Source organism: Bradyrhizobium sp. 31Argb (assembly GCF_043638955.1).
Classification (GTDB): domain Bacteria; phylum Pseudomonadota; class Alphaproteobacteria; order Rhizobiales; family Xanthobacteraceae; genus Bradyrhizobium.
Map to the genome: position 1 here is coordinate 1 of NZ_JBEGDB010000038.1, position 47,018 is coordinate 47,018.

Consider the following 47,018-nt stretch of genomic DNA (forward strand, 5'->3'; position numbering starts at 1 on the left):
TCCTGCCACCCGAAAACTTGCCGATCCTCGAATGGCTCGGTATCAAAACGTCAAAATCACTGTGATGAACCACTAGCCGCGTGAAGCGAGCATGACCTGAATATGCGGACGCCCCACAGGGCGTCCGCCCACCACAGGCGAAGCGATGAACGCGCTTCCCATGCAACCCCTCCGAGAGAACGTCAACCGATCCATGCGTTCGGGCAGCAACAGCCAAGGAGTTGCTCATGACCATGAAGAATACCACGAGTCCAATAGAGCCCGCAGATCAGCCGAGCCGGATCCGGGCTGAGCTTGGAGGGTCGATCATGAGCAATCTGAAGAGCCTGCTACTCGGGCTGCTCGCGGCGCTCGTAGCCACTGCGCCAATCGTTACGCCGGCATCAGCGCAACAAGCGCAGAAGCCCAATATTCTCGTCATCATGGGAGACGATATCGGATACTGGAATATCAGCTCCTACAACCGAGGTCAGATGGGCTATCGCACGCCCAACATCGATCGCATCGCCAACGAGGGTGCGATCTTCACGGACTACTATGGCCAGCAATCCTGCACTGCAGGCCGCGCCGCCTTCATCACTGGACAGTCGCCGCTGCGCACGGGCTTGTTGAAAGTTGGCCTGCCGGCCGCGAAGGAGGGATTGTCGGATAAGGACCCCCGCTTCGGCCCGTGGGGCCAGCAGAAATGCGAGGACACTGGTCCTCTCACCAGGCAGCGCATGGAGACCATCGACGAGGAGTTTCTACGGGCGACGACGGAGTTCATCGACGGCGCGGTGCGAGATCGCAAACCGTTCTTCGTGTGGTTCAATTCGACCCGCATGCACATCTGGACGCACCTCAAGCCCGCATCGCAGGGAAAGACGCGGCTCGGCATCTATCCGGACGGCATGGTCGAGCATGACGGGCAGGTCGGCGAGCTCTTGAGAAAACTCGACGATCTCGGCGTCGCCAACAACACCATTGTGATCTACACCACCGATAACGGTGCCGAGACGTTCTCCTGGCCCGACGGCGGCACGACGCCTTTCCGCGGCGAGAAGAACACCAATTGGGAAGGCGGCTACCGCGTGCCTGCGCTGGTGCGCGGGGCCGGCCAGGTGCCGCCGCGCAGCGAGATCAATGATGTCTTCTCAGCCGAGGACTGGGCGGCCACGCTGGTTGCCGCCGCCGGCGAGCCCGACATCAAGGAGAAGCTGCTGCAGGGCTATGATGCCGCCGGCAAGACTTTCCGCGTGCATCTCGACGGCTACGATCAGCGTGATCTGCTCGCCGGCAAGGGTGCGTGCAAGCGGCGCGAGTTCTTCTATTGGACCGAAGACGGCAACTTGGCCGGCCTGCGCTATCTGCAGTGGAAGGCCGCGTTCCTTGAGCAGCGGGCGGAGGGATTGAACGTCTGGGCCGAACCGCTGATACAGTTGCGCCTGCCCAGAATATTCAACCTTCGCTCCGATCCGTTCGAGCGGGCCCAGCACGAGTCCGGCGACTACGTGCGCTGGTTCATCGATCACGCCTTCCTGCTTGTGCCAGCGCAAGCTATCGTGGCGCAGCACGTCGCGAGCTTCCGCGAATTCCCGCCGCGCCAACGGCCCGGCAACTTCTCGGTCGAACAAGCGATGGAGAAGCTACGGCTCCCGGCCTCGACGAACTAGGAGGCGATCATGCGGCCTTTCCTGCACTATCGCACGACCCGTCGCACTCTGATTTCGATCTTGACGCTGTTGCCTGCCTTGTCCAGTCCGCTTCTGACGGTCCCGGTATTGGCACAAACAACGTCTCAGAATCCGTTGCCTTCATGGAACGATGGGGCCGCGAAACAGGCGATCCTCGACTTCGTGCGCGTCACAACCGACACTGCGAGCCCCAACCACGTGCCAGCAGAGGATCGGATTGCCGTCTTTGATCAGGACGGCTCGCTCTGGGTCGAGCATCCGATGTACACGCAAGTGGTCTACTGTCTGGAGCGTGTCCCGGCAGTGGTCGAAAAAAAGCCGGAGCTCAAGGACGTCGCGCCATTCAAGACCGTGCTTTCGGGCGACCGGGAGGCGATCGCCAGGCTTTCCTTGCGGGACCTCGAGGAAATCCTCGCCGCAACGGCGACCGGCATGTCGGTCGAGGAGTTCAACGCCGAAGCCAAGAAGTGGATTGGAACCGCGCGGCATCCGCGCTGGAAGCGCCCCTATACCGAGCTCGTTTATCAGCCAATGCTCGAAGTCCTGCGATTCCTGCGCGACAACGGCTTCAAGACCTTTATCGTGACCGGTGGAGGGCAAGACTTCGTGCGTGTATACGCCCAACAGGTCTATGGCATCCCGCCTGAGCAGGTGGTCGGTACCGCGGGCGGAACGAAATATGGCTACGGCAAGGACGGCAAACCGTTCCTGACCAAGGAACCGAAGCTCATCCTGAACGACGACAACGCGGGCAAGCCAGAAGGGATTCACCTCATGATCGGGCGCCGGCCGTATGCGGCGTTCGGCAACTCGACGGGCGATCGCGAGATGCTGGAGAGGACCGGTGCAGGTACCGGTGCACGGCTGAAGATGCTGGTGCTGCATGACGATGCCGCCCGCGAATACGCCTACGGCCCGGCGCAAGGTCTGCCGGACACCAAGGTCGGCCCTTTCACTCCCGCGCTTTATGACGAGGCCAAGAAGGACGGCTGGACAGTGATCAGCATGAAAAACGATTGGAAGCGAGTGTTTCCGTTCGAGCACTAGCGCCGATTCTGAAGGGAGCGCGGCAGGCGATGAACCGGCTCAGCCGGCAACGCCGCGACAAACATTTTGCCGAATCTGCATAGCGTGGGACAGCATCAGAGGATTTGCTGGAATTCGCCCTTAGCCTGCAGCGGATAGCAATTCGTGGCGCGCAGCGACAACAGAGCAGATAAGAACCAGAGGCCACCGACGCGCGCCGCCACGTTGATGGCGATGGCAGTCCTCGTATCGGGTGGCGCTGCACTCCTGTTTGCCATCAACAGCGGTGTCATCCTGCCTGCAACTTTTCGTTCAAGCGAGGTGGCTCCTGCTGCCGTCTTTGTCGGCAGTGAAGCCTGCGCCGGGTGCCACCAGGCCGAAACCGCGTTATGGAAGGAGTCCCAGCACAAGCATGCCATGCAGCACGCCTCCGTCGCTTCCGTGCTTGGGAATTTCGATGATGCCAGTTTCGACTATTTCGGCGTCCATTCGCGGTTCTTCAAAAAGGAGAACAAATTCTTCGTTGAGACCGATGGTCCTGACGGCAAGCTCGCGACGTTTGAGATCAAATACACCTTCGGCATTGATCCGCTCCAGCAATATCTGGTCGAATTCCCGGATGGCCGCCTGCAGGCGCTCTCAATCGCCTGGGATAGCCGGCCGAAGGACAAGGGCGGTCAACGCTGGTTTCATCTCTACCCCAATGAGGAGATCAAGCACGACGACATGCTGCACTGGACCAAGCTCAATCAGAACTGGAATTTCATGTGTGCGGAGTGCCATTCAACCGGCGTCCGGAAGCACTACGACGCGGCCGAAGATCGCTTCCGCACGACGTGGACGGAGATCAGCGTCGGCTGCGAGGCATGCCACGGCAAAGGCTCGCGGCACGTCGATTGGGCCCACAGCCAGCGCAGTTGGTTTGGGAAAGACGATGACCCGCGCAAAGGGTTAGCCGTCTTGCTGAACGAGCGAGATGGCATTACTTGGCACCCCGATCCGAAGACCGGCAACCCGCAACGCAGCATCGCCCCTGCGGTGACACGCAAGGAGGTCGAGACCTGCGGATTGTGCCACGCCCGACGCGGTGAATTTTCCGAAGATTGGGTACCAGGACAACCATTGTCCGACACGCATGCCGTTTCCCTCCTTGCTGCTGGCCTGTATCACGCGGACGGGCAGATGCTCGACGAGGTGTACAATTACGGCCCGTTCAAGCAGAGCAAGATGTTCGCAGCCGGCGTGACCTGCAGCGATTGCCATGAACCCCATGCAGCCAAGCTCCGCGTTCCAGGCGATGGCGTTTGCCTGCAATGCCATGCCGCCGACAAATATGAAGTTGCCTCACATCATCGCCACGAAGGCGTTACGCCGGCCGTGGCTTGCGCGTCATGCCACATGCCCGTCAGCACCTACATGGTGGTCGACAAGCGGCACGACCACAGCCTTCGAATTCCGAGGCCAGATCTCTCCGTGAAGCTCGGCACCCCCAATGCCTGCAACAACTGTCATGGCGACAAATCCGCACAATGGGCGGCCGACGCCATCGAGCGCTGGCACGGGCCGGTCCGAAAAGGTTTTCAGAACTACGCCGAGGCCTTCCAGGCTTCCTGGAGCAGTCGCGCCGACGCTGCCACGCTGCTGGCTGTGGTGGCGGCCAGTCCCACCGCGCCGGTAATCGCGCGTGCGAGCGCGCTTAGCGAACTTCATTCGCGGGTCTCGCCCGCGAATATCGAGCTCGCGCGCAAGGGGTTGGCCGATCCCGATCCGATGGTGCGGGTCGCAGCGCTTGACATGCTCGACGGCCTTCCGGGCGACCGGATCTGGCCGCTGGTCTCGCCGCTTCTTGCCGATCCGAGCCGCGGCGTTCGTATCAGAGCGGTGTCGATCTTGGCCGCCGTCCCGACCGCAGCCCAGCCGCCGGCGGACCGTGCAGCCTTCGAGCGGGCCACTGCCGAGTTCATTGCGGCGCAGCGTCTCAACGCGGACCGCCCCGAAGCCCGATCGACCCTCGGAAACTTCTATGCGCGGCGCGGACTGGCAGCCGATGCAGAGAGCGAATACAAGGCAGCCCTGCGGCTCAGTCCGCAATATGCGCCTACAGCGATCAATCTGGCGGACCTTTATCGGCAGCTTGGCCGCGACGGCGACGGAGAAAGTGTTCTGAGAACAGCGATCACGTCATCACGCCAGGACGCCGGCTTGCACCACGCCCTCGGGCTCAACCTGACGCGGGAGAAACGGCCGAACGACGCGCTTGGCGAATTCCGCACAGCGAGCGAGCTCGAACCTGACCGGTCGCGCTACGCCTATGTCTACGCCGTGGCGCTACATTCGTCAGGCCGCATCGGTGACGCGATTGAGGTCTTGAAGGCGAACCTGGCCCGCCATCCGGACGATCGCGACTCGCTGTCTGCCCTCGTCTCGTTCAGCCGCGACTCCGGCAACATTGGTGCCGCCCTCGAATACGCCGAGCGTCTCTCTCGCCTTCTCCCGAATGACCGTGAATTAGCCCGCCTCACCGACGATCTTCGCGCACGTTTGAAGTGACTTGACAGTCTTTCCTGCCGATTTCGCATAGCGCTGCGGATTGCTTCTTTCAAAATCCTGCGCGCGTCTCGCCGGGCGCCAAAAGCCGCTCAGGTTGCGACGAGATTCTTCGTCGATCGACGCTGCCTTAACACGTCAGCATGACTTACCTAGCGCCACATCTCGCAAGTGGATCGCCTTGGGCTTGCTGACTCTCAAAGGTGATGCGCCCCGAGCACCGGTGCGTGTCTGCTTGTGATGCCTGCGGGACTCGCAATTCCATCCGCTTGAGGATTATTTCGCTCGGCCATATGATGGCAGCAGTGACCGGCCGCTGTCTAACCACGAAGCCGTCCTCGCCAACATCGAAACAAGTCTAGAGGCTACGCACGAACGATTGTTTGCGTTCTTGCGCATTCGCTCGATCTCGCAGACTCCGAACGAGAATTACAAACTGGAGCGACGATAACAACGATCGGAATGGCTGGAAGAACCAGGTGGGCCAACGAACAAGGAAGTGAGCCATGTCCACGTCTGGGTGTGCCGCCCGTTTGAACAGAATGCGTCGCATGCGGCAGACCGGACTGATGGTTTTGGTCGCTCCAATGCTGCTTGCCGGTTGCGAACGTGAGCCAGAAACAGCGGCTCCAGCAGTCCGTCCGGTTCGAACCATAACTGTTGAAAAGAGCAAAGCTGGAACACTACTCACGTTTACCGGCAGGATTGAAGCCGAGGACGAGGTTTCGCTTTCGTTCCGCATTGGTGGCCGACTTCTCGAGAACAACGGCAAGCTCGGAGATCGGGTGCAGCGCGGTCAGGTTGTTGCGCGCCTTGAATCGCAAAACGAGATGAACGGCCTGCGGCAGGCGCAGGCGGCCCTCGCAGCCGCCCAGGGGCAACTGGTTCAGGCCCGCAATCAATTCGAGCGTCAACAAACCCTCTTCGCGCAAGGCTGGACCACGAACGTCAACTTCGATCAGGCAAAACAAGCCCAGCAAACCGCTCAATCGCAGGTCGATGCGGCCGAGGCTCAACTCAAGATCGCGCATGATCAGGTGAGCTTCACCGAGCTCAAGGCTGACGCTCCCGGTGTTTTGACGGCAATGGGTCCCGCCGCGGGTGAAGTCGTCCAACCCGGACAAAGCATCGTCAGGGTTGCCCGCAAGGATGGCCGTGATGCCGTTTTCGACATCCCCGCCCAAGTCATCCGAACAGCGCCGAGCGATCCTGAAATCAGCGTGAGTCTGACCGACGATCGCGCGGTGACCGCGCAAGGCCGCATCCGCGAAGTCGCCCCGCAAGCCAATCCGGCAACACGAACCTTTGAAGTGAAGGTTGGCCTGACGGATCCCCCGCCGGCCATGCTTCTTGGCGCGACCGTGACCGGGCGCCTGCAAATGGAGGCCGTTCCAATCATTGAAATCCCGGCCACGGCGCTAACGAGAGTAAATCAACAGCCCGCCGTGTGGGTCGTCGATCCCTCCAAGAATACCGTATCATTGCGAAACATCGACGTGCTGCGCTTCAACCAGGCGCTGGTAGCAGTTTCCCAAGGAATCGACACCGGAGAAATCGTGGTCACGGCAGGCGTGCAAGCCCTGCACCCGGGCCAGAAGATTCGCATACTCGGGTCGGGGTCGTCATGAGATTCAATCTTTCCGAATGGGCGCTGAATCACCGCTCGTTCGTCGCTTATCTCATGATCATCGCTGTCGTTGCCGGCGTTCTATCCTATTTCCGTCTTGGGCGCAGCGAGGATCCTACCTTCATCATCAAGACGATGGTTGTTCAGGCCGCGTGGCCTGGAGCAACCTTCGAGGATACTCTCAAGCAAGTAACCGAACGACTTGAGCGCAGGCTGCAGGAAACGCCGCATCTCGACTTCCTGCGCAGCTATACCAAAGCCGGCATCACGACGATCTTCGTCAACTTGAAGGGCAGCACAAACGCGAAAGAGGTGGCCGACACCTGGTATCAGGTTCGCAAGAACGTCGGTGATATCAGGCATACGCTGCCAGCAGGCATCGTTGGGCCCGGCTTCAACGACGATTTCGGCGCTACGTTCGGGATCATCTACGGTTTTACGAGCGACGGGTTCACCCATCGCGAACTTCGCGATTACGTTGAAGACATCCGCTCGAAGCTGCTTCTTGTTCGTGACGTCTCGGAGATCGAACTGCTGGGTGCCCAGGACGAACGGATTTTCGTCGAGTTCTCGATAAAGGAACTCGCCGGCCTCGGCATCGACCGCTCGGCGCTCATCGCCGCCCTCCAGGCTCAAAACGTCGTACGTCCGGCCGGTACCATCCAGACCGGCGACGAGAGTCTGTCGCTGCAGGTTTCAGGTGCGTTTCGGACGGAGCAGGACGTCGCCAGCGTCAACTTCATCGCGGGCGGACGGACGCTCCGCCTGAGTGACATAGCGCAGGTGCGGCGCGGCTATTCCGACCCCCCGCAGCCCATGTTCCGCGTCAACGGCGAACCGGCGATCGGGCTTGCCATCGCCATGAGGGAGGGCGGAGATATTCTCGCCCTCGGCAGGAACATCAATCAGGCGATGGACCAGATCACGGCGGGCCTGCCGATAGGGATCCAGCCAATCCTCGTCGCCGATCAGGCCGTCACGGTCGATGGCGCGATCTCCGAGTTCATGACGTCGTTGTTGCAGGCGATTGCCATCATTCTCGTGATCAGCTTCATCAGTCTGGGCGTCCGCCCAGGGCTGATCATCGCGCTTTCGATTCCTTTGACGCTCGCCATCGTCTTTCCGATCATGCAGATGGCGGGCATTGACATGCAGAGGATATCGCTCGGCGCCCTCATCATCGCGCTGGCACTGCTCGTCGATGACGCGATGACCACCACCGACGCCACCCTCAACCGGCTAGCCGCGGGCGATGACAAGGTCGAAGCGGCGACATTCGCGTTCCGGACCTATGCATTCGCCATGCTCGCGGGAACGCTGGTAACCATCGCCGGATTTGTTCCCGTCGGCTTTGCCGCCAGCTCCGCGGGAGAGTACACGTTCTCGCTGTTTGCCGTCGTCAGCATCGCACTGCTCGTATCCTGGTTCGTGGCCGTCGTCTTCGCGCCACTGCTGGGCGTCGTCATTCTGAAACCGCCCCGGACCTCGCAAACCGCGAACCCCAGCAGAATCCTCTCTTGGTATCGAGGCTTCCTGACCGCCGCCATGCGGGCAAAATGGGTGACTATTCTTCTCACCGTGGCGCTCTTCGTTCTCTCCTATCTCTCCCTTCCGCTCATTCCCCGCCAATTCTTTCCGTCCTCCGATCGTCCGGAGCTTCTGGTCGATATCAGTCTGCCGCAAAATGCGTCGATCTATGCCAGCGAAGCGGCCGCGAAGCGCTTCGACGCGGCCTTGAAGGGCGATGCGGACGTAGCGCGCTGGAGTACCTATGTGGGACGCGGCGCCATTCGCTTCTATCTGCCGCTCAATGTCCAGTTGGCGAACGACTTTTTCACGCAAGTGGTGATCGTTGCGAAGGATGTCGCCGCGCGCGAGCGCCTTCGCGTCAAGCTTGAAAAATTCCTCGCCAATGAATTCCCGAGCGCGATTTCCCGGATCTCTCCGCTCGAACTCGGCCCGCCGGTCGGCTGGCCTGTGCAATATCGTGTAAGCGGCCCCGACATTGACCAGGTGCGGGACATCTCGCTGAAGCTTGCCCAGATCGTCGCGACCAACCCGCAAGCCGAGCAGGTCAATTTCGACTGGATCGGGCCGGCGCGTCAGCTCCGCATCCGTGTCGACCAGGACGAGGCGCGATCGCTGGGTCTGAGCTCGCAAGCCGTGGCGGGCGTCCTGAACACCGTGATTTCAGGCACGCCTGTCACACAGGTTCGCGACGACATCTATCTTGTCGATGTTCTGGTGCGAGCTACCGACGAACAGCGCGTCTCGCTGGCGAACCTGAGCACCTTGCAAGTGCCGCTGCCTAACGGGCGAACAGTTCCGCTCAACCAGTTCGCTACATTCGAATACAAGCAGGAATATCCATTGGTCTGGCGGCGCGATCGCGTACCTACGCTCACGGTGCAGGCCGATGTGGCGCCCGGGGCGCTTCCGGAAACCGTGATCAATGCGCTTGCGCCGGCGGTCGATACGCTCGCAAAAAACCTTCCCCGCGCTTATCGCATCGTCATGGGCGGAACCGTTGAAGAAAGCAAGTATTCGCAAGCTTCCGTCATCGCTGTTGTTCCGGTGATGCTGCTGCTGATGTTCACGGTCCTCATGGCCGAGCTGCAAAGCTTTCGGCGGCTATTCCTGGTCCTCAGCGTCGCGCCTCTCGGCTTGATCGGCGTTGTCGCGGCGCTTCTCGTGTCGCGCAGGCCGCTCGGCTTCGTCGCCATTCTTGGCATTCTGGCTTTGATCGGCATGATTACCAAGAACGCCGTGATCCTGATTGGCCAAATCGAAGCCGAACGCGCACGGGGAGAGAACGTCTGGTCAGCCGCAATCAATGCCAGCAGCTCTCGCTTCCGCCCAATCATGTTGACCGCCGTATCGACCGTTCTCGGCATGATCCCGATCGCTCCAACGGTGTTCTGGGGACCAATGGCCTTCGCGATCATGGGAGGATTGCTGGTCGCGACGATACTTACGCTTATCTTCCTTCCTACCTTGTATGTAGCTTGGTTCAAGGGAACTGAAAAATCAGCCGATCCGCAGAAGCCGGCGGGGATCGGCATTCCGAGGATCAACTCATAACACTGGGTTGCTGACAGTCGGGGTTGCTGACAATGGCGCCAAATCAGCCCGCAGTGAAACGACCGAGCGGTTTCCTTTGGCTATCGGTGCTCCTCACATTTATCTGGTTCGCGGCGAACTCGTCCTTCGCCGTTGGCGCGCTCGCGACCGGCGCGCTGATTTCCGTCGTTCTGGCCTACATGTTCACGCGCAAACCGGGCGCGTGGCGAGACGTCCGCTTATCCCCAGGGCGCCTCTATCACTTCGTTCTCTACACGGGCGTCTTTCTGGTCGAGCTCGTCCGTGCGAACATCAACATGATGCGCTACGTTTATGCCCCACGCATCAATATCGACCCCGGCATCGTCAGGATCAGAACGAGACTCAAGACTCCGGTTGGACGTCTTGCGCTTGCCAACTCCATCGCGCTGACGCCCGGATCACTCGTTATCGACATCGACGGCGACAGCCTCTTCGTCCATTGGCTCGACGTCAAAACAACAGATCCGGACGAAGCGACCCGCGCCATTGCCGGTGCGTTCGAAGAACATCTGAGGAAGACCTTTGGCTGATGCAATCCTCACCGCCGCGGCGGTTCTGATCTTTCTCGGGGTCGCGTTCGGCGTGCTGCGTCTGGTTCTCGGACAGACCACGATAGACCGGGTTGCGGCGATCGATATGCTGACCGTCGTTTCGATTTCCCTCATTGCGCTTTACGCGCACGTGGCCGGCCGCTCCATCTATCTGGATGTCGCCCTGGTTTACGGTGTTCTGAGCTTTCTGGCCGTCCTGGCGATTGCACGCTATCTCGAGCGAGGTCTTTGACAGCATGCTTGATCTCTTCGTCTACCTGTTGTGCGGCAGCATTCTTGTGAGCGGTATTCTAGCCGTGTGCCTGGACAGCACCCTGGCGGCGGCGGTCAGCGGCGGACTGGCGAGCCTGTTCGCAGCGGTTTGCTACGTCCTGCTGGGCGCGCCGGATGTCGCGATGACGGAGGCGTCGATCGGGTCCGGCCTGTCGGTGCTCATTTTCCTCTATGCGATCCGCAGGACAACAGAGAGAGCACCATGATGGCTCTGATCGGAAGCGTCCTGGTCCTGCTCGGCGCAATCTTCCACTTTTCAGCAGGGCTCGGCATGTTGCGGATGCCCGATGTCTATACGCGCATGCAAGCGGGCACGAAAGCCTCCACGCTCGGCAACACCTTGGTGCTCGCGGGCCTGGCTATCTATCACCCGGGCTGGAGCCTCAAGCTTTTGATCATCGTCTACTTCGTGCTGACGACGAATCCCGTCTCCTCGCATGCGCTGGCTCGGGCCGCGCACAGCATCCGGATTCCGATGGCAGGTGATACAGGTATAGATGCGCTGCGTGACGCACGACAGAAAGCGGGAAGCGGCACATGATCCGGCGCCTCTCTATCATCGTCGCCATTGTCGCGTTCGGGCTGGTCTTTGCAAGTCTTGTCATCGGCCATACCGAACAGCAATCACTGCTGCCCCTGGCGGAAAGCTACATCAGGCTCGTGCCGCAGGAGTTGGGCGCGGCGAACGTCATCACCGGCATATTGCTGACCTACCGCGCGTTTGACACTCTCGGAGAGGTCGCCGTTTTATTCATGGTGGCGGCGGGCGTCGGCCTCGTGCTCGGTGGGGAACGCCCGCCGCGCAGCGGGCCCCTCGAGGATCGCTTTGAGGGAGCCCAGCCACCGTCGGAGATCGTGCAGACTGGCACCCAGATCCTCGTTCCGCTCATTTCCATCTTCGCAGCCTATATCATCATGAACGGGCACCTGACTGCAGGCGGCGGTTTTCAGGGCGGCGCCGTCATAGCTTCCGGCGTTCTGCTGATGCTGCTGACCTATCCGCAATACCGGCCCAATCCCGAATTCCTTGGCATCACCGAGTCCGTGGCAGGCGCTTTGTTTGTGTTGACGGGCATCGCGGGACTAATCGCCGCGGGCGGGTTCCTGGACAACCGGATCCTCCCGCTTGGGCAGTTCGGCGCCTTCTTCAGCGCCGGTACCATTCCGATCCTGTCGGCGCTTCTGGGCATCAAGGTGGGCTGCGAGCTGAGCGTCATTCTCGAAAGGTTCCGGCCCTGACGCCTCATACGAAGGAAACCGTCCGATGATCTCGAGCATCGTTCTGACAACGGGCCTTCTCCTGATCCTGATCGGACTTTGGGGCATGCTCACACACCGCAACATCCTGCGGATCGTCATCGGATTTTCCCTGATGGGAACCGGCACCCACATCGTCATCGTTGCAATCGGCTATGTGGCGAATGGCACGGCGCCGATCATCGACCACGCGCTGAGTTTGTCGGAAGCGGCCTCACGCGCAGTCGATCCGATACCATCTGCACTCGCCGTCACCGCCATCGTCATTGGTATGGCCGTGACGGCGGTTATGCTGGCCTATGCGATCCGGCTCTATGAGGCCAAAAGAACGCTGTCAATCGACGCCTTCACGGAGTCGAAATGGTAGAGAGCCTCCTCCACCCGCTCAACATTTTCATTGTGGGCCTGGGTGGCGGCTTCCTGATCCCACTCTTCTATCGTCTCGGCAAATCCTGGGTAGCCGCCGCCTTTGTCCTTGCGCTCGCGGCGATGACGCTGATCTCAGGCTACGCGCTGTTCGTCCTTCTGAACGGCGCCGCCCCCATTGAGATCCTGACCGGAGGCGCGAAGCCGCCTTATGCGATCAATCTGCGCATGGGGCTCGCCGAAAGTATCTTCGCCTTCGGCGTCAATCTCGTCGCGCTTTTCGGCGCCGCCTATGTCGTGCGCGAAGGGTACGGGACACTGCTGCTTTACCTGCTGCTGGTCATGGGCATCCAGGGCATGGTGATGACTCGCGACCTCTTCAATCTGTTCGTATTCCTGGAGATCGTCTCGATCGCAACCTATGCATTGCTCGGCCTGCGGGACGCGCCCGAGGCTTTGTCGGCGACGTTCAAGTTTCTCATGGCAACGGTCCTGGCCTCGACCTTCTTCCTGATCGGCACCTTGCTGCTCTATGCCGCCACTGGCATCCTGAACATCGACGAACTGATCGCAAACCGCAGCTCGATCACAGGCCCGATCGGCTTCGCCGCACTCATCTTCCTGCTGGCGTGCCTGCTGCTGGAGCTGAAGCCCTTCCCCGCGAACGGCTGGGGCCTCGATGTCTATGAGACCGCGCGCAGCGACGTTGCCGCGATGATCTCGGGCGGTGTTTCGGCGGGCGTCTTTTTCGGCCTGCTCAAGTTGCTGCCGCTGTTCGAGGACCAGCTCGAACTCATCGCCGTCCTGGGGGCGATTACGTTCGTCTTCTCAAACCTCATCGGTCTCCAGCAGACGAAAGCGCAGCGCCTTCTCGGCTATTCTTCGATCGGCCAGATGGCGCTGCTGACGATCGCCGCGCCCCTGCTCTACCAACTCAAGGCCGACGACGCGATGTTCTTGGTGGTGGGCGGGCTATTCATCAATCACCTGTTCGCCAAAGTCGGGCTGTTCTGGTTGGCCGGTTACGTGGGCAAGGAACGCCTGCAAGATTGGGCGATCCTGGCCCGACGCCCGGGAGCGATCCCGGTGTTCGGCATACTGATCGTCGCGATCTCCGGATTGCCGCCGTTCCCGGGATTCTGGGCGAAATGGCAGCTCATCATGACCTTGGCAGCCGGCGATCTCTACGTCTGGATCGCCATTGTCCTGGTCGGCTCGCTTCTGGAAGCGGCCTACATGTTCCGCTGGTTCAGCTTGGCTCTTCACTCTCCCGCCGAGATAGACGCAGAGCCGCAGGGCCAGAGTGATCTGTTTCCGATCTTCGGAATGGCTCTTCTTCTTGTCGCGAGCGGGTACCTCGCCGGCGAGCTTGCCGGCCTTGCCGCTCCGTGGGCGTACATGCCGCTTGCTGCAGGACTTGTATTGTACATGCTGGCTCGCCTGCCGAGCGGCATGCAATGTTTGATCGTGCTCGTTCTGGTGTCCGCTGGTGGCACCTGGCTCATTCTCAGCTTGTCCGGCATCAACTTTCTGTTCGCGATGCTCCTTCTCGTTGGCGGCCTTGTCGTGTCGATCGCCTGCCTCGCCCGCACGGATCCCCGTCCCGGCTTCTATCCGCTGCTTGCCGTCATGCTGCTGTCGTTGCCGGCGCTGCCGCGCGCCATGACCAGCCTCGAATTCATTTTCATCTGGGAACTGATCACGCTGTCCTCCTATTTCCTGATCCTGCGAAGGACCGAGGCCGCGTCACATGCACTACAATATCTGCTGTTCTCGCTGGCCGCGGCCTTCTTCCTGCTGTGCGCGTTCGCTGTACTACAGGCGCAGACCGACAGCGTGTCGCTGTCGGCGCTGCGCGTCGCGGGTCCGGATAGCGCGCCGGTCTTTGTGCTGTTGGCCATCGGCCTGCTGATCAAGGCCGGCGCCGTCGGCGTCCACGTCTGGCTACCGGGCGCCTACGCGGAAGCCGATGACGACGTGTCCGCCCTGCTCTCGGCCGTCATCAGCAAGGTGTCAATCTTCGGGCTGCTGGTCGGGACCTATGTCGCGATCCGCTCCGAAGTTAGCTTGAATCTCGCACTTGTCATGGGCTGGATCGGCATGCTGACCACGCTGGCCGGCGCAATGCTTGCGGCGCGCCAGGACGACCTGAAGCGCATGCTGGCCTATTCCAGCATGAGCCAGCTTGGCTACATCGTGGCAGCGATCGCACTGATGAGCCATCTTGGCTGGGTGACGGCACTGTATCTCGTTGCCAACCATCTCCTGGTGAAAGGCATCCTGTTCCTCGTCGCTGCCGCGATCATCCTGCGAACGGGGAAGCGGCTGATTGTCGAACTCGGCGGACTTGCCGGTGTCATGCCCGTCACATTCACAACGGCTGCGATCGCGATTGTCGCGATGTCCGGTCTGCCGCCACTCGCCGGCTTCGGCGGCAAATGGCTGCTGCTGAGCGCAATGATTGAGAAGGGCTGGTACGGGCCGGCGCTGATGACTCTGCTGGCGACCTTTGTCGGCTTTGTGTACATGGCACGCTTCATCCAGGCGATCTTTCTCGGCCCCCGCAAGGCTGCGCATGACGCCCTGACAGAGGCGCCGATCACCCTGCTGATACCGCAGATTCTGCTGGTCGCCGGCATTTTCCTGATGTCGTTCTTCCCGAAGCTGTTGATCGCCCCGATCTCCGAAGCGATCGACCCGCAATTTGCATCGACGCTGGTGTGGCAAGGCATGTCGCTGGAGATGATTTACGGCTACTGGAATCCGGTGCCTGTCATGGCGTTTGCGGTGATCGTGTCTGCAATATTGCTCGGGTTGTTCTGGTTGCTGCTACGAAGCGGCTGGTGGGCTGCCATTGCGCGCGTCGAAATCGGTGGCATGCGATCGAGCCTTTACCAAGGCCTCAAGACTGTCTTCACAATGCTGACGCCTCCATGGGCCCAGGGGCTGTGGGGCGGACTGGCCACCGCCACCACGGCGTCTGCGGAACGGATCCGAATGCTCTACACGGGCAACGGCCTGACCTATAACCTCTACATTCTGTATTACTTTCTTGCTCTGTACATCGCTGGCGGCGGCCTTCGCCACTTGTGGCCGACGGATTAGCTAAGGCGACTCTTTCCGGCTCGCCAGCGCCAATATCGCAAGAATAGGTGGTTGCGAGGCGCGCAGCACCCCGTTCCTGCGATTGATCGAAAGCAGGCCAGGCGAATACACGAGCACGCAGGAGATTGCCGGTTACGCCAAACATTGACTCGATCGCAACAGGCTCGTTTCCACGAAAGACTGGCTTGCGCTTCTCTCGCTGAGCCGCCCGACCCTCTGCATAATCTTGACTGGCATAACATCGATCCGCCGCCCGCTGAGCACGTTCGAGAACTGCCGCTCCGTCGCGCCGAGCAAGTTCCTGGAATGCGATCCGCGCTGCGGCCAGACTAAGCGGTGCACCAGACAACAAATCTCCTACCGCCGCGATACGCAATCGACGCCATTAATGCCTGCCGTCCAGTTAGGCCGATATCATTCTATTTCGAGTATCCGGCTCATCCCAGCGGCGCTCCGTTGCAACTGTAACAGAGAACGCGGCGTTAGTTGTTGGCGCGACAAATATGTCGCCACGGTGACAAAACGCTAAACGCCGAAATCGCATCGTAACAAAGCCTATGTGCTGCCCTGCCCAATTGGAACAGCAGACAGGTAAGAGATGACACGAAGGCGATACGCACGACGTCCGCTGGTCGACCGGACCGATTACAGCGATCGCGAAGCCAGGGTGTGCTGTGGGCGTGACGCCCTGCGCCGCCCTCGCGCGCCAGAGCTCTACAGCCTGCCACGTCAGATTTCTCGTCTTGGAAACTAGGCGGTGGCTTTATTGTTGCGGCTGTTTGCCCTGGTGGCGTTTGCGCTTCTGCCTGGAATCGCAATCCAGTTGTACAATGAGTTTGACCTCCGTTTCTCGCACCAAATGGAAGTGCAAGAGCTGGCGCTTGGTCTTGCCAAGCTCGCCGCCGCCGAGCAGCAGCAGATCATCCAAGGAATTCGCCAGGCATTGATTGCGCTCTCGGAACTTCCGGCGGTAAAGGCGAAGGACGCCCGCGGATGCGAGGCTTACCTCTCCAGAATCAAGGAGCGCTATCCGGGGTTCATTAATTTTATCGTGGTCGACATGAACGGAGATTCTTTCTGCGACTCGACCAGCGACTATAAGCCATCGACCGCCGCCGGGCGCGCCTACTTCGCCAACGTCCTGAAAACCGGCAAGTTTACGGTCGGAGAGTTCGCGCACGGCCGAGCGACCGGCCGCAACGTCCTCCACTTTGCGCTGCCATTCTACGACGACGATGGCCACATGGGCGGCGTCGTAATAGCCGCCCTCAGCCTCGATTGGCTGGCTCATTATCTCGCGCAGAAGGGGCCGCCCCCCGGCGCCGCCCTCGCCATTAGAGACCGCAACGGCACGTATCTCGCACGCTATCCTGGTAACGACCAGTTCGTCGGCCGGAGGATACCCGGTGACCATTACTTGCACTCGGATCACTCGGGCACAACAACCGCGCGCGACATTGACGGCGTGGAGCGGATCGTAGGCTACACAGCGCTGCAAGCAGACGCCGGAGAGATTTTTGTCACCTTCGGCGTCGACAAGACGCTGGCCTTCAGTCAGATCCAACGTCGTACGCGGCTAGGCATCCTCCTGATTGTCCTGGGCACGTCGGTCGTATTGGCCTTGACCTGGTTTGGTGCCCGTCGGTTCATCCAGCATCCGCTGGGACAAATGGTTGATGCGGCCAACCAATGGCGACTTGGCGACTACGCGGGCCGAGTGCATATCCGGGACAAAGGATCAGAGATTACCCGGGTCGCCGACGCATTCAACACCATGGCCGATGCGCTCGCGAACCGCGAACATGAGCTGCACGATGCCAAGGAGAAAGCCGAGCAGGCAGCGGCTCGGATCACGACGATATTCGAGAGCACGACCGACTGCGTCCTTATCGTCGATACGGAATGGTACATCACTTATCTGAACGAGAGGGCAAAGGCGCAGCTCGCTGTAGGATATGACCTCATCGGTATGAATCTGTGTGAGATCTTTCCGGATTGGACCGACAAGAACCTCTCGGCCCGAGCACATACGGCGATGTCGGAACAGAACTCCGCGTCTGTCGAAACGTTCTTTCGAGATGTCTGGTACGCGGTCAATGCATTCCCGTCCGGCGAAGGCATCGTCATCCTGTTTCGAGACATCACCGAACAGAAGCACGCCGTCGAGGCACGGCGCTTGATGGAAGAACAACTCCATCAGAGCCAAAAGATGGAGGCTGTCGGCCAGCTCACGGGGGGCGTTGCCCACGACTTCAACAATTTGCTGATGGTGATTTCGGGCAATCTCGAACTTATCGAGGGCCGTACGGCAGACGACGAATGCGTCCGGAGACTCGCCGTAGCGGCGCGGAAAGCCGCCGACCGGGGTGCGAGCCTGACCGCGCAGCTTCTCGCCTTTTCCCGACGGCAGAAGCTGAACCCGAAGACCATTCACATAGACGCTCTCATTCGGGATTTTCAGGGACTAATCCTTCGCGCACTCGGAGACAGGTGCAAGATCAACCTTGTCGCAGACGATCAACTGTGGCCATGCCATCTTGACCCGGCACAACTGGAGACAGCGCTCCTCAACCTGGCCCTGAACGCGCGCGACGCCATGCCGGACGGCGGCAGACTGGAGATCGAGGCACGAAATATAACCCTCCACGAAGACGCCATTGCCGGTGTCGCGTCCGGATCGTACGTCAAGCTCTCCGTCACCGACACTGGCTGCGGCATGCCGCAAGACACGCTGGATCGGGCGTTCGAACCGTTTTTCACCACGAAGGAGGTCGGCAAAGGAACCGGGCTCGGCCGCAGCATGGTTTATGGGTTCGTCCGGCAATCCGGCGGCCATGTCGCCATCGAAAGCACAGTCGGAATGGGAACCACGGTCAGTCTCTATCTGCCCAGATCCGGCCAAGCGTCCGATGTGGGGAGGGATATTACCCAACTCCCGGACATAGCGGCAGGGTCAGGCAGGGTTCTCATGGTCGAAGATGATCACGATGTCAGGGACGTCACGTCAGCAATACTGAGAGAGCTCGGCTATGAAGTCCTCTGTGCCCAGGATGGCGCCGACGCCATCCGGATTCTGAGGGATAACAAGAGCCTCGATCTGCTATTCAGCGATATCATGATGCCGGGAGGCATCAGCGGTGTTGAACTGGCTCGCGAAGCGAAGCAGCTCTGCAACGGCATCAAGATTTTGCTCACTTCAGGCAATGCGGCAGACGCGTTGTCGCGCCATGGGGCAGAGGGCGAGTTTCCCGTTCTCGGCAAGCCCTTCCGGCGCGCGGAGCTGGCGCAATATCTGCAGGTGGTTATGGGCACTGCCTGAAATCATCTCCGGCTGGGAACGTTTCAACGCAATGCACGGGAGTGAACTCCTAGAACATTTTCGGTTCTGATTGAATCAGAACCGAAGCTCTAGATTCTTGTTTTGACGCGTTTTCTTCGCGCGAACCGGTGTCCACTTCGCTCGAAAACGCTCTAGCGGCGCCGCCTCACTCCCGCTCCGAATCCTTCCGCATCAACCTTGTCGTGTAGCTGTATCGATCGGCCGGGTGAATGCTGAGCGATACTTCAGCCATCTCGTTCGAGCTGAAAAGATATTGACGCCGGATCGCAAGCGCGTGCGCGCCCGGCGTGGCCTTCAGAGGCTCTGCCATGTCATGGGACACGCCGACCGCACGGATATCCTGACGAATTTCGCTGAATCGCCGGCCGGATATCTTTTCCACCAGCGTGCCGAAGATGTCGCGATGGCCATCCATCCTCGATCGAACCTCGCGTGCAAAAGCGTCGTCGATGTAGACATCTGTCCAGCAGATCGGGGTCTTCGTTGCATCGCCGGGGATCATGCGGAGGCTCGATATGCGCAGCCAGCGACGCCCGGGCCGGCATCCGAGATCCCGTGCCAGCGCATCATCGGCGACGACCTCGGCAACCCGCTGGACGTGACGTTCGGTTTCGACGCCGAACCGCTGCACGGCCTCTATGGATTCGAGCGCCTGGGTGAATCCGCCACCGCTGCGTTGCGGCGTCAGCGCTTCGACGCGCGTGCCAGCGTTCCTCTTGCGGCTGACGAGGCCTGACGCCTGAAGTTCGCGCATCGCGGCACGCACCGTCGAGCGACTCACGGCAAACTGTTCGGCCAGCTCGAACTCGTTGGGCAGAACCGAACCTATGGGATGTCGACCGCCGGCGATTGCCTCCGTGAGCAGGCGAGCAACGTAAGCGTACCGCGTTTCCACACCTGCCTCCGTTCTATCCGGTCAATGGAAGCCCAATGGGAGTGGGATTCGTCAAGAAAGGATGTTGACTCATCCTTTATGTCCGTACATATTAATATGTACGAACATAATATAACACAATGATCCAAGGGGGTCGACGGATGGGCAGCACAGTTTTCGATTCGGCTTTGTTTCGCGACATGTTCGGGACTGCCGAAATGCGAGCGGTCTTTGCCGACGATGCGCTTATCGCGCGCTATATCGAAGCCGAAGTCGCACTTGCCCGTGCCCAGGCCCGATTGGGCGTGGTGCCCAAAGCCGCCGCCGACGCCATCGAGGCGGCTGCGCACTCCATCAAGTTCGACGTCGAAAAGCTGCGCCACGAAACCGAGATCGTCGGCTACCCCATCCTTCCGCTTGTGCATCAGCTTTCGGAAGCTGCGGGTGAAGCTGGTCGTTACGTTCATTGGGGGGCGACGACCCAGGACATCATGGACACGGCCAACGTTCTGCAGATCCGGGCAGCGCTTCAAATCGTTGCGCGAGACCTGCGCGAGGTCCGTGACATCCTGGCGACGATGGCACGGAAATACCGCGACACGCCGATGGCCGGGCGAACCCATCTCCAGCAAGCGCTTCCAGTGACGTTCGGTTACAAGGCCGCGGTCTGGCTGTCCTCCATCGACCGGCATATCGAGCGTGTCGATCAGGCGCTGCCGCGCATCCTCCTTGGCGAATTCTCCGGGGCAGCCGGCACGCTCGCCTCTGTCGGCGCCGCCGGCCTCGAAATGCAGAAACTGTTCTGCGAAGAGCTGGGACTGCATCAGCCGTCGATCACATGGCACGTCGCCCGGGATGGCATCGCCGAGTCGGTGACTCTGCTGGGCCTTATCACCGGCACGTTGGGGAAGATCGCGACCGACGTGATGCTGATGTCGGCGTCGGAATTCGGCGAAGTCTCCGAGCCGTTCGTGCCTGGGCGCGGCGCCTCGTCGACGATGCCACAGAAGCGCAATCCCATCTCCAGCGAGCTGATGCTCGCGGCGGCGAAGGCCGTGCGGCAGCACGTCGCCGCGATGCTGGACGGCATGATCCACGATTTCGAGCGGGCGACCGGCCCCTGGCATCTCGAATGGGTGTCCCTGCCGGAAAGCTTCCTGCTGACGGCCTCGTCGCTGGCCAACGCCAGGTTCATGCTCGCCGGCCTCGTCGTCCATGAGCGGCGAATGCTGGACAATCTCGATCTCACCCAAGGCCTCATCGTTGCGGAGGCTGTGATGATGGCCTCCGCGCCAAAGCTCGGACGGCAAAAAGCGCACGACGTCGTCTATGACGCCTGCCGCAAGGCCATCGAAGGCGGCGGACAACTCGCCGACATTCTGGCGGACGTGCCGGAGATTGCCGAGGCCCTCGGTGGCAAGGATGCGATCCGGCGTCATTGCGATCCCGCGAACTATTTGGGCCTGTGCGGCCCGATGGTCGATCGCGTTTTGGAGATGTCAGGCGCGAATGCCGCTCGCGGCGGCTGACATCGCCGGCGCGCCGCAGCCGATCTCGCCAATGCGCCGCAGAGCGCCGCTTCAGCCCAACAGATGACCCAGGAGGACACCATGGCCGCCATGGCGACAACGCAGCGCGAGGACATCGCTCTCGAACAGACCGTCAAGCCAACGAAGAAAGCCCTGTGGAAGAACCTCGGTCTCCAGGTTTCCGTCAGCATGATTCTCGGAATCATCGTTGGTCTTGTGTGGCCCGAATTCGGCGCTTCTCTGAAGATTCTCGGTGATATCTTCCTGCGGCTGATCAAGACGGCGGTCGCGCCGCTGGTTTTTCTCACGGTCGTCGTCGGTGTCGTCGCGGCCGGAGACATCAAACGGGTAGGCAAGGTCGGGCTGATCGCCATGATCTACTTCGAGATCGTCTCGACGATTGCGCTGGCGCTTGGCCTGCTGTTCGGAAACCTCGTCGGGGTCGGCAAGAACCTCGATCATGTCACTGCGCCGGCGACAGCAGCCAAAGGCGCCGCAGCCGCGACGAAGGCCGCGGCAACCTCGCACACGACATTCGACCAGTTCCTGCTCAACGTCTTCCCGGACAATTTCGTCGGGGCCTTCGCGCGCGGCGAGTTGCTTCAGGTTCTCGTCATCGCCTTGATCTTCGGCTTCGGGCTGATGGCGCTCTCGCCGGAGAAGCGCGCACCCATCGAGAGCGGACTGAACACGATCTCGACCGCGTTCTTCGAGTTCATCCACATCATCATGGCCCTGGCGCCGATTGGAACGTTCGGCGCCGTCGCCTACGCCGTCGGCTCCAATGGAACAGCCGTGCTGGTTTCGCTCGCATACTTCGTGCTGACGTTCTACGCCTTGGTTATCCTGTTCATTGTGGTGGTCCTCGGCGCAGTCTGCGCCATGTTCAGCATCAATATCTTCCGGCTGCTGCGTTACATCCGCGACGAAATCATCATCATGCTGGGCACCGCCTCCTCGGAAAGCGTGTTGCCACGCCTGCTGGAGAAGCTGCCGGCGTATGGGGCCTCGAAGCAGACGGTCGGGCTCGTCCTGCCGACCGGATACGCCTTCAATCTCGACGGCACCTCCCTGTTCATGTCGATGGGCGTGATCTTTCTGGCCAATGCCTATGGCGTGCCGCTAAGCTGGGAGCAGGAAATCGGAATTCTCGCGATCATGCTTCTGACATCGAAGGGAGCGGCCACGGTCTCAGGTGGTTCCTTCGTCGTCTTCGCCGCGACCGTGACGGCATCCGGAATTCTGCCGGTCGACGGCCTCGCGCTGATCTTCGGCGTCTACCGCTTTCTCTCGATCGCGCTTGCGACGTGCAACGTCATCGGCAACACGGTGGCAACGGTGGTCGTCGCGAAGCTGGCCGGAGAGTTCGACGAGACCGCCTGCAAGCGCGTCGAAACTCCCTAGAGCGTGATGACTTTTCTTCGAATCGTCATCCCGCTCTAGCTTTTTGCTTGAGCATGATCTTTTTCGGAAAACCGGTCTCCACTTTTCCGGATCATGCTCTAGTTTCAACTTACTGCGGCGGAATTGATTGCCGGTTTCGATCTCCACGGGAGGACAGCCAACGTGGTCCAGTCACGCATCGAACATGACGCATTTGGCGCCATCGAAGTGCCAGCTGATCGCTATTGGGGCGCGCAGACGCAGCGCGCGCTCGGGGTATTTGAAGTCGGCGACGAGCGTTTTCCGGTGTGTCTGTTTCGCGCTTTCGCCCTGCAGAAGATCGCGGCGGCCCGTGCCAACGTTCGGCTTGGCGCGCTTGATCGGGCTATCGGCGGGCCGATCGAGCTGGCTGCCGTGGAATTGCGGGAGGGCCGCTTCGACGATCATTTTCCATTGACGATCTGGCAGACTGGTTCTGGCACGCAGACCAATATGAACGTCAACGAGGTCATTGCCAACCGCGCCAACGAAATGCTGGGTCAGCCACTCGGCGCGAAGGCACCGATCCATCCCAACGATCACGTCAATTGCTCGCAGTCGTCCAACGACAGCTTTCCGACGGTGATGCACATTGTCACCTCGCTGGAGATACGCGACCGCTTGCTGCCGGCTTTGAAAACGCTGCGCGACGAACTCGCGGCGAAGGCCGTATCCTTTTCCGACGTCGTGAAGATCGGACGCACGCATTTGATGGATGCGGTTCCCATGACGATGGGGCAAGCTTTTCAGGCCTTCTACACGCAGATCGATAATTGCATCGCTCGGATCGAAGACGCGTTGCCTCGCCTCCATGTCGTCGTGCAGGGCGGGACCGCGGTCGGATCCGGTCTCAACGCGGCGGCCGGCTTCGATCTGGCGTTCTGCGATGAACTGAGCGCATTGAGCGGCCTGGCCTTCACGTCCAATCCGAGCAAGTTTGAGGGGATGGGCGCACACGACACCCTGGTTGAAGTTTCCGGGACGCTCAACACGCTTGCGGTCTGTCTTCTCAAAGTCGCAAACGACATCCGGTTTCTGGGTTCAGGCCCGCGCTGCGGCCTGGGTGAGCTCGTCATCCCGCATGACGGGCTGACCTCGTCCATCATGCCGGGCAAGCGCAACCCGACCATCGCCGAAGTAGTGACGCAGGCCGCATTTCAGGTGATCGGCAATCACGCGACCGTCACGGCAGCGGGCGCGTCTGGTAACTTCGAGCTCAACGTCGCCAAACCCGTGCTGATCTACAACATCCTGCAGTCGATCCGGATTCTCGCGGACAGCAGCCGAACCTTTGCGGTGCGTCTCATTCATGAGCTGGACATCGACCGGCAGCAGCTTGATTTGAACGTGTCGAACGCCCTTCTGCTCGCGACCGCTCTGAATCCAATCCTCGGTTACGACAAGGTCGCGAAGATCACCGCCAAGGCGTTGAGCGAGTCCACGACACCGCGCGAATCTGCGCTGGCACTCGGTTTTGTTAGCGCCGAGGACTATGATCGTCACGTCGATCCGCATCTCATGGCGGGGATCAGAAACAGAGACCGATAGCAGCGATTCTAATTCCAATGCGAACGATGAGCGCGATTCTGTCCCGCAGGCGGGCGCATCCAGCTAACCATCGCGCCCGATTTTTTTGTGAAGTTTGTGCTACGTCAGAATCACGACGCCGCCGGGCAGCGTCCGCACTTTCGCGCCCAGGACGCTTCGAACATAGGAAACCACCTCTTCGATACGCGCCAGTTCGATCCGAACCGTGACACGGCGGTGACCAAGATCGGTGTTCAGGAGAACGATCCTTCCGCGCCAATAGCGGTTGACCTCATCGAGCACTTGGGCCAGCGGCTCATCGCGGAAGATCAACAATCCTCGTTTCCAGGCCATAATCATTGCCGGATCAACGACGGCAACGGGGCTGACGAGCTGGGGGGAGTAGGCGAGTTGTTCGCCCGCTCGAAGCGTTGCGGTACGGCCACCACATTCGACCTGCACGGAGCCGCTGAGACAAGTGACATGCACCGCGCCGGCATCATTGCGCAGATTAGCTTGCGCTCTTGCCGCAAACACGCGCCCGTCGGCGGCGATTGTGGTCAGGGACTTCGATGCGTTTTGTGCAGCGACGATCGCCGCCTCGCCCGCAAGCAGCTCGATGCGCTCCTCCCCATCATCTGAAGGACGACGAACGATGCTGGTGCGTGTGTTCATTTCGATGGAGAGACCATCGGCCAACGCAACTGCGCGATTTTCACCCGCGCCGGTGCGATAATCGGCCATCAGATCAGGCAAAGACGGCCATAAGCCCAGCGGCGGCTGCAGAACGAACCCGGCGGCGACCGTGGCTGCTGCGGCCGCCGCGCCTCCAATCAGGAAAGCCCGACGGCCGACGGGCCTGCCCCCTGCGCGAACCTGACCAGCGATCATCACGTGATCTGCCGCGGTCTTGGCTTCCCGCGCGGCAGTTCCCAGCGACTCCCAGATTCCCAGCGCCCGACGATAGGCATCCGCATGCGCCGCGCTCCGCGTCCGCCACGCCTCCAGGTCCCGCAGATCGGCGACGGTTGCATGCCCGGAGGTCGCATGCATGAGCCGCTCCAGCGCTTCGCCTTGCAGGATTTCAGATTGCGCTCGCATCATGGCTCAAAATCATGGGTTGAATGTTCTCTTCCTCATATATCGTTTCATCTCCCTTCACAGCTCACCGTCAGGGCGATTCACTTTTCCCAAGCCGTTCGACGCAATGGCTGACCGCCCGGCGTAGCTCCTTCTGCACCATTGTGCGAGAGATGTTGAATCGCTCGGCGATGACTTCATGGCTCAAACCATCAACGCGGGCTGCGATCAGGATAGCACGACGACGGGGCGGCAACTCGGCCAAAGCTCTTTTCAAAGCCTCGACCTCGGAGCGCGCTTCGAGCTCCCGCGAGAGGTCCAACGCTTCATCCTGGGGCCGGATCGACGCCAGAACTTCGGCCTGCGAGGCACGTCGCCGCTCTTCGCGTCGCTTGTCCGTCGCAACGTTCAATGCGATCCTGAAAATATAGGATTCGGGCTGCTGGATTACCCCAATCGCGTCGCTGCGATGCAGACGCAAATATGTGTCGTGCAGCGCGTCGTCGGCAAGCTCCTTCGACCCAAGAGAGCGCGCCAGCCGGATTCTGATCTCGTCATAGCGAACGAAGAACGTTCGTCGCAGTGAAGCCCAAACCGTGTCCGACATCATCGCACCCGTTCTGCGTCGACGCGGTCGGGCATACATCCGGCAAGATCTTGAGGCGGGCTCGGTTCGATCGCGAGCGTGACAGGCTGCGGGATATCCACAAGCGGCGGTTGAAAGACGACGGTGCGGATTGCCTGCGCGATCGCACCGTCACGCTGCTGGTCTCCCGACGATCGGATCACCCGGAGCTCCGTGATCCGCCCCGAGGCGTCGATCCAATACTCCATCGCCAGCCGGTAAGTGCCCGGCCTCGTCGTGGCGCTCCGGCACAGCGCGCTCATGATGCCGGCCTGCATGAAGCCATAGTAAGAGACCGCAGCGCGCTTCGCCTGATGCAGATCAGCGTTTGTTGTATTGGACGGCGCAATCGTGATCGTGTCGGCCGCAATGATGTGAGCGGTCAGGTTTGAGCCTTCCAGCAGGAGACGAAGGGCGGTTTCACGAGCAAAGACACCGTTGACCGCCTTCGATTGACGGCCAGCGGTGAGAGCGGTTTCATAGAAGATCTGAAAGCCGCTTATGGCGCCGAAGGCGTCTAAAGCCTTGTCGATCGCTTGGGCAGGGATGTTGAATTCAATGCGGCGTTCTTGGGCAGCCGTCGTTTGCGCACAGAGCGAGAGGACGAACACCAGCGTACCGCACAACAAAAAGCGCCGGGACTGCGCGGATACTGGCACAATCCCAGTCAACACGATCCCCATTCACAGAAGATCGACATTAGGCAAGCTGTGTTACACTCAGATGTCAGGATGCCGCGGCGGACACATCGTGAACGATGAACAGCCGGTCCATGTTTGGCTCGACGCGTCAAAGCGATCGATTGCATGAAATACATTTCGCCCACATTGCCAACACTTTCGATCGGGCGTCATCGAGAATATCGAGGCCGTCCTTGTCGCAAATCAAATCCGGGCATATTGATGATGGAGACCGCCCAGGACAGCCGGCAGACGATATTCCCGGCCGCTCGGCGCTACGAGGGACCAGGGCATCCTTGTTCAATGACAAGTGAGTGCGCCTGCCGCGTTTCCACCGCTGGCTGCCGATTCCCGCAGGCCGCATGCTCATTGTTGGTGACGCAAGCAGCTCAGGCGGGAAACGCGTCAAAACAAGAATCTAGAGCTTCGGTTCTGATTCAATCAGAACCGAATATGCTCTAGACGGGTCGGTGAGCGTCGAGACGGCTATGCTACCGCCTTTCCCCACGCTACCCGAAGCTGCGATACCTTATCTCCGCGGATTTGCCGATCAACGAGCGGAGTTCCGTCTCTCCTCGTCGGTGAGGGCCTGCGCCTGTTCGGGCGTCAGAGTGCCGTTGCCGACCACTTGAAACACGCTGTTGGTGTCGTAGCTCTGCCTGTTTTTGCGGCCTGGCTGCTCTTCGTTTTCAGGACTGCCGTCGCCGCCGCCGAAGCCGAGGAATTCGACCATGATGATCGAAGGCTGCTCGCCGCCGCGCGCTGCTGCTGGCAAGGTCGCCGTTTGCGCGGCGGAGCCGGCCACGTTGGAGGCTTCGGTCAGGCCGGCGATGTTCGGCGCCTGCACGGTCGGAAGCCCCGTCGCCGCCCCTGATACCGTGATGTTGGCGGCATTGACGATGCTGAGCGCTGCGATGTTGAAGTCGCCGACCACCCGAATGCCCGCGTCGCCGGCATTGATCTCGCCACGGAAGGCGAGGAGATCCATGCGGCTTTTCTTGCGCACTGGTTTGTCCTGTTGCGTGGCGCCCGATGTGCCGGCCGGAGGATTCCACGGCGGCTGCGGCGCCACCGCATCGCCGCTACCCTGCAGCGCATCCAGCACGCCGATGCCCGCGCCGGTCGAAAGGCCGAATGCGTCGACAGAGACGCGCGCGTCGTTGTCCATCGCGAACTTCAGCGGAATGTTGAAGACCGATGTCTTGGCTCCGGCGCCCGCGCTGATATTGCCGTTCGAGGTCCACATCGTCAGATCGCCGCCCTGCAGGGTGAAGACGCGGGAGACGTAAAGATCGATGCTGCCGTCAGCCATGATGCGGACGTCGCCGCCGCGCCGCGTGACCACGCCGCCCGATCCGAGATTCTTGGCGATCTCGCTGTCATAGCCCACGGCGACCTTGCCGTAGGGCGCCATGATGCTGATATCGCCGCCAGACTGGGTCTGCACCACGCCGCCACGCAGCGTTATATCACCCCCGACCCCAGCACTCATGGTGTCCGGCGATACCGGAAACAGGCGTTGGATCGCGGCATAACCGCGGGTGTACTGCTTGAAGCGAAGGCTGTCCGCGTTGTTGTAGTCGATGCCGGTCTCCTTGAGCTCGGTGAACAGCACCTTCTGCAGGAAGGCCTGCTGGGTGAGCCTGGGCAACGATGCGAACAGCACACGCTGCTCATCCGCCGGACGGTCGTCGTAACCGAGGCCCTTGAGGAACTCGGCCAGTTCCTTCTCGTAGGTCCGCACTACCTTGCCCGCATTGGTCGGATAAGACAGCGGGAACGCTGGATCGGACGCGTTGCGTGGATCGAGATAGAGATCGACGAATCCGGCATAGTCCGCGCCGCCGGCGGTGCCGGCGATGATATTGATGTTGCCGCCCTTGTCGGGAAGCGCCAGGTTCGGATTGTCGGTGCTCGCGCGGGTTTCGTTGAAGCCCGAGACCAGCACGTTGCCGGTGCTCATGATGCCGCCGCGCATTCCGATATTGTCGTGAGCGTTGAAGGTGACGTCGTGGCCGGCTTCGACCCACAACGAGCCCTGCCCGAGGAACGCGATCTGGGGACGGATGATGTCCCGCCCGGCGATCACGCTCGACACCTGTGACGGGTTGTTGTTTTGCGCGATGATCGCGCCGTAGAGAATGTCCTTGCCGGCGTAGACATCGACCGGCTTCGGCGCGGTCACGCCCCACCCCAGAATCGTGCCGATTGTGCCGTTCAGCGCATAGAGCCGGACGGGATCGGCATCGCCGGCGTGGAGAAGATCGAAGCCGCGCTCCCAATTGGTGTTGGCCCCGATCGGCTGCGCCAGCGCAGTGCCTAGGCCGAGATTCAGCCAGACATTGTTGTCGGTGCCGAACGGCGCCAGCGGACCGCGACGATAGGCAAGCCCGGTATCGTCGAGCCGGATCATCTGCCCCTGACCGAGCAGAACATCGTCATTGGCAAGAAGCTCGAGCGTTCCAGACTTCCCCGGCGCAAGCAGCATCGGCACGTAGATGCCGAACGTCCGCGCCTTGGCAGCGATCGAGACATCGGACTGCAGCGAAGCCAGCCGCAAGGTCGGCGGCAGGAGGTTCAACCGCTCCAGCAACAGCGGCCTCGGATCCGGTGTGCTGACGGTCTTCACCTGCACCTCGTAGGCGCCGCCGAGGCTGAGATCCGGAGCCCGCCATGGGTTGCCGTAGTAAACGACGTCCCCACCGACGGACACCGCATCGACGGCCGCGCGTTCGGAGAAGCTCATAAACGCGGAACCGACGTTGCCGCTGCGATTGCCGGCCACCTGTCCGATGAGCATGGGATCGTAAATCCCTTCGATGGCAACCCCGCCGACCGCGCTGAGGCTGGCGGTGGCGTCCATCAGGCCCACCAGCATGCTGACTGTGGTCGTGGTGTAGGGCGGCGATGCGGTCCAGTTGCCGGTCCGCAGCGGCGCCAGCGCGCCGCTCGCCATGATACGTCCGCCGGCGCTCAGTTCCGCATGACCACGCCCGAGCATGTACACGCCGCCGAGAAGATCGCGCCCGGTGCGGACGTCGAGATTGCCGCCGCCGCGGATGTAAAGGTCCTGCGCGGTGGCAACCGGACCGGCCTGGCCTTGCGGTGTCGTCGGCGTGGTCAGATGTCCCGTCGTCGGGATTGCGACCGAGAGGTCCCTACTGTCGCGGCCTGCGCGCACGCGCACGTCACCGCCGCCGAGTGCGCCAACGCCGGATTCGAAATTGCCGAACACGATCGACCAGCTCGTCTGGTCCTTGACGGTCGATGCAGCGGGATCGCCGGTCCAGTTGGTCTCGCCGTAGTGATAGAGCCAGGCGGACGTGCTCTGCCTGACGATGGGTGCCGTGATGTCCCGTCCCGCGTTGAGGATGATGTTGCCGCCCGCGGTCGGATAGTCCCCCTGCTTGGCGCCGACGACAAACCCTGCTTTGGTCGGCGTCTTCACGCCCGCGGTATAGATCACCGAGGTGTTGCTGGTGAGGACGAGATCGCGTCCCGCATCCATCCGGATCTCGCCGGTGCCGCTGCGGATGATCTCGCCCGCGCCGACAACGATATCGCGACCGCTGTCGAAGTTGAAGTTGAACGAAGTCCCGGTCACTCCCGCATCGGGCGCGGCCGACTTGAGGGCTGCGCCCTTTGCGGCACTGTCGAAGCTGTCACTGATCGTGGCATTGACCAGGATGTCCTGTCCGGCCTCGAAGCCCATCCAGCTCGGACGGTTCAGGCTGGCCCCTCCGAGATCGATATCGGCAGCGATCGTCAGATCGCCGCTGGTGTTGCGGAACAGCGCTCCGCCCATCGAGGCGAAGCCCGTGACCGCGTTTGCCGGCATGGCTTGCAGGTCAGCCAACGCCTGCGTCACCAACGCCGCATCGACAGCAGCCACGTCATAGGTGTGGACGCCGACCAGAACCTTCTCGCGCGCGCCCACATAGGTTGAGGTGTTGCCGGCCGCGACGCGGAAGACGTTGCGCGGATCGTCTCCGGCGACCGGCACGTAGTTCGCGCGCATCAGGATGCGGCCGCCGCCCTCACGGCCACCGGACACGTCGATCACGGCGCGCGCGTCGACATCAATCCCTTTCGTGTCGGTGAGGCCGCTACGCGTTCCGGTCGAGACCAGTTCGACATAGCCGCTGGCCGGCGCATAGCCGTCCGCCGCCGTCGGCCCGGCCTGGGCCTCGATGCGGGCGCCGGCATGGAGCCGAACGCCCTTTTCGCCGATCAGACGCACGTCGCCGCCGTCGGCGATCACCTCGTCGCCTGCCGCGGCGATCGTGCCCTGGATGTCGATCCAGCCGCTATCGGAGCGCAGCATCACGCGATGCGCCGAAAGACGCTCGCCGGCCAGAAGCGCAATATCCTGCGCGCGCAAACGCACGGTGATGTCGCGATCGAAGTTGCCGGCGTTGAGCCTGCCGTTCAGGTCAGAGAAAGTGCTGCCAAGTTGATCAGCATCGAGCGTGAAGGAGCCGCCGGCGTAGCCACTTGCCACGTTGCTGCGGAGAACGGCGTCAATCTGCGCGCGCGCAGCGGTCAGATCGATCCAGCCCGCATCGCCGCCGCGCGCTGATCCCGACACGTCGATGACCGAGCCGGGCGCGAGCAAGAGATCGCCAGCCGCCACAAGCGTCACGCCGCCGCCTGGGGCGAAGCGCACGACGTCGCGGAAATCCACGGCGCGGCCGGAGACGTCGAGCATCGCCGAGGACCCAACAACCAATCCTCCGCTGGTCGCGCGGATGTCGATCACGCCGGCCGGCAGGATCGCCTGGGTGTCGAACACGACGCTCGTGCCCTGCAGCATCAGGCGGCCGCCAATCGGGAGATCAGCAGCGGCGCCGGCAAACGCGCCCTTGTTCAGTTGCAGGCTGCCCGTGGTCACGAGCGCATAGTCGGACTGAGCCTCCGCCGTGACCCGCCCAACCGCAAGCGACACGCCACCCGTGCCCGCGGCACCGGCGGTAATCACGTTGAACGTGCCGCTTCCAGACGCACGGATCTCGCCGGCTCTGCCCTGCAGTGCCTGGAAGCCGCCGAGTACGACATTACCAGGTCCAAGCAGCAGGCGATCAACGTCGAGGTTCAGCGCGGCCGCCGTATCCGGCCCGGCATAGGTCCCCGAAGCGCCGCTGTTGCGCAGCGCCAGCGTCTGCGCGGTGATGCTGGGCCGACGCGCCGGCGCGCCGACGCCCTGCAGCAATGCGGTATCCAGCGTCAGCGCCTTGAGCGTTGCGGTCCCGGCTGCGCCGTGTTGCCCGAGCTGGAAGTCGCCGTAGAAATTGATCGAATGGTGTCCGCGGATCAGCAGGTCGGAAGCCGCAGCAAAACGCTCCAGCATGCCTTCGGTGAAGGTTGTCCCCGCGGTGCCGGCCGGCACGTCGCCCAGATTGACGATGTCGGAGGCGAGATCGAGCTGCGCGGCCTGAAAGACCGCACGAGGGGACAGGTTGATGGCGTTGCCACCGTCGAATGAGATCGAGCCCGCAGCCCGCAGCACCGCGTCGTCGCCAACGGTGAGCACGCCTGCGGTGCCGTTGCTTCCCGTGCGCACGAGGCCGACGCGCTCTCCTGTGGACAGCCGCAGCAAGGCGCCGTTGCCGCTCAATAGCAGCGGATTGCTGTCCACGGACGCCACCCCCTGTGCCGTGAGCGACGTGCCGTTACGGACCTCGACTGTTCCCGACGCCGCGAGGATGAGCTCAGGCGCGGAGAACTCGGCGTTCTCGTAGACGGTGACCTCGCTCGCGCCGACGGTAACGGTGGTTCCGGTTGCACCATAGGCGCGCGTCCCGCCGATCAGCACGCTGCCGGCGCCGAAGCTTTCCAATTGATGCGCGTCGAGGCGCAGCACGCCCATCGGCGTCGCGGTTGCCCCGCTGACAAGCGCGATCTTCGCCGCCGAAACGTCGAGATTGCCAAGCAGCCCGCCGGCGCTGGCGCCCAACCGCCCCGTGCCTGCGAGGTTCAGGCTGTTGCCGGCGGCGAGCATGATCACGCCTGCGTCCTGCGGCGTGCGCACCGTCGGGAGCTCGGCCGCCTGTGCGAGTTCATGGGCGGAGGTATTGAACGACAGGGTGTTGAACTGGCTGTACTGCGTCCACGTTGCCGCATCCATCACCTTGAAGCGGGAAAAGCCGACGTCGCGGATGCTGCTGCCGGCGACCGCACGATAGCCGCTCGCCAGCACCGAGCCGTCGGCCAACTTCACGGTAGGATACGCTGCGGCGGAACTGCTGCCGAACGGCTCGACCAGCATGCCGCCGGCAAGCAGCGCGTAGTGTGCGGGAAGCAGCGTATAGTAACCCGCCGCGAGGCCCGGGACGCCCTGAAGATAGACGGTGTCGCCCACCTTCAGCCGGCTGTCCTGCAGCGGCGCCGTGCCGCCGACGGCTGCGGGCGCATTGTCACTCGTGGGCGCAGGCGCAGCGCCAAGGCTCGGCAGGATCGCGTAGCGCTCGACGGAGGTGTCGGCGAGGACGTTCACCGATCCACCGTTGCCGCCGACAAACGACCAGCCGAGGAGATCGCCGCCGCCGCTGACGTCGACCACCGCGCCCTGCTGGACGTCGACATCGGCGCCGGCGAGTTTCACCGACTTGGTCGGCACATAGCCCGCTTTGTGGTACCCGCCGAACAGACCATCGGAAGTCAGATAGCCGAAGGGAACAACGAGCCCTTCGAGCGACGCGGAGGTCAGGCTGCCCGGCCGCAATGTCAACGTCTGGCCGGCTTCGAGCCGAATCTGTCCCTGCGGCGCGCGGATCACGCCGCCCTGGTCGATGATCGGCGCGCGCAAGGTCAGTCGCTGGCCATAGGAGAATGGCACCGGCGCCGCGCGGCCGTTCGAGCGCACCGTGATCGAACGGCCTGCATCGACGAGGAAGCCCGGATTGGTATCCGCGAGCTCGCGCGGATCGTCCGCCAGATACGGCCCGGCCCGACCGAGCGCGGCGTAGACCTGGGCCGCATCGAACAGGAGCGAGCCCGCGGTCGTCAGCGTGCCGGTCACGCCGGAATTGCCGGCAAGCCTGACATCGCCCGTTGCAACGAAGGATGTTTGGCCGAAGCCGCCGAGCTTGGTGCCGCCGCTGATATCGATCAGATCGGCATGGATCGTCAGCCGCCCGTCCGTGCCGGACGGAGCGGACATGCCACCCTGGTAATCCGAGCTGTAGCCCTGCAGACGCACGTAGGACGATGTCAGGTTCACCGAACCGGCAACGGCCGAAACGCCAGCGCCGGTGCTGAGATTATAGCTGGCAAGCGTGATCGAACGGCGCGTCGCGAGGGTGACGTCGCCATCGAAGATGATGCCGCGGTTGTTGGTGAACTCGGCCGGCAGTAGGGAAAGATCATCCGCGCCGGAACGGTTGACCGCGTCCGCGGCCACGAGCAGCGACGAATAGCCGGAAGCCAGCGAGTTCTGCGTGACCGCAAATCCAGCCGGCGCAGACTGCGCAACGACAATGGCGAAGAGCTGAGGATAGGTGAATCCGGTGGCGACTGTCAGCGTGCCGCCATATCCGCTGGCGCCGCCGGGCGACAGCCGGAGATCACCAGCGATCACGCCGCTATTGGCATAGATGGTGATCGCCCCCGCCGCGCCATCGACTTCGACCGGAGTGTACGGGCTGCCGGACTTCGAGAGCGTCGATGCGCCGCCACGGTCCAGATCCGCAACGCCATGAACGCCGGATACGTCGATCACCGCATGCGGATCGATCAGCACCGCGCCCTGGGTCGCACGATTGTCGCCGTTCACCGGCAGGACGCCGATCTGAACCAGGCCGCCCGCCTCGACCGAACGGCGTTCGCCATAGGTTGTCGGGACGGATTCCTGGTAGCCGCCTGCGAGCAAGCGGGCATTCGCGCCCAGGCGCACATTCGCATTCAGATAGGTTGATTGCGTGCCATTGGGGACAAGATGAATTGTTCCTCCGGGTGTCGAGATCGTACCATCGACAAACACATCGACGAGCGAGTCGAGCCGGACTGTGGATTTGGCATCCATCAGGATCTCGGCGCCGGTCTCCAACACCAGCCGGCCCGGATGCCGGGCCACCGTGAAGAACTCGGAGGTCTGATATGCCCCGGTGACGCGCACGGGCCGTGCTGTTCCGTCCGGCGAGAACGGCGCGGTGCCGAGCGTGAGCTCCATTTGGTCGCGCAGACCAGCAGGACGTTCGGACGAGTTGAGCAGCGCGACGCCGTTCTGCTGGTTGAGCAGGTTGTAGAGCCTGGCGCCGTTCGGCGCCTGGATTGCAGCGGCGTTCAGCATCAGCATATCGACTGTCGGCGCAATGACGGTACCGCTCGTCACCGTCATGCCCCGCGCGCCGCTCAGCGCATAGCTTGCAAAGCCCCCCTTGGTGAAGAAATCGGCGGCAAGGACCCTTGGTGCAACGACCTGGCTCGCGGAGGAGAGAACGGAGCCAGTGGGAATGATCGTCCCTGCTTTCAGGGTGAGCGGTGCGTCGGCCACGGAGCCAGCCGGCTTGGTCAAGGTCACGGCGGTGATCGCACTGCCGTTCGGGAATAGATTGATCGGAAGCGCGAAGCCTTTTGCCAGTGTGGGCGTGCCGTAGACCCTCGTCCCGGCTGGAATGGTTTCTCCTGCGCCGTAATAGGTGGAGAGCGGAAACTTGCGGTATCTCATCCCCGGAGGAACGACGAAGCCGCCAGATCCGATGGTGGTGGTGGGACCTGACAGGGTTACGTCGACAGGCGCCTTTTCGCCTGCAGCCAGCCTGTTCAACACGTACTGGAAATCGACCGGCAGCACATCACCCGTCTTCAGGGTGAAGTCCGCCGCCAGCATCATGTTCCGCGGCGCGGCCGTTCCGGCAGGCAGGACCCCATCCGCGAACAACACCGTGTGATCACTGATGACCACGTCGTCAGGCGTATCGATGGTGAGCGAGCCACCTCTGCCTGGCGCATAGGCAACAATATCGCCGTTCATCTCGAGCCGCCCGTTCGCGAGGCCTGCGGCGCTGCTCGTGCTGATGTATGGGGTGACCGTATCGATCAGGATCGACCCGCCATTGCCCGCCTCGACCTTCCCGTTGCTCGACAAGTGCGCGCCGCCACTTGCGTCGATGAGCGAACCCTTGTCCAGTATGATGCTGCGACTGATCAATTCGACCTTGCCGCCATTGACGACTGGCGACACGTTGCTCGCACCCGAACGATCGCTGGTCCAGCGCCCGGCAACGTCGATGACGCCGGATTCGCCCAGATGAATGATCGGACGTTCGATTTCCGGAATCTGATCCCAGGCGATCGACGTCGATCCTGCCGGCGACGTCGAACGCAGAGCTTCGACGTGCACCTTTCCGCCCGGCGCGCTGATCGCGCCGTCGATCTCGGCCTGCCGGCCGACGAACGTGAAGGAGCCGAAAGCGCCGACGTCAACGGTCTTGCCTTCGCCGACCGTCAGAACGCCGTTCTTGCCGCCGCCGGATATCAGCGTGACGTTGCCGAAAGTCGAGCCGTCGAACCATGCTTCTGGCAGCACATGCTGATAGGCCTGTACGGAGCCGTACAGCGATGCGAGATCGTGCGTGTAGTCCAGAAGAGCGGTGTCGGCACCAAAGTCCTTGCCGAGCCGCGGGCCATCGCTGCCGATGATGATGCTGCCGCCGATCGGATTGGCGTCGAACTGAGAGGTGATGATCCTGTAGTTCGAGCCCATATTCAGCGTCCCGAGGCTCGGCCGTTCGTGCCAGATGCGCGTCACATCGGTGACGCCGGCTCCGGTCGAGGCATCGCGCTGGCGCTCGCCGACGACGACATCGGCGCGGACCTCGCCATCGAAGATACGAATGGCATCGGTGGAAACGTTGTCGCCTCCGCCCAAGCTGGCCGTGACGACGTTGTTCAGCAACAGAGATCCTGCCGAGCGGCCTTCGGTGTATCCTTTTTCGAATCTGGCCCCGGTCCTGCCGAAAGGCGACACGTATCGCTCGACGATGCCCCAGCGTTCATGGTTGCGAATGAAATCGCCCTCCACGCCGAGGTACACCACGCCGGCTTGCGCCTGCTCGATCGGCACCAACTGGCCGCCTGCCGTCATCAGGCGCGTGCTGCGCACGTAGCCATCGAGGTAGCGGACGCTGCCGCCCGACAGGTCGATAACGGATCCTTCGCGGGCAATTACCTCCATGCCGGCCATCGAGATCTTGCCGCCGACCGTCATGAACTGGGCGACATCGCGCGGGATCAGATCGTAGTAGCCGGACAGATCGGCAACGCCCGTTCCGTCCGTCAGCTTGGCACCGTAGCGGGCGTCGAAATAGACGGTCGTGCCGCGCAGGCTGCCATCACGCAGCACCGGGTTGTCGCGCAGTTCGTTGGCGCGCAGCTCGGCGCGAATGGTGTTCTGCTCCATTGCGATCTCGACGTCGCGCAATCCTGAGACATCGAGGATTGCGCCAGAGTCGATGTAGATCCGGCTGTCGTTGGGCGCTGATGAATTTCGCCCGTCTTTCTTCACGCCAACAAGACGCATGTCGCCGGCGGGAACAAACAACACCGCGTCTTTCCGGAACACAATGCTGTTGCCGTAGACGTCGACCGTCGACGGCTTGTAGGGATTGCCGACCACCTTCTCGCCGCTGAAATCCGGGAGAATGGCCGCGTAGCTGCCCTCGCCAAATTCCGCGGCACCTCCCTCACCGGTCATGTTCGGGAACATACCCTCAGTCAGGCTGCCGGGATTGTTCGGATTTCCCGTCAGATCCCGGGTATGGTTCGTGCCCCTGACCATGCCTGACTGGGCCTGGATCAGGATCGATCCCGCGGCTTCCGCTGCCGTCGTCGAGATCAGCGCGCCGTCCTGGCTGACGTTCTTGCCGGTGAGCGTGATGTTGCCGCGCTCGGTGATGATCAGGCCCGAGTTTTCGGTGAAGCCGCCACGATCCACTCCCGCAAGGAAGCCGCGGATCGGCGGACCACCGATATCTGCGCCCCACCCGTCCTTGAGCGCATCCCGCTTGGTGCCGTCGAGCAGCAATACGCCGCGCCCGGCCGCCATCAGCACCTGACCGTCGGGCGCATCGATCCTACCGCGGTTGACCACGTTGTGGCCCATCAGCACCGCCTGACCGAAACTGCCGACGGCGATCTGCGCGCCCGCCTCCACCGTCACGCCGTCATAGGCCGCGAACGCCTCGCCGGGCTTCGTGCGGTCGGCGGCCGCATTCATATTCGTGCCGTCGAAGAAGGTCAGCGGCACGCTTGCGTTGGACGGCGGATTAGCGGCCAAGATACCGTCCATGAAGCGCTGATTGCGTGCCGCAAGCTTCTGCTGCTCGGTCGCGCCCGCCTGATATTCGATCGCGCCACCATGAATATCGAGCGACGACGCGATCAGGCTACCGACATTCACCTGACTCCTGCCGTCGAAGATGATGCCGTTGCGGTTGATCACGTAGACGGCGCCGTCGGCCTTGATGGTGCCGAGAATGCGGCTCGGCGCCGCTGACGGATCGAGCACCCGGTTCAGGACCGACCAGTCGGCGCGACCCTGCTGATTGAACCGCAGATCCGTGCGCTCGCTGACGTTGAAGCTGTCCCAGGTCAGGATCGCTTTCTGCTGGGTCTGATCGACCCTCACTTGGGTGCGATCCCCGCTCACGGTCTCGGTCGGCAGGTCCGCTCCGCGCCAGAGATCCGGATTGATGCCGCCGCCGGGCATCCGCACCCCCGCCCCGATCTGCAGGCCACCCGGCTGCAGGCCGTCCGGGATACCACTTGGCCTTGCTGCGAGCGCCGCCGCCCTCGCCGCGTTCTGCGCCGCTTGCCTTGCCCGAATCGCGAGCGTCGCGCGGTTGATCGACTCCTGCGCTTGCCGTGCGGCCTGTATCGCGCCTTGCGCCGCCGCTGCGGCAGCGCCGGACGAGCCTTGTGCATAGCTCCCCAGGGGACGCGCCAGAGATTCCGACCCTGCTGCGGACAACGCCGCCATGCTGACCGTCGCGAGAAGCAGCCCCCGCCGCAACGCGCGCCCGGACGACATATGGATGGAGCGGACGGACGACGGACGAATGGACATGCAGGCACCTCTGACAACAGCAGCCCGCGGCGGCAGGAGCGCAGCCACGGGCCTCGGTGCTGAGACGTTTCCCGAGGCGCGACCCCACAGAAGAATGTTATGAAGTTTTGATGACAGTTCCGCCGGGGTCCGTTACCGGCGTCAGCTCAGGAGCACGACGCCACCGGGCAGCGTCTTGCGGGTAACGCCGAACGCCTGCTCGATCTGCGTCAACACGTCGTCGGGCCGGTCGATGCGGAAGCGGCCGTTCACGGGACGGCTGCCGAGCTGCGCATTCAGGAGAACGATGCGTCCCGAGCGATAGCGGTTCAACTCGGCCACCACGTCCGACAGCGGAGTCATGCGGAACAGCAACACGCCGTTGGTCCACGCCGAGACAACTTCCGGATCGATGTCCGCGACCGCGCCCAACACGCCGTTGCCGTAGGAAACCTGCTGCTTGTCGCGCAGCGTCACCGTGCGCTGTCCATAGCTGACGTCGACCTGCTGACGCAGGCAGGTCACACAGGTCGATGTGTCGAGAACGCGGATTTCGAAATTGGCATTGAGCGTGCTCGCGCGGCCGCCGCCTGCCTCCACGACGAACGGTCGTGTTACCGGCGCAGGAACGCTGATCGACGCCTCCCCGGCGACCAGTTCGATGCCGGCTCCACCGTCCCTCGTGCCGAGGGCAATGCTGGTGCGCGTGTTCATCCGGATCGATACGCCGTCCATCACCGTGATCCGGCGCTGCTCGCCAACCTGGGTGCGATAGTCTGCGCGCAGTTCTAACCAGGAGGGCCACATCCCGAACGGCGGCCGTACGACCATGGCACCGGCGACGGAAGCCGCGAGCGCACCGCCGATCATATGGCGCCGCGTCAGCACGGATGGACGACGGGTGGCATTGCCGGCGCTTTGCCCTTTGCGCAGATGCTCACCGGCCGGCCCCATTGCGCCCCACAGCCGGCTCGCGGACGCAAAGGCTTCCGCGTGGGCGACGCTCCGGCTTCGCCAGTGCTTCAGCGCCTCCACGTCCGCGGACGTCGCCTCGCCGGAGGTCAGACGCCTGATCCAGGCATAGGCCTCACGTTCCAGCGGATCCAGCGCATCGTCATTATCCGGACGAACCATCTATAACTCCACCCGGGGCCCATGCCGGCCCGTGGCGAACCATCTCCATGGCTACTGACGTTCATCCCTAAGACGTTTTTCGACCGGAAAAGCCGCACAACAAATTTTGCTCTCCCGCATCATTTGGGCGGCTTCCGTTTGAAGCGCGAGGCGCAATATTCCTGCGCCGCCCGCAGCTCCTGTTCGACCATGCTCACGGAAATCCCGAAGCGCGCGGCGATCTCGCGGCGTGTCATTCCGTCAACACGCGCCGCCAACAGTATCTCCCGCCGCCGCGCCGGAAGCTTGGCGATGATGTCGCTCAGCCGGACTATCTCCCGTTGGTTCTCGACCACTTGCAAGGGTCCAGGCGCATCATCGGGGACATTGATCACGGCGTCGATGTCGGCCTTCGTGAGGCGCCGCTGTTCGGCGCGACGCTGGTCCAGAGCCGTGTTGATAGCCATGCGGAAGAGATAGGCCAGCGGATTGCGGATCGTTCCGACGCTTTCGCCTCCCGCAAGCCGCAGATAAGTATCGTGCAGCGCGTCTTCGGCCCATTCTTGTGACCCCAGCCGCCGCGCAAGGCGGCGCGTGAGATCGGCATAGCGTTTGACGAACAGGGTCCGCAGGGCGGAGCCATCCCCGATACCGTCGGGGTCGGGTTCTTTCGCGTCGCCGCTGTCGTCGGAGGGATCGCGGAGCTTATCCATGGCTCCGCCCTTTCACCTCAGCGGCGCAGTTAACGATACCGGAGGAGCGCGGCAGCATCACGAATGTAAAAGGCTGCGCCAACCCGGCCGGCGGCGGCTCGCCAATCGAGGCCGCTGCCACCGCGTCAAGGATCGCCGCATCCCGGTCCGGGTCGCTCGTCGAGCTGAGCAGGACCGGATGCATCACCTCGCCAGCCGGGCCGATCCAGAATTTCATGGCGAGGCGATAGTCGCCCGGTCTGGTCCGCGCGGTGCTGCACAGGGCGCGGCCGATGCCAGCCTGCAGCAGGCTGAAATAGCTTTGCTCGTCCCTGCCGCGGTTCGCCAGTGCCGCCCTGGCGATAGCAGAGGGTGAGCGCGCAATCGCTGGTTCCGGAGCGCCTGGCACAATGACGATCGCCTCGTCAGCCGTGTATCGTGCGACAAGCCCGCTACCCCTCAGCAACCGTTGAAGTGCCACCTCAGAGGACAGTTCGCCTTTCACCTCGACCGAGGTGCGGCCCAGCGCCAAGTTTCCGTCATAAAGCACGACGACTCCCGTCACGGCGCTGAACGTCTCCAGCGCCGATGCAAGTTGTTGCGCCGGGAGGTCGAACACGAAGCGATGATCGGCCGCGCGGAGGCTGCCGGAGATGAAGGCGACTGCAGTACCGAAGATCACGACCCAGCGCAAACGCCGCCACCGGTTCCTCGCAACCGGCCTGCTCATCGTCAAACGTACCCCCAAATTCATAAGCGCGTGTCGCGGACCCTAGCCAGCCAGTGTCACAATCCCATGTCGGACGTGGTACACACGGGTCGCTGCGATGCTCATATTATAATGTCAATGGTTTTGCGAGCGTCCGGCTGTTCGTGACCGAGCCGCCAAACGGCAGCACCGCCCGCTTCAGGCTTTAGGTGGTCGTCCGATTTACGTCGTCGATGTCTTGCCAAATCACGTCACGCTCGATGCGGAAACGGCGGACCCAGGCCACCGCTTCACCCCTTAGCTCGCGCTCGGCTTTATGTGTGCTGGATAAGCGAATGCAAGGCCTTGACCGCGGCTTCCCGGTTCTCCACAGGCACAAACAGACTGACCGAATGCGGCGACAACACATAACTGTCGGGGACAATCCCGTGATGTCCGAGAACCTGCAACGCCCTGAACGGCAATTCCGACGAAACGCCGCCGAAGCAGGTGAGACTCACCGAGCTTGACGCCTCGCGCTGCTTGCGCAGATCCTCAGCGTGCTCCAGCGTGCGCAACAGGGCGTCGAGCCACTCTGAATCACAAGCCACGGTCATGCTGGTCTTTCCCGCGGTGAAGCTCGAGGCGAGGAGCTGCGGCCAGGACAGGCTGTTTTGCTTGAGATGCTGCGCGAATTTCTCGAAACCGTGATTGAGATCCTTGGAATCGATTTCCACATGCTCAATGCGAGCCATCGAGTTGACGGCCAGAACCTTTCCGTTTTCCATGCCTGCAACCTCTTTCATCACTTGCGTGCTGTGTTCAACGCCACCCCACTGCTTGAGAACCAGAGGCACATCCTGACTTTGCGCCAGCTCTACGCTGCGAAAATGCAGGATCTTTGCACCCCAGAAGCACATTTCGGACAGGGATGCGAAGTCCACGCGCCGCAGGGGCTTTGCATCCGACACGATGCGCGGATCGGCCGAACAAATTCCGTCAACCTCTTTGATGATTTCACAGCGTTCGGCTTTCAGCGCCGCGGCCATCGCAACGGCCGTGGTGTCGCTGCCGCCGCGGCCGAGCGTAGTGATTTCCCTGGTCGCCGGGTTCACGCCCTGAAATCCTGCCAGCACGACAACGCGACCACGATCAAGTTCCTCACGCACGCGAATGGGCCGTACATCCAGAATGCGTGCCGAGGAATGCGAGTCGTCGGTCATCACGCCGGCCTGGCTGCCGGTGAAGCTGATCGCTGATACGCCGAGGTCGGAAAGCGCCATGCTCATCAGGGACATGCTGATGCGCTCACCGGTCGTCAGCAGCATGTCGAGTTCACGGCGATTGGGAGCAGGGCTTACCTGATAAGCCATCTGGATCAATTGGTCGGTGGTCTTGCCCATGGCGGAGACGATCGCCACGACACGATGACCACGGCCATGCAGCTCGGCGAGACTCCGCGCAACCGCGCGAATTTTCGTCGGTGTTTCGAGACAGACACCGCCATATTTTTGCACGATGATGGGATGGTTGCGCATCTAACCTCGGTGAGAAGCCTCGCCTGTCTCGTCCATAGAACCGACACCGCTGATCCATGTGCCAACGACTTCAAAGTTCGGATTGAAGGCGACAAGGTCCGCGCGGTATCCGGGCGCGATCCGTCCAAGCTCGGACTCCAGGCCCAGAAATGCCGCTGGCGTGCGAGAGGCCATGATGAGGGCGTCGACAAGGGAGATTCCGGCGAGCTCAACGGCGTTGCGCACCGCTTCGATCATGGTGAGGTGAGCGCCCGCGAGTGTGCCATCGGGGCCAGTCAGGCGATTTTCGTGCAACGTGATCTGCCTTCCTTGCAGCATGAATTGCCGGTCGTTCGTATCAGCCAATGGCATGGCGTCAGTGACCAGCATCAATCGATCGCGTCCCTTGCAGCGGAAGGCAACGCGCAAACCAGCGCGGTCAACGTGGATGCCGTCGCAGATGATCCCCGCAAACAGCCGGTCATCCCAAAGCGCGGCGCCCACCAGGCCCGGCTCCCGGGCGTTCAACTGCGACATGGCATTGAACAGATGGGTCACCCCCGAAACACCGCGATCGACCGCCTGGCCGATTTCGGTTGCGCTGGCGTTGCTGTGGCCGGCCGCGATACGCAATCCGGCGCCGATCAATTCATCGATCATGGACGCGGGTACGCATTCCGGGGCCAAGGTCACAATGGAGCGGCCGCGGCCCCCAAAACTTTTGATCGCAGCTAGATCGCGCCGATCGGGCACGCGTATCTCGGCTTCCGGATGAATGCCCTTGCGAGACGTGTTGAGGGCCGGCCCTTCCAGATGAAAGCCGAGCACGCCGGGAATCTTCAGACAAGCCTGGGCGACTGCAGCCAATCGCTCGATGACCTCGCTGCGATCGGTGATGAGGGTCGGCAGGCAGCCTGTGGTCCCCTGCTTGCGGTGCGCCTCAACGATGCGTCGAACGCCAGCCTCCGTTGGCTGGTCGTTGAGAAGAACGCCCCCGCCTCCGTTCACCTGGATGTCGATGAATCCGGGTGCAAGGATCGCGTCTGCGGGAAGGTGGATGGAGGCGCGTGCCTCCGCCTCGCCGCAGGTGATGCTTTCAATCCGCCCCTGCGAGATCCTGACCGACCCCGGCCCGCGCATCTCGGCACCATCAAAGATGTGCTGTGCGGCAATCGTAAGAGAGACGGAAGACCCGACGTGGCCCATCAGTATTGATCCGAGAACGGCAGTCACGGACTCGTGAGGCGAGTCCTGTACAAGACTTTATATGTACACCTAGGGCTTTGGGAGGACCCGGAGCGAAACCCTCGCGTTAACTTTCCATGGGAACAAAAGGTACCACGTATCTCGGCATTGACGGCGGCGGAACCCGCTGCCGTGCCCGGATCGAGGACGAAAACGGCAGGGTACTCGGTGAAGCGAGCTCGGGGCCTGCCACGACGCGGATTGGCTTCGAGAAGGCCTGGCGGTCCATTATGGAGGCCACTGAAGCGGCAGGCGCACAGGCTGGACTGACGCGCGAGGATTTCGCGCGGATGCACGCTGGAATTGGCCTTGCCGGTCTTGGTCGCCGGGGCGCGGAAGCGGCGCTCAACGAGATCGCGCATCCCTTTGCGTCTGTCATCTTCATCAGCGACGGCCTGGCGGCCTGTCTCGGTGCCCATAGCGGCGCGGACGGGGCCATCGTGGTAGCCGGCACGGGCTCGGTGGGTGTCGGCCTGATCGACGGCTCCGAAATCCGTCTCGGCGGTTACGGCTTTCCCGTGTCGGACGAAGGCAGCGGCGCCGACATCGGCCTGCAGGTTGTTCGATTGGCGCTGCGGGCCGCGGATCGCCGCAGCGAGCTGACCCCATTGCTTTCAGAGGTGCTGGGTGCATTCGATCATGATCCTTATCAGGCCGTGGCTTGGTCTGAAGAAGCCAGGGCCACAGACTACGCTGCGTTCGCGCCGATCGTGATACGGCACGCCAATCAGGGCGATCCGGTCGGCCGTCGCATTGTCGAACGCGCGGCCGATGCCATTGGTGATCTGCTCGATCTGTTCCTGGCGAGAGGAATTGACCGGCTCTCGCTGGTGGGCGGGCTCGCAGATGCCATTACGCCCTGGCTGACGCCTGACCTGCGCGCCCGCCTGAGGTGTCCCGACGCCGACGCGGCGGCCGGCGCGTTGCTGGTGGCGCGAGGGCGGCTTGACCTGCCCGGGAGAGAAACTGACCATGAACAGGCTTCAAAGTTCAGCGTTTGATGGCGCACGGATCAACTATATGGCCACCGAAGAAGTAGATCCCCGCTTTGCCGATCTTGATGCATGGTCGCTGACGTCAGCGATGGAAGCGATGTGGGAGGGCCAGCTTGCGGCAGTCGCGGCGATTGGCCACGCCCTTCCCGCGATCACTGCGGCGACCGAAGCGGCCAAAGCGGCGCTGGGCGATCGCGGACGCATTGTGTATGTCGGCGCCGGCACCTCGGGCCGCGTGGCGGTCCAGGACGGCGCCGAGCTGATGCCGACCTTCGCCTGGCCTAACGAGCGTGTCCGCTTCATCGTCGCCGGCGGAGACAGCGCGTTCGTCACCAGCGTCGAGGGCGCGGAGGACGATGTCGATGATGCGGTCACGCAGATCAATGCCGCGCGACTCACGCCGCACGACGTGGTGATCGCTGTTGCCGCCAGCGGGACAACGCCATTCACGGTCGCGGCGCTGCAACAGGCGGGCTCTTTCGGTGCAGTGACAATCGGTGTCGCCAACAATCCGGGCACCGCACTGCTGGCATCGGCAAAGTTTCCGATCTTGATCGAGACCGGCTGCGAGCTGATCGCCGGCTCTACGCGGATGAAGGCGGGCACCGCGCAGAAGGTTGTGCTCAACCTGATCTCCTCAGGGATCATGCTGCGCCTTGGCCGGGTGTATCGCGGCATGATGGTGAACATGCAGCCGACCAATGCCAAGCTGAAGCGGCGCGCCGAGGCCATGGTGGCGCAAATCGCGCACTGTGATCCGTCGCACGCGGCACGCTCGCTTGAGCAGGCCGAGGGAGACATCAAGACGGCAAGCCTTCTGGCGTTGGGTGTCGACAGGGTTGATGCCGAGGCCATTCTGAAAAACTGTGACGGCAATCTTCGGCGCGTGTTTGCCGAACTCGCCAAGGATCTCGTCAAGGATGTTGACCGGCATCACAAGGAAGCGCCGGCGCGCAAGCAAGGCGGAGAGGTTGAGCCGTGACAACATCCGCGATGGCGAGCGAAATCGGTGAAAGCGCGGATGTTGTCGCCAAAATTGTTCGTAACCGCGCCGCCACGCGCGACATCGCACAGCGAATTGGGATTGGCTCCGCCCCCCTGTGCGTCGTGTGCGGCCGGGGAAGCTCCGGGCATGCCGGGGTTTTCTTAAGATACCTTGTCGAGACGCGGCTTCGCCTTCCCGTTTCAGCCAGCGCTCCTTCGGTGATCACGGCATTTCGCACGCCCTTGATGCTGCGCCATGCGCTGTTCATCGTGATCTCGCAATCCGGGCGCAGCCCGGATCTTATTGCGGCGACCAGGTCGGCGCGATCAGCGGGCGCCCGCACCGTCGCCATCGTCAATGCGACGTCGTCGCCGGTGGCTGACGAAGCGGAGTTCGTCATTCCGATCGAAGCCGGCAGAGAGCACTCCATAGCCGCGACCAAGACCGTGATCGGCTCGATGGCCGCTAGCGCCGGACTTGTTGCCGAGCTGGCGGAAGATCACGCGCTGCGGTCAGCCCTCGACAGGCTGCCCGAGCGCCTGCACCGCGCGCTGGTGCTCGACTGGTCCGGGATTGCCGATGATCTCGCCAACGCGTCAGCCGTGTTTGTGGCGGCGCGGGGCCTCGGCCTAGGCTCGGCGCGGGAGATCGCGCTCAAACTTTCGGAAATCCTGCGCCTGCCTTCCATTGGTCTGAGCGCCGCCGAGCTGCAGCATGGACCGCGGGCCGCGCTATCATCGCGCACGCCGGTTGTCATGATGCGCCTCATGGATGAAACGGCGGCCACGGTGGACGCGCTGGCAGAAGAATTGCGCGAGCAAAAGATCGCGCTGCATCTATGCGGCGGTCCGCATGGCTCGCTGCCCTGGTTGGCCGAGGATGACCCCGCCACCGACCCGATCACCATGCTCGTTCCAGCCTATCGGATGATCGAGCAGACGGCGCGCGCCTGCGGATTTGACCCGGATCGTCCCCCTCGCCTGAGCAAGATCACCGAGACGTTTTGACGGCTCGTATTGCCTCACCTGAGGATGTTACTTTCGCTTGACGGATGTAGCTCCGACTGTCGGCCGGTCCGAGGTTGCGTCATTGCTCGCAGGATCGGAGGGACTGGGGACGTCGCGGAGTGCCCATCA

General features: G+C 62.2%; 31 protein-coding genes and 1 pseudogene. 19 read left to right on the plus strand and 13 right to left on the minus strand.

The window, feature by feature from the left end; translation table 11 throughout:
- Positions 1–308: 308 nt before the first annotated feature.
- Together AAFX91_RS10305 and AAFX91_RS10310 are read left to right on the plus strand one after the other, a co-directional pair.
- Positions 309–1,652 (plus strand): arylsulfatase, encoded by a 1,344-nt coding sequence (locus AAFX91_RS10305; protein ID WP_394566380.1) that lies wholly within the window; start codon positions 309–311, stop codon positions 1,650–1,652.
- 9 nt (positions 1,653–1,661) lie between these two features.
- On the plus strand, positions 1,662–2,720 hold the full coding sequence (locus AAFX91_RS10310; protein WP_394566381.1) for an HAD family hydrolase: 1,059 nt from the start codon (positions 1,662–1,664) through the stop codon (positions 2,718–2,720).
- A 95-nt stretch (positions 2,721–2,815) separates the two neighbouring features.
- Here AAFX91_RS10310 and AAFX91_RS10315 read toward each other — a convergent pair whose 3' ends face one another.
- Together AAFX91_RS10315 and AAFX91_RS10320 are read right to left on the minus strand one after the other, a co-directional pair.
- Positions 2,816–2,992: a hypothetical protein gene (locus AAFX91_RS10315; protein WP_394566382.1), complete on the minus strand. Its 177-nt coding sequence runs from the start codon at positions 2,990–2,992 to the stop codon at positions 2,816–2,818.
- 94 nt (positions 2,993–3,086) lie between these two features.
- On the minus strand, positions 3,087–3,299 hold the full coding sequence (locus AAFX91_RS10320) for a hypothetical protein (protein WP_394566383.1): 213 nt from the start codon (positions 3,297–3,299) through the stop codon (positions 3,087–3,089).
- A 126-nt stretch (positions 3,300–3,425) separates the two neighbouring features.
- On the opposite strand from AAFX91_RS10320, the gene AAFX91_RS10325 reads away from it, so the two are divergent.
- The 11 genes from AAFX91_RS10325 to AAFX91_RS10375 all read left to right on the plus strand — a co-directional run bounded on the left by AAFX91_RS10325 (position 3,426) and on the right by AAFX91_RS10375 (position 18,846).
- Positions 3,426–5,249 carry a cytochrome c3 family protein gene (locus AAFX91_RS10325; RefSeq protein ID WP_394566384.1) on the plus strand — a complete coding sequence of 608 codons (1,824 nt, stop codon included), beginning with the start codon at positions 3,426–3,428 and terminating at the stop codon, positions 5,247–5,249.
- A gap of 548 nt (positions 5,250–5,797) precedes the next feature.
- Positions 5,798–6,874, plus strand: coding sequence for an efflux RND transporter periplasmic adaptor subunit (locus tag AAFX91_RS10330; protein WP_245476328.1), 1,077 nt, complete (start codon positions 5,798–5,800; stop codon positions 6,872–6,874).
- The gene (locus AAFX91_RS10335; protein WP_394566385.1) at positions 6,871–9,954 is read left to right on the plus strand and encodes an efflux RND transporter permease subunit; all 3,084 of its coding nucleotides are present in this window, start codon (positions 6,871–6,873) and stop codon (positions 9,952–9,954) included. Before AAFX91_RS10330 ends, AAFX91_RS10335 begins: the two co-directional genes overlap by 4 nt.
- Before the next feature lie 32 nt (positions 9,955–9,986).
- Positions 9,987–10,505, plus strand: a complete 519-nt coding sequence (locus AAFX91_RS10340) for a Na+/H+ antiporter subunit E (protein ID WP_394566386.1) — start codon at positions 9,987–9,989, stop codon at positions 10,503–10,505.
- Complete coding sequence (locus tag AAFX91_RS10345; protein ID WP_130579784.1) at positions 10,498–10,758, plus strand: monovalent cation/H+ antiporter complex subunit F; 261 nt, start codon at positions 10,498–10,500, stop codon at positions 10,756–10,758. Before AAFX91_RS10340 ends, AAFX91_RS10345 begins: the two co-directional genes overlap by 8 nt.
- Positions 10,759–10,762: 4 nt before the next feature.
- A complete protein-coding gene (locus AAFX91_RS10350; RefSeq protein WP_130579783.1) occupies positions 10,763–11,005 on the plus strand; it encodes a hydrogenase subunit MbhD domain-containing protein in 243 nt (80 codons plus the stop codon).
- A complete protein-coding gene (gene mnhG, locus AAFX91_RS10355; RefSeq protein WP_394566387.1) occupies positions 11,002–11,340 on the plus strand; it encodes a monovalent cation/H(+) antiporter subunit G in 339 nt (112 codons plus the stop codon). Before AAFX91_RS10350 ends, mnhG begins: the two co-directional genes overlap by 4 nt.
- Positions 11,337–12,038, plus strand: coding sequence for a hydrogen gas-evolving membrane-bound hydrogenase subunit E (gene mbhE / locus AAFX91_RS10360; protein WP_394566388.1), 702 nt, complete (start codon positions 11,337–11,339; stop codon positions 12,036–12,038). Before mnhG ends, mbhE begins: the two co-directional genes overlap by 4 nt.
- 25 nt (positions 12,039–12,063) lie before the next feature.
- Positions 12,064–12,423 carry a sodium:proton antiporter gene (locus AAFX91_RS10365; RefSeq protein ID WP_130579780.1) on the plus strand — a complete coding sequence of 120 codons (360 nt, stop codon included), beginning with the start codon at positions 12,064–12,066 and terminating at the stop codon, positions 12,421–12,423.
- On the plus strand, positions 12,417–15,527 hold the full coding sequence (locus AAFX91_RS10370; protein ID WP_394566389.1) for a proton-conducting transporter membrane subunit: 3,111 nt from the start codon (positions 12,417–12,419) through the stop codon (positions 15,525–15,527). Before AAFX91_RS10365 ends, AAFX91_RS10370 begins: the two co-directional genes overlap by 7 nt.
- 757 nt (positions 15,528–16,284) lie before the next feature.
- Positions 16,285–18,846 (plus strand): ATP-binding protein, encoded by a 2,562-nt coding sequence (locus tag AAFX91_RS10375; protein ID WP_394566390.1) that lies wholly within the window; start codon positions 16,285–16,287, stop codon positions 18,844–18,846.
- Positions 18,847–19,012: 166 nt separating this feature from the next.
- On the opposite strand, the gene AAFX91_RS10380 is transcribed toward AAFX91_RS10375, so the two are convergent.
- Complete coding sequence (locus AAFX91_RS10380) at positions 19,013–19,498, minus strand: GntR family transcriptional regulator (protein ID WP_394566400.1); 486 nt, start codon at positions 19,496–19,498, stop codon at positions 19,013–19,015.
- A 75-nt stretch (positions 19,499–19,573) separates the two neighbouring features.
- Positions 19,574–19,762: pseudogene (locus tag AAFX91_RS10385) on the minus strand (GntR family transcriptional regulator); the annotation flags it as partial.
- Between the two features lie 140 nt (positions 19,763–19,902).
- On the opposite strand from AAFX91_RS10385, the gene AAFX91_RS10390 reads away from it, so the two are divergent.
- The 3 genes from AAFX91_RS10390 to AAFX91_RS10400 all read left to right on the plus strand — a co-directional run bounded on the left by AAFX91_RS10390 (position 19,903) and on the right by AAFX91_RS10400 (position 24,240).
- Complete coding sequence (locus tag AAFX91_RS10390; RefSeq protein ID WP_394566391.1) at positions 19,903–21,270, plus strand: adenylosuccinate lyase family protein; 1,368 nt, start codon at positions 19,903–19,905, stop codon at positions 21,268–21,270.
- A gap of 81 nt (positions 21,271–21,351) precedes the next feature.
- Positions 21,352–22,674, plus strand: a complete 1,323-nt coding sequence (locus AAFX91_RS10395) for a cation:dicarboxylate symporter family transporter (RefSeq protein WP_394566392.1) — start codon at positions 21,352–21,354, stop codon at positions 22,672–22,674.
- 123 nt (positions 22,675–22,797) lie between these two features.
- Positions 22,798–24,240, plus strand: a complete 1,443-nt coding sequence (locus AAFX91_RS10400) for a class II fumarate hydratase (RefSeq protein ID WP_394566393.1) — start codon at positions 22,798–22,800, stop codon at positions 24,238–24,240.
- Positions 24,241–24,339: 99 nt separating this feature from the next.
- On the opposite strand, the gene AAFX91_RS10405 is transcribed toward AAFX91_RS10400, so the two are convergent.
- The 9 genes from AAFX91_RS10405 to nagA form a co-directional block, all read right to left on the minus strand.
- Positions 24,340–25,323, minus strand: coding sequence for a FecR family protein (locus AAFX91_RS10405; protein ID WP_394566394.1), 984 nt, complete (start codon positions 25,321–25,323; stop codon positions 24,340–24,342).
- Positions 25,324–25,390: 67 nt separating this feature from the next.
- Positions 25,391–25,906: an RNA polymerase sigma factor gene (locus tag AAFX91_RS10410; RefSeq protein ID WP_394566395.1), complete on the minus strand. Its 516-nt coding sequence runs from the start codon at positions 25,904–25,906 to the stop codon at positions 25,391–25,393.
- The gene (locus AAFX91_RS10415; RefSeq protein WP_394566396.1) at positions 25,906–26,607 is read right to left on the minus strand and encodes a TonB family protein; all 702 of its coding nucleotides are present in this window, start codon (positions 26,605–26,607) and stop codon (positions 25,906–25,908) included. Before AAFX91_RS10415 ends, AAFX91_RS10410 begins: the two co-directional genes overlap by 1 nt.
- A 547-nt stretch (positions 26,608–27,154) precedes the next feature.
- Positions 27,155–38,668 carry a filamentous haemagglutinin family protein gene (locus AAFX91_RS10420; protein ID WP_394566397.1) on the minus strand — a complete coding sequence of 3,838 codons (11,514 nt, stop codon included), beginning with the start codon at positions 38,666–38,668 and terminating at the stop codon, positions 27,155–27,157.
- A gap of 141 nt (positions 38,669–38,809) precedes the next feature.
- A complete protein-coding gene (locus AAFX91_RS10425) occupies positions 38,810–39,781 on the minus strand; it encodes a FecR domain-containing protein (protein WP_130579742.1) in 972 nt (323 codons plus the stop codon).
- 119 nt (positions 39,782–39,900) lie between these two features.
- Entirely contained in the window at positions 39,901–40,473 is a 573-nt protein-coding gene (locus AAFX91_RS10430; RefSeq protein ID WP_130579741.1) for an RNA polymerase sigma factor, read from the minus strand.
- A complete protein-coding gene (locus tag AAFX91_RS10435; RefSeq protein WP_394566398.1) occupies positions 40,466–41,182 on the minus strand; it encodes an STN domain-containing protein in 717 nt (238 codons plus the stop codon). The genes AAFX91_RS10430 and AAFX91_RS10435 overlap by 8 nt, the downstream gene beginning before the upstream one ends.
- Before the next feature lie 293 nt (positions 41,183–41,475).
- Positions 41,476–42,678, minus strand: a complete 1,203-nt coding sequence (locus AAFX91_RS10440; protein WP_130579739.1) for an aspartate kinase — start codon at positions 42,676–42,678, stop codon at positions 41,476–41,478.
- Complete coding sequence (gene nagA, locus AAFX91_RS10445; RefSeq protein WP_394566399.1) at positions 42,679–43,863, minus strand: N-acetylglucosamine-6-phosphate deacetylase; 1,185 nt, start codon at positions 43,861–43,863, stop codon at positions 42,679–42,681. It abuts the gene before it with no gap.
- Positions 43,864–43,979: 116 nt separating this feature from the next.
- On the opposite strand from nagA, the gene AAFX91_RS10450 reads away from it, so the two are divergent.
- Genes AAFX91_RS10450 through AAFX91_RS10460 form a run of 3 tightly spaced genes read left to right on the plus strand, consistent with a single transcriptional unit; the run spans position 43,980 to position 46,889 of the window.
- Complete coding sequence (locus AAFX91_RS10450) at positions 43,980–44,903, plus strand: BadF/BadG/BcrA/BcrD ATPase family protein (protein ID WP_130579737.1); 924 nt, start codon at positions 43,980–43,982, stop codon at positions 44,901–44,903.
- 19 nt (positions 44,904–44,922) lie between these two features.
- A complete protein-coding gene (locus AAFX91_RS10455; RefSeq protein WP_130579736.1) occupies positions 44,923–45,879 on the plus strand; it encodes an N-acetylmuramic acid 6-phosphate etherase in 957 nt (318 codons plus the stop codon).
- 11 nt (positions 45,880–45,890) lie between these two features.
- Positions 45,891–46,889, plus strand: coding sequence for an SIS domain-containing protein (locus tag AAFX91_RS10460; RefSeq protein WP_130579735.1), 999 nt, complete (start codon positions 45,891–45,893; stop codon positions 46,887–46,889).
- Positions 46,890–47,018 lie beyond the last annotated feature (129 nt).

Bases quoted from the DNA above. Each gene is read 5' to 3' on its own strand.
- AAFX91_RS10305 (WP_394566380.1), top strand. From the start codon at position 309: ATGAGCAATCTGAAGAGCCTGCTACTCGGGCTGCTCGCGGCGCTCGTA.
- AAFX91_RS10310 (WP_394566381.1), top strand. From the start codon at position 1,662: ATGCGGCCTTTCCTGCACTATCGCACGACCCGTCGCACTCTGATTTCG.
- AAFX91_RS10315 (WP_394566382.1), bottom strand. From the start codon at position 2,992: ATGACACCGCTGTTGATGGCAAACAGGAGTGCAGCGCCACCCGATACG.
- AAFX91_RS10325 (WP_394566384.1), top strand. From the start codon at position 3,426: ATGCTGCACTGGACCAAGCTCAATCAGAACTGGAATTTCATGTGTGCG.
- AAFX91_RS10330 (WP_245476328.1), top strand. From the start codon at position 5,798: ATGCGGCAGACCGGACTGATGGTTTTGGTCGCTCCAATGCTGCTTGCC.
- AAFX91_RS10335 (WP_394566385.1), top strand. From the start codon at position 6,871: ATGAGATTCAATCTTTCCGAATGGGCGCTGAATCACCGCTCGTTCGTC.
- AAFX91_RS10340 (WP_394566386.1), top strand. From the start codon at position 9,987: ATGGCGCCAAATCAGCCCGCAGTGAAACGACCGAGCGGTTTCCTTTGG.
- AAFX91_RS10350 (WP_130579783.1), top strand. From the start codon at position 10,763: ATGCTTGATCTCTTCGTCTACCTGTTGTGCGGCAGCATTCTTGTGAGC.
- mnhG (WP_394566387.1), top strand. From the start codon at position 11,002: ATGATGGCTCTGATCGGAAGCGTCCTGGTCCTGCTCGGCGCAATCTTC.
- mbhE (WP_394566388.1), top strand. From the start codon at position 11,337: ATGATCCGGCGCCTCTCTATCATCGTCGCCATTGTCGCGTTCGGGCTG.
- AAFX91_RS10365 (WP_130579780.1), top strand. From the start codon at position 12,064: ATGATCTCGAGCATCGTTCTGACAACGGGCCTTCTCCTGATCCTGATC.
- AAFX91_RS10370 (WP_394566389.1), top strand. From the start codon at position 12,417: ATGGTAGAGAGCCTCCTCCACCCGCTCAACATTTTCATTGTGGGCCTG.
- AAFX91_RS10390 (WP_394566391.1), top strand. From the start codon at position 19,903: ATGGGCAGCACAGTTTTCGATTCGGCTTTGTTTCGCGACATGTTCGGG.
- AAFX91_RS10395 (WP_394566392.1), top strand. From the start codon at position 21,352: ATGGCCGCCATGGCGACAACGCAGCGCGAGGACATCGCTCTCGAACAG.
- AAFX91_RS10405 (WP_394566394.1), bottom strand. From the start codon at position 25,323: ATGATGCGAGCGCAATCTGAAATCCTGCAAGGCGAAGCGCTGGAGCGG.
- AAFX91_RS10410 (WP_394566395.1), bottom strand. From the start codon at position 25,906: ATGTCGGACACGGTTTGGGCTTCACTGCGACGAACGTTCTTCGTTCGC.
- AAFX91_RS10415 (WP_394566396.1), bottom strand. From the start codon at position 26,607: ATGGGGATCGTGTTGACTGGGATTGTGCCAGTATCCGCGCAGTCCCGG.
- AAFX91_RS10420 (WP_394566397.1), bottom strand. From the start codon at position 38,668: ATGTCCATTCGTCCGTCGTCCGTCCGCTCCATCCATATGTCGTCCGGG.
- AAFX91_RS10425 (WP_130579742.1), bottom strand. From the start codon at position 39,781: ATGGTTCGTCCGGATAATGACGATGCGCTGGATCCGCTGGAACGTGAG.
- AAFX91_RS10430 (WP_130579741.1), bottom strand. From the start codon at position 40,473: ATGGATAAGCTCCGCGATCCCTCCGACGACAGCGGCGACGCGAAAGAA.
- AAFX91_RS10435 (WP_394566398.1), bottom strand. From the start codon at position 41,182: ATGAGCAGGCCGGTTGCGAGGAACCGGTGGCGGCGTTTGCGCTGGGTC.
- AAFX91_RS10440 (WP_130579739.1), bottom strand. From the start codon at position 42,678: ATGCGCAACCATCCCATCATCGTGCAAAAATATGGCGGTGTCTGTCTC.
- nagA (WP_394566399.1), bottom strand. From the start codon at position 43,863: ATGGGCCACGTCGGGTCTTCCGTCTCTCTTACGATTGCCGCACAGCAC.
- AAFX91_RS10450 (WP_130579737.1), top strand. From the start codon at position 43,980: ATGGGAACAAAAGGTACCACGTATCTCGGCATTGACGGCGGCGGAACC.
- AAFX91_RS10455 (WP_130579736.1), top strand. From the start codon at position 44,923: ATGGCCACCGAAGAAGTAGATCCCCGCTTTGCCGATCTTGATGCATGG.
- AAFX91_RS10460 (WP_130579735.1), top strand. From the start codon at position 45,891: ATGGCGAGCGAAATCGGTGAAAGCGCGGATGTTGTCGCCAAAATTGTT.